The sequence below is a fragment of the Hutsoniella sourekii ATCC 700629 genome (genome assembly GCF_000518205.1).
Classification (GTDB): domain Bacteria; phylum Bacillota; class Bacilli; order Lactobacillales; family Aerococcaceae; genus Hutsoniella; species Hutsoniella sourekii.
This window is the reverse complement of record NZ_KI912399.1, coordinates 77,698-135,034: the sequence shown is the minus strand read 5'-3', so window position 1 is coordinate 135,034 and position 57,337 is coordinate 77,698. Positions and strand designations below refer to the sequence as shown.

General features: G+C 45.3%; 57 protein-coding genes and 1 tRNA gene (2 of these 58 running past the window's edge). 46 read left to right on the top strand and 12 right to left on the bottom strand.

Translation table 11 applies throughout. From position 1 onward, the window contains the following. Window positions 1-939: the 3' portion of an ArgE/DapE family deacylase gene (locus tag T408_RS0109600; RefSeq protein ID WP_035420582.1), read on the top strand. 303 nt of this gene lie to the left of the window's left edge; only the last 939 of its 1,242 coding nucleotides appear in the window; its start codon lies beyond the left edge, outside the window; its stop codon occupies window positions 937-939. Window positions 940-1,006: 67 nt separating this feature from the next. On the opposite strand, the gene T408_RS0109595 is transcribed toward T408_RS0109600, so the two are convergent. Then, entirely contained in the window at window positions 1,007-1,768 is a 762-nt protein-coding gene (locus T408_RS0109595) for an SDR family NAD(P)-dependent oxidoreductase (protein WP_028119722.1), read from the bottom strand. Between the two features lie 194 nt (window positions 1,769-1,962). On the opposite strand from T408_RS0109595, the gene T408_RS0109590 reads away from it, so the two are divergent. From T408_RS0109590 to T408_RS0109570, 5 genes are all read left to right on the top strand, one after another. Next, on the top strand, window positions 1,963-2,880 hold the full coding sequence (locus T408_RS0109590; protein WP_028119721.1) for a phosphate/phosphite/phosphonate ABC transporter substrate-binding protein: 918 nt from the start codon (window positions 1,963-1,965) through the stop codon (window positions 2,878-2,880). A gap of 73 nt (window positions 2,881-2,953) precedes the next feature. Continuing rightward, the gene (phnC, locus tag T408_RS0109585) at window positions 2,954-3,790 is read left to right on the top strand and encodes a phosphonate ABC transporter ATP-binding protein (RefSeq protein WP_028119720.1); all 837 of its coding nucleotides are present in this window, start codon (window positions 2,954-2,956) and stop codon (window positions 3,788-3,790) included. A gap of 10 nt (window positions 3,791-3,800) precedes the next feature. After that, a complete protein-coding gene (phnE, locus tag T408_RS0109580) occupies window positions 3,801-4,580 on the top strand; it encodes a phosphonate ABC transporter, permease protein PhnE (protein WP_028119719.1) in 780 nt (259 codons plus the stop codon). Continuing rightward, window positions 4,580-5,365, top strand: coding sequence for a phosphonate ABC transporter, permease protein PhnE (phnE, locus tag T408_RS0109575; protein ID WP_051444877.1), 786 nt, complete (start codon window positions 4,580-4,582; stop codon window positions 5,363-5,365). Before phnE (T408_RS0109580) ends, phnE (T408_RS0109575) begins: the two co-directional genes overlap by 1 nt. An 8-nt stretch (window positions 5,366-5,373) precedes the next feature. After that, window positions 5,374-6,510 carry a bifunctional metallophosphatase/5'-nucleotidase gene (locus T408_RS0109570; protein ID WP_035420579.1) on the top strand — a complete coding sequence of 379 codons (1,137 nt, stop codon included), beginning with the start codon at window positions 5,374-5,376 and terminating at the stop codon, window positions 6,508-6,510. 536 nt (window positions 6,511-7,046) lie between these two features. Here T408_RS0109570 and nth read toward each other — a convergent pair. After that, entirely contained in the window at window positions 7,047-7,706 is a 660-nt protein-coding gene (gene nth / locus T408_RS0109565) for an endonuclease III (RefSeq protein ID WP_028119716.1), read from the bottom strand. A 176-nt stretch (window positions 7,707-7,882) separates the two neighbouring features. On the opposite strand from nth, the gene T408_RS0109560 reads away from it, so the two are divergent. The 12 genes from T408_RS0109560 (at window position 7,883) to T408_RS0109505 (ending at window position 18,821) form a co-directional block, all read left to right on the top strand. Further along, a complete protein-coding gene (locus tag T408_RS0109560; RefSeq protein WP_028119715.1) occupies window positions 7,883-9,079 on the top strand; it encodes a coenzyme F420-0:L-glutamate ligase in 1,197 nt (398 codons plus the stop codon). A 61-nt stretch (window positions 9,080-9,140) separates the two neighbouring features. Next, on the top strand, window positions 9,141-10,190 hold the full coding sequence (locus T408_RS0109555) for a threonine aldolase family protein (RefSeq protein WP_028119714.1): 1,050 nt from the start codon (window positions 9,141-9,143) through the stop codon (window positions 10,188-10,190). A gap of 158 nt (window positions 10,191-10,348) precedes the next feature. Next, complete coding sequence (pyrR, locus tag T408_RS0109550) at window positions 10,349-10,852, top strand: bifunctional pyr operon transcriptional regulator/uracil phosphoribosyltransferase PyrR (RefSeq protein ID WP_028119713.1); 504 nt, start codon at window positions 10,349-10,351, stop codon at window positions 10,850-10,852. A 100-nt stretch (window positions 10,853-10,952) separates the two neighbouring features. Next, window positions 10,953-11,852 (top strand): aspartate carbamoyltransferase catalytic subunit, encoded by a 900-nt coding sequence (locus tag T408_RS0109545; protein ID WP_028119712.1) that lies wholly within the window; start codon window positions 10,953-10,955, stop codon window positions 11,850-11,852. 11 nt (window positions 11,853-11,863) lie between these two features. Further along, window positions 11,864-13,141: a dihydroorotase gene (locus T408_RS0109540; protein ID WP_028119711.1), complete on the top strand. Its 1,278-nt coding sequence runs from the start codon at window positions 11,864-11,866 to the stop codon at window positions 13,139-13,141. Continuing rightward, on the top strand, window positions 13,141-14,073 hold the full coding sequence (locus T408_RS0109535) for a dihydroorotate dehydrogenase (protein ID WP_028119710.1): 933 nt from the start codon (window positions 13,141-13,143) through the stop codon (window positions 14,071-14,073). Before T408_RS0109540 ends, T408_RS0109535 begins: the two co-directional genes overlap by 1 nt. 94 nt (window positions 14,074-14,167) lie before the next feature. Then, on the top strand, window positions 14,168-14,821 hold the full coding sequence (locus tag T408_RS0109530; RefSeq protein ID WP_035420577.1) for a cytochrome c biogenesis CcdA family protein: 654 nt from the start codon (window positions 14,168-14,170) through the stop codon (window positions 14,819-14,821). Window positions 14,822-14,829: 8 nt separating this feature from the next. Continuing rightward, window positions 14,830-15,468: a TlpA family protein disulfide reductase gene (locus T408_RS11885; protein WP_051444876.1), complete on the top strand. Its 639-nt coding sequence runs from the start codon at window positions 14,830-14,832 to the stop codon at window positions 15,466-15,468. 53 nt (window positions 15,469-15,521) lie between these two features. Further along, a complete protein-coding gene (gene yaaA, locus T408_RS0109520; RefSeq protein ID WP_028119708.1) occupies window positions 15,522-16,244 on the top strand; it encodes a peroxide stress protein YaaA in 723 nt (240 codons plus the stop codon). Next, complete coding sequence (locus T408_RS0109515; RefSeq protein ID WP_028119707.1) at window positions 16,241-17,374, top strand: haloacid dehalogenase-like hydrolase; 1,134 nt, start codon at window positions 16,241-16,243, stop codon at window positions 17,372-17,374. Before yaaA ends, T408_RS0109515 begins: the two co-directional genes overlap by 4 nt. A gap of 14 nt (window positions 17,375-17,388) precedes the next feature. Continuing rightward, complete coding sequence (locus T408_RS0109510; protein ID WP_028119706.1) at window positions 17,389-18,141, top strand: NADPH-dependent oxidoreductase; 753 nt, start codon at window positions 17,389-17,391, stop codon at window positions 18,139-18,141. Window positions 18,142-18,161: 20 nt separating this feature from the next. Further along, on the top strand, window positions 18,162-18,821 hold the full coding sequence (locus T408_RS0109505) for a CPBP family intramembrane glutamic endopeptidase (protein ID WP_028119705.1): 660 nt from the start codon (window positions 18,162-18,164) through the stop codon (window positions 18,819-18,821). Between the two features lie 71 nt (window positions 18,822-18,892). On the opposite strand, the gene T408_RS0109500 is transcribed toward T408_RS0109505, so the two are convergent. Both T408_RS0109500 and T408_RS0109495 read right to left on the bottom strand, forming a co-directional pair. Next, window positions 18,893-19,579, bottom strand: coding sequence for a YggS family pyridoxal phosphate-dependent enzyme (locus T408_RS0109500; RefSeq protein WP_028119704.1), 687 nt, complete (start codon window positions 19,577-19,579; stop codon window positions 18,893-18,895). Window positions 19,580-19,640: 61 nt separating this feature from the next. Further along, window positions 19,641-19,713, bottom strand: a tRNA-Val gene (locus tag T408_RS0109495). A gap of 108 nt (window positions 19,714-19,821) precedes the next feature. On the opposite strand from T408_RS0109495, the gene T408_RS0109490 reads away from it, so the two are divergent. After that, window positions 19,822-20,391 carry an RDD family protein gene (locus T408_RS0109490; protein WP_028119703.1) on the top strand — a complete coding sequence of 190 codons (570 nt, stop codon included), beginning with the start codon at window positions 19,822-19,824 and terminating at the stop codon, window positions 20,389-20,391. 18 nt (window positions 20,392-20,409) lie between these two features. Further along, entirely contained in the window at window positions 20,410-21,816 is a 1,407-nt protein-coding gene (locus T408_RS0109485; protein ID WP_051444875.1) for a L,D-transpeptidase family protein, read from the top strand. 76 nt (window positions 21,817-21,892) lie between these two features. Here T408_RS0109485 and T408_RS0109480 read toward each other — a convergent pair whose 3' ends face one another. Continuing rightward, complete coding sequence (locus T408_RS0109480; RefSeq protein WP_028119701.1) at window positions 21,893-22,990, bottom strand: FUSC family protein; 1,098 nt, start codon at window positions 22,988-22,990, stop codon at window positions 21,893-21,895. 159 nt (window positions 22,991-23,149) lie between these two features. On the opposite strand from T408_RS0109480, the gene T408_RS0109475 reads away from it, so the two are divergent. Further along, complete coding sequence (locus T408_RS0109475; RefSeq protein WP_235731637.1) at window positions 23,150-23,611, top strand: Fur family transcriptional regulator; 462 nt, start codon at window positions 23,150-23,152, stop codon at window positions 23,609-23,611. 84 nt (window positions 23,612-23,695) lie between these two features. On the opposite strand, the gene T408_RS11455 is transcribed toward T408_RS0109475, so the two are convergent. Further along, window positions 23,696-24,301, bottom strand: a complete 606-nt coding sequence (locus tag T408_RS11455) for a DUF2179 domain-containing protein (protein ID WP_051444874.1) — start codon at window positions 24,299-24,301, stop codon at window positions 23,696-23,698. Between the two features lie 164 nt (window positions 24,302-24,465). After that, window positions 24,466-25,452: a tryptophan--tRNA ligase gene (gene trpS, locus T408_RS0109465; protein WP_028119699.1), complete on the bottom strand. Its 987-nt coding sequence runs from the start codon at window positions 25,450-25,452 to the stop codon at window positions 24,466-24,468. 321 nt (window positions 25,453-25,773) lie between these two features. On the opposite strand from trpS, the gene spxA reads away from it, so the two are divergent. The 6 genes from spxA (at window position 25,774) to T408_RS0109435 (ending at window position 31,506) form a co-directional block, all read left to right on the top strand. Beyond that, window positions 25,774-26,172: a transcriptional regulator SpxA gene (gene spxA / locus T408_RS0109460; protein WP_028119698.1), complete on the top strand. Its 399-nt coding sequence runs from the start codon at window positions 25,774-25,776 to the stop codon at window positions 26,170-26,172. Between the two features lie 564 nt (window positions 26,173-26,736). Further along, the gene (locus T408_RS0109455) at window positions 26,737-27,390 is read left to right on the top strand and encodes an adaptor protein MecA (protein WP_028119697.1); all 654 of its coding nucleotides are present in this window, start codon (window positions 26,737-26,739) and stop codon (window positions 27,388-27,390) included. Window positions 27,391-27,445: 55 nt separating this feature from the next. Then, window positions 27,446-27,724, top strand: a complete 279-nt coding sequence (locus T408_RS0109450; protein ID WP_028119696.1) for a DUF7828 domain-containing protein — start codon at window positions 27,446-27,448, stop codon at window positions 27,722-27,724. Between the two features lie 11 nt (window positions 27,725-27,735). Next, window positions 27,736-28,497 (top strand): competence protein CoiA family protein, encoded by a 762-nt coding sequence (locus T408_RS0109445; protein ID WP_157060795.1) that lies wholly within the window; start codon window positions 27,736-27,738, stop codon window positions 28,495-28,497. Window positions 28,498-28,574: 77 nt separating this feature from the next. Next, window positions 28,575-30,392 (top strand): oligoendopeptidase F, encoded by a 1,818-nt coding sequence (gene pepF / locus T408_RS0109440; protein ID WP_028119694.1) that lies wholly within the window; start codon window positions 28,575-28,577, stop codon window positions 30,390-30,392. 1 nt (window position 30,393) lies between these two features. After that, complete coding sequence (locus tag T408_RS0109435) at window positions 30,394-31,506, top strand: hypothetical protein (protein ID WP_028119693.1); 1,113 nt, start codon at window positions 30,394-30,396, stop codon at window positions 31,504-31,506. A gap of 235 nt (window positions 31,507-31,741) precedes the next feature. On the opposite strand, the gene trmB is transcribed toward T408_RS0109435, so the two are convergent. The 3 genes from trmB to T408_RS11450 are packed head-to-tail and all read right to left on the bottom strand — an operon-like array spanning window position 31,742 to window position 33,573. Beyond that, the gene (gene trmB / locus T408_RS0109430) at window positions 31,742-32,386 is read right to left on the bottom strand and encodes a tRNA (guanosine(46)-N7)-methyltransferase TrmB (RefSeq protein ID WP_028119692.1); all 645 of its coding nucleotides are present in this window, start codon (window positions 32,384-32,386) and stop codon (window positions 31,742-31,744) included. Between the two features lie 18 nt (window positions 32,387-32,404). Then, complete coding sequence (locus T408_RS0109425) at window positions 32,405-33,190, bottom strand: phosphotransferase family protein (RefSeq protein ID WP_028119691.1); 786 nt, start codon at window positions 33,188-33,190, stop codon at window positions 32,405-32,407. 44 nt (window positions 33,191-33,234) lie between these two features. Next, complete coding sequence (locus T408_RS11450) at window positions 33,235-33,573, bottom strand: hypothetical protein (RefSeq protein ID WP_051444873.1); 339 nt, start codon at window positions 33,571-33,573, stop codon at window positions 33,235-33,237. A 175-nt stretch (window positions 33,574-33,748) separates the two neighbouring features. On the opposite strand from T408_RS11450, the gene ytpR reads away from it, so the two are divergent. The 10 genes from ytpR to thrS all read left to right on the top strand — a co-directional run bounded on the left by ytpR (window position 33,749) and on the right by thrS (window position 45,490). Then, window positions 33,749-34,378 carry a YtpR family tRNA-binding protein gene (gene ytpR / locus T408_RS11445; RefSeq protein ID WP_035420574.1) on the top strand — a complete coding sequence of 210 codons (630 nt, stop codon included), beginning with the start codon at window positions 33,749-33,751 and terminating at the stop codon, window positions 34,376-34,378. Window positions 34,379-34,400: 22 nt separating this feature from the next. After that, on the top strand, window positions 34,401-34,901 hold the full coding sequence (locus tag T408_RS0109410) for a hypothetical protein (RefSeq protein ID WP_028119690.1): 501 nt from the start codon (window positions 34,401-34,403) through the stop codon (window positions 34,899-34,901). Next, the gene (murC, locus tag T408_RS0109405; RefSeq protein WP_028119689.1) at window positions 34,894-36,225 is read left to right on the top strand and encodes a UDP-N-acetylmuramate--L-alanine ligase; all 1,332 of its coding nucleotides are present in this window, start codon (window positions 34,894-34,896) and stop codon (window positions 36,223-36,225) included. The genes T408_RS0109410 and murC overlap by 8 nt, the downstream gene beginning before the upstream one ends. A gap of 64 nt (window positions 36,226-36,289) precedes the next feature. Continuing rightward, window positions 36,290-38,956: a DNA polymerase I gene (gene polA / locus T408_RS0109400; protein ID WP_028119688.1), complete on the top strand. Its 2,667-nt coding sequence runs from the start codon at window positions 36,290-36,292 to the stop codon at window positions 38,954-38,956. Between the two features lie 20 nt (window positions 38,957-38,976). Next, window positions 38,977-39,819, top strand: a complete 843-nt coding sequence (gene mutM, locus T408_RS0109395) for a DNA-formamidopyrimidine glycosylase (protein ID WP_028119687.1) — start codon at window positions 38,977-38,979, stop codon at window positions 39,817-39,819. Window positions 39,820-39,824: 5 nt separating this feature from the next. Continuing rightward, complete coding sequence (coaE, locus tag T408_RS0109390) at window positions 39,825-40,448, top strand: dephospho-CoA kinase (protein ID WP_035420572.1); 624 nt, start codon at window positions 39,825-39,827, stop codon at window positions 40,446-40,448. Further along, window positions 40,435-40,896 (top strand): transcriptional regulator NrdR, encoded by a 462-nt coding sequence (nrdR, locus tag T408_RS0109385; RefSeq protein ID WP_028119685.1) that lies wholly within the window; start codon window positions 40,435-40,437, stop codon window positions 40,894-40,896. Before coaE ends, nrdR begins: the two co-directional genes overlap by 14 nt. Before the next feature lie 21 nt (window positions 40,897-40,917). Next, complete coding sequence (locus T408_RS0109380; protein ID WP_028119684.1) at window positions 40,918-42,282, top strand: replication initiation and membrane attachment family protein; 1,365 nt, start codon at window positions 40,918-40,920, stop codon at window positions 42,280-42,282. 1 nt (window position 42,283) lies between these two features. Continuing rightward, a complete protein-coding gene (gene dnaI / locus T408_RS0109375; protein WP_028119683.1) occupies window positions 42,284-43,216 on the top strand; it encodes a primosomal protein DnaI in 933 nt (310 codons plus the stop codon). A 324-nt stretch (window positions 43,217-43,540) separates the two neighbouring features. Beyond that, window positions 43,541-45,490: a threonine--tRNA ligase gene (gene thrS, locus T408_RS0109370; RefSeq protein ID WP_028119682.1), complete on the top strand. Its 1,950-nt coding sequence runs from the start codon at window positions 43,541-43,543 to the stop codon at window positions 45,488-45,490. A 201-nt stretch (window positions 45,491-45,691) separates the two neighbouring features. Here the strand turns inward: thrS and T408_RS0109365 are convergent, their stop codons facing one another. Continuing rightward, entirely contained in the window at window positions 45,692-46,864 is a 1,173-nt protein-coding gene (locus tag T408_RS0109365) for a D-alanyl-D-alanine carboxypeptidase family protein (RefSeq protein WP_028119681.1), read from the bottom strand. A gap of 224 nt (window positions 46,865-47,088) precedes the next feature. Here T408_RS0109365 and T408_RS0109360 point away from each other — a divergent pair, with 224 nt between their 5' ends. The 8 genes from T408_RS0109360 to T408_RS0109325 all read left to right on the top strand — a co-directional run bounded on the left by T408_RS0109360 (window position 47,089) and on the right by T408_RS0109325 (window position 55,851). Continuing rightward, a complete protein-coding gene (locus T408_RS0109360; protein WP_028119680.1) occupies window positions 47,089-48,288 on the top strand; it encodes an O-antigen ligase family protein in 1,200 nt (399 codons plus the stop codon). 147 nt (window positions 48,289-48,435) lie between these two features. Continuing rightward, window positions 48,436-49,095 carry an ABC transporter ATP-binding protein gene (locus T408_RS0109355; protein ID WP_028119679.1) on the top strand — a complete coding sequence of 220 codons (660 nt, stop codon included), beginning with the start codon at window positions 48,436-48,438 and terminating at the stop codon, window positions 49,093-49,095. Then, window positions 49,095-49,883 (top strand): ABC transporter permease, encoded by a 789-nt coding sequence (locus T408_RS0109350; RefSeq protein ID WP_028119678.1) that lies wholly within the window; start codon window positions 49,095-49,097, stop codon window positions 49,881-49,883. The genes T408_RS0109355 and T408_RS0109350 overlap by 1 nt, the downstream gene beginning before the upstream one ends. A 5-nt stretch (window positions 49,884-49,888) precedes the next feature. Then, complete coding sequence (locus tag T408_RS0109345) at window positions 49,889-50,665, top strand: ABC transporter permease (RefSeq protein WP_028119677.1); 777 nt, start codon at window positions 49,889-49,891, stop codon at window positions 50,663-50,665. A gap of 262 nt (window positions 50,666-50,927) precedes the next feature. Continuing rightward, a complete protein-coding gene (gene infC / locus T408_RS0109340; RefSeq protein WP_028119676.1) occupies window positions 50,928-51,446 on the top strand; it encodes a translation initiation factor IF-3 in 519 nt (172 codons plus the stop codon). A 48-nt stretch (window positions 51,447-51,494) separates the two neighbouring features. Beyond that, window positions 51,495-51,692 (top strand): 50S ribosomal protein L35, encoded by a 198-nt coding sequence (rpmI, locus tag T408_RS0109335; protein WP_028119675.1) that lies wholly within the window; start codon window positions 51,495-51,497, stop codon window positions 51,690-51,692. 39 nt (window positions 51,693-51,731) lie between these two features. Beyond that, complete coding sequence (gene rplT, locus T408_RS0109330) at window positions 51,732-52,088, top strand: 50S ribosomal protein L20 (protein WP_028119674.1); 357 nt, start codon at window positions 51,732-51,734, stop codon at window positions 52,086-52,088. Between the two features lie 175 nt (window positions 52,089-52,263). Further along, complete coding sequence (locus T408_RS0109325) at window positions 52,264-55,851, top strand: CAP domain-containing protein (protein ID WP_028119673.1); 3,588 nt, start codon at window positions 52,264-52,266, stop codon at window positions 55,849-55,851. A gap of 45 nt (window positions 55,852-55,896) precedes the next feature. Here T408_RS0109325 and T408_RS11440 read toward each other — a convergent pair whose 3' ends face one another. Next, the gene (locus tag T408_RS11440; RefSeq protein WP_051444871.1) at window positions 55,897-56,589 is read right to left on the bottom strand and encodes a DsbA family protein; all 693 of its coding nucleotides are present in this window, start codon (window positions 56,587-56,589) and stop codon (window positions 55,897-55,899) included. A gap of 288 nt (window positions 56,590-56,877) precedes the next feature. Between T408_RS11440 and T408_RS0109315 the strand changes: the two genes are divergently transcribed. Further along, window positions 56,878-57,337, top strand: partial view of an NAD kinase gene (locus T408_RS0109315; protein WP_028119672.1) — the 5' portion only. The gene runs 374 nt beyond the window's last position; 460 of the gene's 834 nt are visible here — the first part of the coding sequence; it begins with the start codon at window positions 56,878-56,880; its stop codon lies off the right edge, out of view.

Genomic DNA, 57,337 nt, shown 5'->3' with positions numbered 1-57,337 from the left:
GACATGAAGGGTGGCCTAGCTGCCATGGTCGCCGCCATGATTGAAGCTAAGGAGTCGATTGATTTCCATGGAACCTTGCGGCTACTGGTAACCATAGCTGAAGAGACTGACTTTGCTGGTTCTAAGGATTTGAGCCAGGCAGGCTACGCTGATGATTTAGATGCGATTATCTTTGGCGAACCGATCTCTAGTGGGGTGGTTCATGCCCATAAAGGGTCTTATAGTTATAAACTAATTTCCAGAGGCAAGGCCGTTCATAGCTCAGCGCCTCAGCGGGGAATGAATGCGATCGATCATTTGAGACGATTCATAAACCGGGTATTACCAGCAATGGATCAAGTCTACCAAGCCTATGAAAATCCAATTCTAGGCCGGACCTTGCATACGATATCTAAGATTCAGGGTGGGCATCAGGTAAATTCAGTGCCAGATTATGCCGAATACGAAGCGGATATGCGGACGATTCCTGAATTCAGTCATGGTCAGATTACCGACCTGCTTCAAGAATTGGTCCAGCAAGCCAATCAAGAAGAAGGATCACGCTTGGAACTTGAGGTGGTTAATGACTTTGGCCCGGTTCAAGCGCCGAGGGATTCAGCCTTAATTCGAGCCATTCAGCAGAACGCGCCCAAGGTGACTCGTCCAGTCTTAGAAGAAGCCATGCCTCTTCTTAATTGGCCCGTTGAGGATCAAGAGGTTCTGGACCAGTTATTTGCCGATGAATCAGCTATCACCCTACCGGTAGTGGCCATGAAGGGAGCCACTGATGCGACCAACTTCTTCCAAGCTAATCCTCAATTAGAGATTGCCGTCTATGGCCCTGGTGAGTTACAGCTGTGCCACCAGGTGGATGAATATATCCAAGTCGACCAATACCTTGATTTTATTACTATCTATCAGCGAATTATAGCTGATTATCTAGTTGCTGACGACCACTAGCCCAACAAATAAACCCCCAGATTAGAGAGAAACTCTATCTGGGGGCTTATTGCTTGTAGTCATCTCATTAATTAGCGCTTGTACCACCGTCGACAACAATATTAGCCCCATTGACAAATGAAGCTTTATCGCTGGCGTTGAATAAGACTACGGAGGAGATTTCCTCAGGAACGGCTTGTCGCATGCTAGCGTCTAGTCCTGCCATTACGCGACCAATTCCAAATTCGCTCATTCCTTCTGTATCATCGTTAACTTCTGTTTCAACTCCACCCGGACAAATCGTTAAGGCACGGATTCCTTCCTTGGCGTACATGTAAGCCGTATTTTGAGTGAGCCCTACAATCGCGTGTTTTGAAGCAGTATAGGCAGCTCCTGCCCGGCAACCATTGACACCACCGATGGAGGCTACGTTGATAATCACGCCACCTTTACCATCTTCTCGCATCTTATTGACGGTATGAGTCATGGCTCTTCGAGGTCCGTCAACGTTGACTTCAAACACCCACTCCCACAAATCATCATCCACTTCACCGATTGGCTTGAACTTATCCATCACGCCGGCGTTGTTGACTAGAATATCTACTCTACCACCAGCTTGGACAGCAAAGTCAACCATCTCTACAACCTTATCCTTGTCAGTGATATCGGCTACAAAGGGTAGAATCTCCCCTTCAAAGTCTTGGCAACTGGCCTGAAGTTCTTCTAGCCGTTGTTGACGACGAGCGACAGCAATAACCTTAGCACCTTCCTTGGCGAAGTCGTAAGCGACTTGATGGCCAATTCCTGAACTGGCGCCTGTGACAATGACTGTTTTATCTTTAAATTCCATTTCAAATCTCCTTTTGTTGTTTGGTAAGTTCATTATATCACAAGGGTGAGCTTTTGGATCTATCTTTTGTAAGCGATTCAATTTTTTGGGAACAATCACTAAATTAATAGCAAAAGATTGTTCAAATTTACATAAAATTTACAATTTGCTGATATAATGGAGTTATAAAAAATTTAGACTAAAAGGAGAAAGTCATGTTTAAAGCATTAAAGAAAGTATTTGTTGCTGGATTATTACTAAGTGGAGTATCCGGAGCTTTGGCAACGGCTAGTCCGGTAGCTGCGCAAGAAGAAGCCTTAGAAGTGCAATTTGTTCCAACAAACAACGATGGTTCCATGGAAGCACGTTCTGAACCTTTTGCTAAGTATTTGTCTGATAAGTTAGGTCGTGAAGTAAAGGTTACCCTAGCTACTGACTATTCAACCATTGTTCAAGCGATGGCCTCAGGCCAAGTGGACCTCGGGATTATGCCTCCAGCTGCTTACGTGCAAGCACGTGGAATGAATGCAGCTGAAGCTATTCTTACCTCTGAATTAGGGGCTTATGATGATGAGACAGGTCTACCAATCGAAGGTGAGACAGCGGGTTCATTCAAGGCTGAGATTTTAGTGCCTGCTGATAGCGATATTCAAACCCTAGAAGACTTGAAGGGTAAGAAAATTGCTACCTTGAGCCCAACATCAGCTTCTGGTTACATCTACCCAGTAGCCGAATTAAAGCAAGCTGGCATGGATCCAACCAAGGATGCTACTCTAACAACCGTTAATGACATCCCATCTATGATCACTTCGGTCTTGAATGGTCAGCAAGATGCCATGTTCTCATTTGAAGGAACTCGCGTGGTGTTTGCGAATGCTTTCCCAGATAATGACTTAATGAAGGACCTACGTGTTCTTTACCTAACGGAAGGTGAGATTCCTAATGATGCGATTGCCGTTCATCCTGAAATGGATCAAGAACTAAGAGATGCTATCAAGGAAGCCTTCTTGAGTATGGCTGATAGCGAAGAAGGTAAGGAAATCATGTCACTTTGGGGACACGTTGGCTATACTGAAGCCAAAGAAGAGTCTTACGATACAGTCCAAGAATACACAGCGATTGCTGCACAATAATCGTTGCGCTTAATTGAGCCGCACGTCTAGAGTGAGAGCTTGGGCGTGCGGTCTTTTCATATGGAGGAATAAAATGATTGAAATAAAAAATGTCAGCAAGGTCTTTGATAATGGTGTCGTTGGTCTGAAGAATATTAACTTAACGATTGAAGATGGCGAATTCATCTGTATTATTGGTTTATCTGGAGCCGGGAAGTCGACCTTGCTTCGTAGCTTGAACCGCTTGAATGAGATCAGTGAAGGAGAGATTGTCATTAATGGGGAGTCTCTCACTCACGCTTCTCCTAAGGAATTACGTCGCATGCGTCGTCATATTGGGATGGTCTTCCAGCAATTCAACCTAGTTCGTAAGAATACTGTCCAAAAGAATGTCTTATCCGGACGTTTAGGCTACTACAACAATTGGCAGACCCTAATCGGCCACTTCTCTAAGGAAGACTATGAGCGTGTAGAGCGGGCCCTAGCGACGGTCAATTTGTCTGATAAGTTAAAGGTCCGCTCAGATGCCTTATCCGGAGGGCAGCAACAACGGGTCTCGATAGCAAGAACTATTGTCCAAGAAGCAGATATTATCTTGGCGGATGAACCTGTATCTGCGTTGGATCCAGTGACTTCTCAGACCGTCATGAATGACTTTAAGCGTCTGAATGAAGAAGATAATCGGACTGTCATTATTAATATCCACTCGATTGCGCTAGCACGCCAGTATGCGACCCGAATTATTGGTATGCGGGCTGGGGAGGTTGTCTTTGATGGGCCAGCCAGTGAGGCAACAGACCAACGTTTAGGAGAGATTTATGGTGCAGAGATATTCAAGGAAGAAGAAGCCAATCAAGCCTCAGCAATCAAAGAAGCCGCTAAGGCCGAGGCTGAACAAGAATTAGCAGACCAACTGGCTAAGCAGTTATAGGAGGTAGACAATGAAGCGTAAAGATACCATTCATGATCAACTTCCTCAACAGCTAGGTCTGACTCTCTTGATAATTCTACTCTTTCTGATGGCTGGCTCGCTGATTGATGCGGATTGGTCAGAGGTAAGTGAGAATAGTAATCAAGCCGCGATGTTTTTGTCTGGCTTTTTGAAGCCGGAGTGGTCCTATTTGCCAGAATTGATTGGACCCATGATTGAGACACTCTTGATGTCGGTTGCGGGAACCTTTTTGGGGGTTGTTTTTGCCATTCCTGCTGCGTTCTTGGGAACCTATGTGGTGACTCGTAATCATTTTGTGACCTATTTGTTTCGTTTGATTTTCTCCTTGATTCGGACCATTCCTAATTTGCTCTTGGCTGCGATTTTTGTGGCGATTGTGGGGATTGGTGAATTTACGGGAGTCTTAACGATTGCAGTCTTCACCTTTGGGATGGTGTCTCAGCTGATTTTTGCAGCGATAGAGACGATTGACCAAGGGCCGATTGAAGCGGATGATTCTATCGGAGCGACCCGCTTTCAAATTGCCGTCAACTCAGTCTGGCCACAGGTGAATCAGAGTGTTTTTGGCTATGCCTTGTATGCCTTTGAGGTCAACATTCGAGCTTCCGCTGTCCTAGGTTATGTCGGAGCTGGGGGGATCGGGGTTATGTTGAACTCGGCCTTATCCTTCTTCCAATTCGGACGGGTGAGCTTGATTATCTTAATTATCTTGGTTATGGTTGCCCTTACCAGTTGGTTGAGCCACTATATCCGTAAGGAGGTTATCTAATGCCTACAATTTCTAAGATGAAAACCAGTCACAAAAGCTTGCTCTTAGCCTTGGCCTTAATCTTAATTATCACCTTTGTGAGTTTGGATTATTCCAACTTATCCAACCTAAGACTGGCGGATATTGGCAATATCTTCAAGGGCTTACTGGCCCCGGATTGGTCTTATGTCTGGGATGGCTCTTCTGAAGACTTGACCCACCTGATGTTAGAGACCATCGCGATTGCCTTCTATGGAACGGTAGTGGGAAGTATCTTGTGTATTCCTTTTGTACTCTTGGCTTCAGATGCTGTCTGGGGCTCTTGGACCTTGATTCCCCGCTTGGGTAGAGGGCTCTTGAACTTGATGCGGTCCGTGCCAGCTTTGATTTATGGGATTCTCTTTGTTCGGATCGTGGGTCCTGGAGCCTTTGCTGGATCCTTGGCCTTAGGGGTTCAATTAATCGGTATGCTAGGTAAGTTGATCAGTGAAGAGTTGGACCGGGCGGATGAAGCGCCAGTTGAAGCGATGACGGCAGCCGGAGCATCAGGTGTTCAAGCCTTTCAGTATGCCCGTTTACCACAAGTGTTACCTCTAGCGGCTTCACATATTCTCAACCATTTTGAGATTAATGTTCGAAGTGCGACCACACTTGGACTGGTTGGTGCCGGAGGGATTGGTGCGCCGATCATCTTCGCCTTACAACAACGTAATTGGAGTCGGGTATCGATTATCTTATTGGCTATTATTGTGGTCGTACTCATCATTGACTTGTTGAGCACTCAAGTACGTAAACGATTGAAATAGGAGGCTTTATGAAGCAGGCAACTATCTTTTCGACAACAGATGTTCATGGTTATTTCCAAGAAGGATTTGGCCAGATCAAGCAAATAAAAGACCAGACGCCAGCTAGCTTACTGATCGATAATGGGGATTTCTTGGTGGGATCCCCTTATGCTTCCTTTGGCTATAGTCAAGGAGGCATTTCGCCTCTTGTTGAATTGGCCAATCAAGTGGGTTATGACGTGATGATTCCAGGAAACCATGATTTAGACTTTGGCTTGGATTGGCTGAAAGATCAAGTTCAAGCGCTTGAAGCGGACTACGTGTGTGCCAACTTATTCGATAAAAATGGTCAATTAGCCTTTGCGCCCTATGTTATCAAGGCCGTTGGTGACCTGAGGGTCGGGGTGATTGGTCTGATGACTGGAGCCCTCAGCCAGTTGCAAGCGCCTCATCTAATTACTGAAATGACGGTACTGCCACCATTAGAGGTGGTGGGCGATTATTTGTTGGAGTTGGAAGAGCAGGCGGATTTGATTCTAGTGGCTTATCATGGGGGACTTTACCAAGATCCGGTCCACCATCATTTGTGGTATTACCCTAACCTTGAAGACCAGGCCTATCAATTGATGGATCAGTTTCCAGCCATCGATGGCTTGATTTGTGGCCACCAGCACTTTACCAGTGCAGCTATAGGCCCCAATGGGGTGGCTATGGTCCAACCAGGCAGTCGGGGGCGCTATTTAGGCGAGCAGACCTTCCAGGTCTCGGATCATGGAATTCAAGTCATGGTCAATCACTTGCGCCAGCTCGAGCCTTTGGTCTACCCATTGCCTGCTTGGTCTGACTTTCGAGCTTGGTTAAATCAAGTAGTTGACATAGAAGACTTCTGCCAATGGTTGCAAGGAGAATACCCTGGCCATTATTATCTTTGGACTTTCAAGGGGCCGACTTTGGCCGACTTGTTGGCAAGTATCCCAAGTCCCATTCCCCTTGGCCAATATCAAGTTCGAGCCAGTGAAGTTCCTGAGCCCTACCGCTCTGCCTGGCCAGACCAAGCCGTTTATTCGGTGCTGGCTAGCCATGGCGTCTTGCCATCTTACCGCCTCCAACAAATTCACATCCGCGCCTTGGTAGATGATTACCTGGCCGCTCAAAAAGCTAACTAACTATCAGAACAAGTTTTTAACAGACCTCCAAGCTTTCCGTCAAATGGATCCAGTGAAGGTCTATTGCTTGCCAGTAATTGCATGGGTCTAAGCTAGAGTCGGATAGAAGGCTATATGAAGATCAAGAGGCTGTAAGATAAGTCAATAACACCTTCTTTAATAAAACAAATCGCAATGATTTGTAACCGTTTTGCGTATAAAAAAAGAAAAGTTGATAATAGCGAAGAAAACCAAAGAATCCCTCAGCAGTAGTTTTAGGATAATTGACGCATAGCTCTCCCTTGCGCCTGTGGCGTTTAGGGAGAGCAGCTAACGCACAAGAGCTTCTAAACGCTAACGCGTAAAGAAGCTCTAAGTAGTCAATTAATGCTGGGACTCTTGTTGCTTTAGCAACTTAGAGCCCCAGTATGCAACGCGCCGGAAGAGCGTGCGCGCTCTGAAGGCGGTCCACTGCAGCTGAGGGAATCTTTGGTTTTTGAAGCTTTTTATAGTTCTATTTGAACTTATTCTACAGCTTCTTGATTTTCCTAAAGGGATTAATCATGTTGCCCCTGAAGTTGCTTTTCTTGCTTGGGGTTAGGGGGGGTCCATAGTTGAGGGTGCTGGTCGCAAGTTGGTTTGCGGGCGGTGCAGATATAGCGGCCAAATCGGACCAAGGCTTGATGGGCCTGTTTCCATTGCTCGGGTGGTAGTAGCGAGGTCACCCGGTCTTCAATTTGGCGGACACTAGCATTTTGGGCGACAATCCGGTGGCGTTTGCAGACTCGGGTGACATGGGTATCTACAGCAAAGGCTGGTACATCAAAGGCAATACTCAAGACCACACTGGCCGTTTTGCGGCCTACACCCGGTAGGGATTCAAGGTCTTTGCGGTTGGCAGGTACCTGGCCGTCAAACTTGTCAACCAGCGCCTGGGCGCAGGCTTGAATATATTTAGACTTGTTCTTATAGAGGCCAATGGGTTCAATGTAAGGCTCCAAGTCTTTAGGGTCAGCTTGGGCCATAGCCTGGGGAGTGGGATAATCTTCAAATAGTTTCTTACTAATTCCGTTAACCCCACGGTCGGTTGCTTGAGCGCTAAGGATGACCGCAATCAGAAGTTCGAAATCATTGCGGTGGTTGAGTTCGGTCTCAACTTCTGGATAAAGTTCAATAATTTTTTCAAGCACGTAGCGTGCATTCTCATTGGAGAGCATCTAATCACCTCCTAGCTATTATAGCAGATTATCATTAGAATCCACCCCACCAGCTTCGATCTAATCCAAATCCGAATCTTATCAGAGATTTAACCGAAAAATATTAGGCGACAAGGCAAAAAAGTGGTATCATTAATCTGTTGTCGAGAGACAAATTTATAATAAGGATGATGAAAATGACACGAGTAATTGGTACAGTTTCTAGAGGACTTCGCGCGCCAATCATTAAAGAAGGCGACGATTTACCAGCCATCGTTGTTGAGACTTTGCTTCAAGCTAGCGATCAAGCCAATTTTACGATTCAAGACCGTGATATTATGGCCGTCACCGAGTCTATCTTGGCTCGTTCTCAAGGCAATATTGTGAGCTTGGATGAAGTGGCCCAAGATGTTAAGGCCAAGTTCGAAAGTGATACCGTCGGAATTCTTTACCCGATTCTTAGTCGTAACCGTTACTTATCTATTCTTAGAGGAGTTGCCCGTGCCTGTAAGCGAGTGGTGATCCAGTTGGCCTATCCTGCTGATGAACAAGGAAACCAATTAGTTACCACCGAAGAATTAAGCGCTTCTAGCATTGATCCTTGGTCTGATACTTTAAGTGAAGACGAGTTTAGAAGTCATTTTCCAACTATTTCTCACCGCTTTACTCAAGAAGACTATGTCAAGTTATACCGGGAGACCGTTGAATCCGAAGGAGCAGAATGCCAAATTATCTTCTCTAATCAAGTAGCAGCTATCTTGGACTATACCGACCACGTCCTAGTCAGCAACATTCACGCCCGCCAAAAGACTAAGCGCCAATTGGAAGCGGCTGGTGGCAAGAAGGTGCTTACCTTGGCTGACATTAATAACCAACCGGTTAATGGAGGAAAAGGTTATAACGATGAGTTTGGCCTTCTGGGCTCTAACTTAGCTGGTGATAATGGCTTGAAGCTATTCCCTAGACATTCTCAAGAATTTGCTGAGGAAGTTCAAGCACTAGTTAAGGACAAAACCGGCAAAACCATTGAAGTCCTTGTCTATGGAGACGGTGCCTTCAAGGATCCTGTAGGTGGTATTTGGGAGCTAGCGGATCCTGTTGTTTCACCGGGTTATACTAAGGGCTTAGAAGGAACGCCGGATGAGGTCAAGTTGAAATATCTGGCTGATAACCAATTCAAGGACTTGTCTGGTGATGAGTTAAAGGATGCTGTGCTATCTTATATTCAAGAGCATGACCCAGTGGATGAAGCGGGTAATAATGTCGCCCTAGGTACCACGCCTAGACGTTACACTGACTTGATTGGCTCATTGGCTGACTTGACGAGTGGTAGTGGGGATAAGGGGACACCATTTATCTATATCCAAGGTTACTTTGATAATTTAGCAGATTAATAGATAGTCATATCAACACAAAAGGCACTTCGGTGCCTTTTTATTATAGGAGGAGATCTTGATGTTATACTTTGCCAATGATTACCAGGAAGGGGCCCATCCCAAGTTATTAGAAGCCCTTGTTGCTAGTAACGACCAGCAAATGTTGGGTTACGGCACGGATCCTTACAGTGAATCCGCTCGCCAGAAAATTCGTAAGTCTTGTGGACTATCCGACCAGGCGCCTGTTTACTTTATGTCTGGGGGGACACAGACCAATGCAGCCGTGATCAAAGGAATCTTACGCCCTTATGAAGGAGTTATCTCAGCGACCTCTGGCCATATTAATGATCATGAAGCAGGTGCGATTGAGACCAGGGGCCACAAGGTTCTAGCCCTTGACCACCAAGAAGGTAAGTTGGAGGCTAGTCAAGTGGAAGCTTATTTGAAGGCTTACCAGGACGACCCCAATAATGACCATGTGGTACGGCCGGGGATGGTCTATATTTCTTATCCTAGTGAATTTGGAACAATTTATAGCCAGGCTGAACTAGAGGCTTTATACCAAGTTTGCCAGGCTTATCAGATTCCCTTGTATATCGACGGGGCCCGCTTGGGCTATGGTTTGATGGCTGAAGAAGCAGACTTGACGCTTGAAGCGATTGCTCATCTGTGCGATGTTCTCTTTATCGGTGGTACCAAGATCGGCGCCTTATTAGGTGAGGCGGTGGTGGTCTCTAATCCTGCCGTTCTTAAGGGCTTTACCCAGATTATGAAGCAAGATGGAGCGCTTCTAGCCAAGGGGCGGGTGCTGGGGGTTCAGTTTGACTGCTTGTTTACCGACGGTCTCTACCTTGATATTTCGCGTCATGCTATCCAGATGGCCAACCGCCTCAAACAGGCACTTCAAGCCAAGGGTTATGATTTCTTTATTGATTCACCGACCAACCAACAGTTTGTCATCATTGACAATCAACAACGGGACCAGTTGGCTAGGGAAGTGGCTTTCTCTACTTGGATGCCGGATGGACCTGACCGGACGGTGATCCGCTTAGCCACATCATGGGCAACCCGGGCGGAAGATGTGGAAGCTCTCATTAATCTCATGCAATTTCCACTTGCAATTTTGTGAACAAGTAGTTATAATAATGACAATTTAAGATGAATTCCTTTAATTGCGTCCAGAGAGGCGAAAAAGGGCACTCGGTTTAACATGGGCTCAGTCTGCCCATCTTAGCCCCTCCTTTTGGTACGCAAAAAAGGAGGGGCTTTTAATTATGGAGGTAGAAAATGAAAGTAATCATGAATGCTGCAGAGATGTCTCGTGCTTTAACCCGTATTGCCTTTGAAATTGTTGAACATTATAAGGGAATTGAAGATGTCGTGATTGTCGGAATCGAAACCCGTGGCAAGTACTTAGGTCAACGCCTAGCGGAGAAGATTGAAACCATTGAAGGACCCGTTCCATTTCTAGCCTTGGATACCCGTCCTTACCGTGATGATAGTGACAATAAGCCTGAGAAGATCTTAGTGGATGAGCAGTTACAAGATAAGCGAGTGGTCTTGGTGGATGATGTTCTCTATACTGGTCGGACCGTTCGGGCAGCGATGGATGCTTGCTTGGTACATGGACGTCCAGCTTCTACGACCTTGGCGGCCCTAGTGGACCGGGGTCACCGTGAATTACCGATCCGGGCCGACTTTATTGGTAAGAACATTCCAACCAGCGCCAGCGAGCATGTCAAGGTGCAAGTGGCTGAATTGGATGACCAAGATGCGGTCCTAATTTCATAGACCAGCCGAGCAAGACTTTAATTGGATCCGAGAGACCAAAAGTCGCCACTCTCCTAGAGGGCGATTGGCCTGAGGATGAGGCCAGATTGAGGGGGATGAAATGAGAAATTTTGTATCTGTGGAACAGTTTACCAATGAAGAAATTATGACACTTATTCAACGGGCACTAGCCTTTCAAAAAGGGGAGGCTAGCTTTAAGACCGACGCTAAGATCGTGAATATGTTTTTTGAGAGTTCAACCCGGACCAAGCATAGTTTTGAGATGGCAGAACACTTGGTAGGAGCTAACTTCTTTAACTTTGATGTGGGATCTTCTTCTGTTAACAAAGGGGAGACCTTGTACGATTCGGTCTTGACCATGCAAGCTTTGGGAATGGATATTGCGGTGATTCGTCACCAAGACAGCAATTACATGGACCAACTAGTGAACTTGAATATTCAAATCATCAACGGAGGAAGTGGATCTGGCCAGCACCCATCCCAATCCCTTCTAGATATGATGACAATTTATAAGGAATTCGGGTATTTTGAAGACCTTAAGGTAGCTATTATCGGCGATATCAACCACTCCCGGGTGGCCATGTCCAATATGTACTTATTGAACCAATTGGGAGCAGAAGTCTTATTTGCGGGACCGAATGATTACTTTGAGAGAAACTTCGAGCAATACGGTACCTTGATGAGTGTCGATCAGGCCGTCCAAGAAGCAGATGTAGTCATGATGCTACGGGTTCAGCTGGAACGCCACGCAGATCATGGAGCTAGCTTCACTAAAGACCGTTACCATCAAGAGTACGGGCTGACTCGTGAACGTTACCACTTGATGAAAGATCATGCGATTATTATGCACCCCGCGCCTGTTAACCGTGATGTTGAGTTAGCAGATGAACTAGTGGAATGTTCCAAGAGCCGGATTGTGGCCCAGATGACTAATGGAGTCTATGCCCGGATGGCAATCTTAGAATGGGTCATCGCCGGCCAAGTCAAAGAAGAATATTAAAGGAGACAATGATGGGATTACTACTACAAAATGCTAAGATAAATACACGCGCTAATGACCTATTAGCCTGTGATGTCTTGATTGAAGATGGCCACATTGTGGAAATGGCAACAAGCATTGAGCCAGCTGACCACCAAGTGGTCAATCTAGATGGACGCCTACTGGCGCCAGGTCTGGTAGATGTTCACGTTCACTTTAGAGAGCCAGGATTCACTGACAAGGAAACAATCAAAACCGGAAGCCGGGCAGCTGCTAGAGGTGGCTTTGTAGCTGTTGGAGCAATGCCAAATACCAATCCGGTACCCGATACAGTAGAGAACTTTCAAGCAATCCAAGCGATCATTGACCAAGATGCGGTGATTGATGTCTACCACTACGCACCGATCACCCATGGATTAAGAAGCGATGAATTGGTGGATATGGAAGGGATCAATGCCTTTGCTTATACCAATGATGGCGTGGGCGTTCAAACAGCGGGTGTGATGTATGAAGCGATGGTAGAAGCCGCTCGCTTAGGTAAGCCGATTGTTGCCCATACGGAAGATGAGAGTATTCTCTACGGCGGTGTCATGCATGAAGGGATCCGCAACAAAGAGCTTGGCCTACCAGGAATTATAGGTGCGGTTGAAAGCTCACAAATTGCTAGAGATATCTTGTTAGCCCAAGAAGCTGGCGTACACTACCATGTCTGCCACGTTTCCAGCAAAGAATCGGTGGCTATGATCCGCCTAGGTAAGCAGCTAGGGATCAAGGTAACCGCCGAAGTGACCCCACACCATCTACTGCTAAATGAGATGGATATCCCTGAGGATCAGGCGATCTATAAGATGAACCCACCACTTAGAGGTCAAGCCGACCAAGAATCCCTCATTGAAGGTCTACTTGATGGTACCATCGATATTATCGCCACCGACCATGCCCCTCATACCCGCCAGGAAAAATCAGGAGGCTTCTTGGATTCACCGTTTGGAATTGTCGGTATTGAGACTTCTTTTGCTATGATCTATACTCATTTTGTCGAAACTGGCAAGATGACCCTAGCCTTCGCCTTAGACCGGATGTCTAGCTTGCCGGCTCAACTCTTTAACTTACCGGTCCCACGCTTGGAAGTAGGGGCAGAGGCTAATCTGGCGGTCTTCGACTTGGAAAGAGATTATGTCATTGATCCGGCTGATTATCAGTCTAAGAGTGATAATACGCCATTTAATGGCGAGAACGTACGTGGTATGTGTGATTTGACTATTTGTCATGGAGAAATTGTGTGGAATCAGTTGGGAGGAGATCACTAATGGTTGATTTATCAGTAAATATTGCAGGTCTTGAATTAAAGAATCCAATTATTCCAGCTTCTGGATGCTGTGGCTACGGAGAATCTATGTCCCAAAAGTTTGACTTGAACTTATTGGGTGGTTTGGTCTTTAAGTCGACTACACTTGAAGAGCGGGCGGGTAACCCGGCGCCTCAATATGCTCATACCCCGTCAGCGGTCTTGAATGCGGTTGGTTTGAAGAACCCAGGCTTAGCGACTGTCCGCCAAGAGAAAATTCCTTTTCTCGCTCAATTTGAAGACTTGGCTGTGATTGCTTCAGTGGCAGGATCTAAAGAAGAAGACTATGTTGAAGTGGTGAAGGCCTTGTCTCAAGAAGAGACCGTCAAGGCAATTGAACTCAATATTTCTTGCCCTAACGTCAAGGAAGGGGGCGTCAGCTTCGGGACGGATCCTCAAGTAGCTGCTCGCTTGACGCGCTTATGCAAGGAAGCCACTCATCTGCCCTTATGGGTCAAGTTAACCCCTAACGTAACCGATATTGTAGCCATTGCTAAGGCAGTGGAAGAAGCCGGTGCTGACGCCTTGGTTATGATCAATACCTTGACCGGGCTGGCTGTTGATGTGGAAACAGGACTTCCTCAACTAGCCAATATTACAGGAGGCATCTCCGGTCCATCTATTCGACACTTGGCCTTGCGGATGGTCTACCAAGTCTATTCTGAAGTGGCTATTCCGATCATTGGAGTCGGGGGCATTGAAAGTGTGGATGATGTGATTGCTATGCTCATGGTTGGAGCTAGTGCCGTTGAGATAGGAACGGCCAACTATGCTAAACCCCTTGTCTGCCCAGAAATCATTCAAGCCCTACCAGGACGCCTGAGTGAATTAGGCTTTGACAGTGTAGCCAGTGTTACCGGCCATCTTCACAGACAACTAGCTAATCAAAAATAATAAATTTCAGCTCAAGCCAAGGTGTGCTTGAGCTTTTCTTTTGTTCTTAGGCCAGCTTTTTATTATAGTTTACTGTGTGAAAAGAGGGATCCAAATGTATCTACTATTATTTCTGGAAGGGATTCTAACTTTTATCTCTCCCTGTCTCTTGCCTCTACTTCCCTTGTATATTGCCTATATCACTGGTTCTGGGCCTCAAGGTAAGACCAGGCAATTGGGGCAAGTCTTGGCCTTTATTCTTGGTTTTAGCCTTATTTTTGTTAGTTTGGGCCTTTTTACTCGTCATTTAGCTGGGCTCTTGGTTAGCAATCGCCTGTGGTTGAACCGCGTCTTAGGTCTCTTGGTGCTTGTCTTAGCTTTGGATACTTGGTTGGCCAATCCCTTGATGAGCCGGTTATCAGGGGCCTTGCCTCAGTTTGGGTCACCTAAGGGCCAGCCCTTTGTCTTTGGGATGATTTTTGCCTTGGCTTGGACACCTTGTGTGGGGACCTTTCTGGCGACGGCCCTGACGATGGCGGCCTCATCAGCTTCTATTTGGCAGAGCTCGCTCATGCTGGTGACTTATTGTTTGGGCTTGGGCCTGCCGTTTATCTTGTTTAGTTTATTTATTGATGAGATGCAGACTAGTTTAACTTGGTTCAAGGAGCACGGTGACCTGGTTCGTCGCGGGTCAGCCTTGGTCTTGTTGGTGATGGGCTTATTGATGATGAGCGGACACTTGTCACAAGTCTTAATAACATTAGGATAGGAGAAAAAATGAAAAAAGCAGGTTTATATTTAGGTATATTGTTGGTCTTATTATTCACAGCAGCTTACTTCTACCAGGAAGGGCAAAAGCAAGAACCCCAAGTTGCTGACTCACAAGCGAGCGCGCCCCTGGCGGCTTCCCAGTCAGATGAAGCGATGTCTAATCGCTTAAATAGTGAAACGGAATCCAGTGAATCCTCTCAAGTGGGCCAAGTCAATGAAGCTAGCCCTATGTATGATGTTAAGTTTTATCAGGCGTCGGGTGACTTTCGGGAATTGCGTGACTTTGTTGGTCAGCCGATGGTCATTAATATTTGGGCTTCATGGTGTGAGCCTTGCCGCGAAGAGATGCCTCTATTCGAGGAGGCCTATCAGACTTACGGTGACCAGGTTCAATTTTTGATGACGTCAGCTACCGGATCTAATGGTGTTGAAACTCTTGAGAGCGCTCAGGCTTACTTAGCTGACTATGATTTTAGCTTTCCGGTCTATTATGACTTGGACCAGGATAGCCAGGTTATGTTTGGAGCAGCGATGATTCCTCTGACGGTCTTTATTGATGAGCGGGGGATTGTTCAACAAATTCACCGCGGTCAGCTCAGCGCTCAAGACCTTGAAGCTGGCATTCAAAGCCTAGTGTCTGACTAGAAATTAGACTAGGAGAATGGTAACTTATAAGAGGGAAGAAAGGGTGTGATAAAGTGAAGGAATGGATCATCTTGTCTCCTAGCAAGGAGATGGACAAAAGTCCAGGTATATTGGAGCCGGCCTTGGATTCGACCAGTCAGTCTATCTATCAAGCGATCGGATCTCTGTCAGAGGCCGACTTGGGCCAATGGCTGAAGTTGTCTGATTCAGTGGCTCATGAAGTTTACCAGGATTATTTAAGGCTCACTCAAGCTCGAGCCAAGCCTGCTATAGCAACTTACCAAGGCTTGGCTTTCCGGCAAATCGACCCGCAACTGGGCCAGAGTGAATTTGCACAAGACCACTTGGTTATTTTGTCAGCCTTGTATGGGCCCTTGCATCCCTTGACGCCTATTAATCCGTATCGTTTGGACTTTAGCAAGGCCTTGACAGTAGAAGGTCAGAGTTTATCCAGCCTACAAAAAGCGAATTATACTCACTTCTTCAAGGGAAGTCGGGTCTATAACTTGGCTTCCAAAGAATTCAGCGACCGGGTGGACCAGAATCAAGTCGCCGATTGGGTGGCCATTGACTTTTATAGTGATTGGAAATCGGGCAAGAAGGCTGCTTCACCAACAGCTAAGAAGTTAAGAGATCAGTTAGTAAATCATCTCTTAGGAGAAGCTAGCCTAAGTAAAGACACCTTTGCCTCCTTCCAATATCAAGGTTACCGGCTCCATCCAGAGTCGACGGCTAATCATTATATTTATGCTAATTATGAAGGAGGAATTCTATGACCCAGTTACGTCCCGGCCAGTGGGAGCAACATGTCTACCAACGGCTTGATCAGTTGATTGCTGACCATCAAGGTGAGGTTAATGCTTATGTGGTGTTTGACTTTGATAATACCAGTATTATTCATGATATCGAAGATCATTTGATGGTCTATATGCTAGACCAAGTCGCTTACAAGTTGACCCCTCAAGAGCTTCTTGAGATTATTAGCCAGGGGAACTTTGATTATTCTGATCCGGTAGACTCCGCCGGGTCTGTGCGTGTCAGTGATCTATTGCCCTTAATTGACCAATCCTACCAGGAAGTCTACCAAGCATTAGAGTTAGGCACTCCTCTAGCTAGGGTCAAGGAAATGGTGGCCTATAGAGACTTTGCTACTTACTTGCGAGTCTTCTACCAATATTGTAACGGCCATTGGCAACGTCAACCAGGTCAGCCTTGGGTGACCTATTGGTTTGCGGGCTATTCGGTAGCTGAATTCCAGGACTTGTGCCGGCAGATGTTGGACTGGGCCCTGGCTTTGCCGATTCAACGGCGTTTATTCCAGACTAGTGATCAAGCTCCGGTTCAACTTGAAGCCTACTTTGATCAAGGGTTGCGCGTGCCTGATGAACTAATGAACTTATACCGGGCCTTAGAGGCTGGGGGCATTAAGACCTATATTGTCAGCGCGAGTCCCTACCATTTGGTAGTAGAAGCAGCCAACTATTTGGCCTATCCTACAGATTCAGAAGCCATCTATGGAATGTGTTATCAAGTGGCTGACGGAGGGCAGATTCAAGCAGTAATGGCACCAGAAGGTTATATTACCAAGCAAGCCGGTAAGACTCACCTGATTCGTGACTTGATTGGCCCTCAAGAAGCTGGGCGCCAGCCTTTAGCCTTATTTGGCGATAGTATGGGAGACTTTGATATGATGACCCAGCTAGACCAAGTGGAACTCCGCTTGCTCTTTAACTGTCTTGCTATGGACGACACCCGGTTGCTGGCCCAACGAGCGTTAGATCAACACGGTCAAAAAACAGCTAGCTATCTCTTGCAAGGACGCAACGAAGTTGAAGGGAGCCTGTGGCCTAGACTAGAGTCGGTCAGCCTGAGTCAGCCGGATACGATTCAATTGATGCGCAAATAATAAGGAGGAATTATATGAACGAAACGATTAAACACCAGCTCAACCACCGTTCCATCCGATTTTTTAAGGATCAAGCGGTTGATCCCCAAGAATTAGACTTGATCTTCCAAGTGACCCAGCGGACCGCCACGTCCAATGGATTACAGTTGTCGTCGATGATTCGAATCACCGATCCCGCTCAGAAGGCCAAGTTAGCAGAAATCTGCCAGCAAGACTATGTTGCCCGGGCGCCGGAATTAGTGATCTTTCTCGTGGACTTGTACCGTGCCAAGCGGATTTTACAAGAGAAAGGTTACCAAGAAGAAAATTATCGGTCTATGGACCAATTCTTCAAGGGAGTGGCCGATGCCTATCTAGCAGCTCAAAATTTAACCACTGTGGTTGAATCCTTAGGTTTGGGAGCGGTCTTTCTAGGCTCTGTTCTCAATGACTCTCAAGCTCTAGTGGACTTATTGGAACTACCTGAATTGACCTTCCCCTTAGTGGGAGTGGCCTTTGGCTATCCGGATGACCAACCGGAATTGAAGCCGCGTATGGATCTTGACTTGCGACTAAGTGAGAATACTTATCAGGTTGAAGATGATTACCTGGACCTATTAGCCGACTACGACCAAGAGATGACTCACTACTACGATACTCGTAAGAAAAATCAACGCTCTGACACTTATACTGACCAGCTCTACCGCCAAATTGAGACCGTTAAGCCTAAGCGGGCCAATCTACTACAAGTAGCTGAAGACCAAGGTTTTATTTTGAAGAATCAATAGCCAACTGATTGGAGGAAGTTATGAAGCGAATTTTAATTGATATAGGTCTAATTATCGCGGCCTTCGTGCTTACTCAAGTGCCCATGACCTTGGCTATCATTTTTGGCAGTCAGCCTGCTTATGCGATCGGCCTTTCAGTGGCTATTCTGCTCTTGATTGCCTTCTTCATCTGGAGCATGAAACGGCTAGGACTCTGGGTGTTACCAGAAAGGCTTCAAAATAGTCAATGGACCCGCCAAGATACCTACTGGCTAGCTGGGGGTCTCCTGGCTATGTGGGGGGTTAACGTTATTTTGAGCTTGTTGATGGAAGCCTTAGGCATGGGGGAAACTACGGTTAATCAAGAACTCATTGCGCAAGTGATGGGGCAGATCCCCTCCTATCTGAGCTTTCTACTGGTGACAGTTTTTGCGGCGGTTACTGAAGAAGCCATCTTCCGTGGACTGATTATTGGTCGTCTCTTCCAAGGCCAAGAAAAATGGGGCTTACTGGCCTCAGCCTTGATATTTGGAGGCCTACATCTGTCTGATAATCCGATCAGTTACTTGATCTATGCGTCCATGGGCTTAGTGATGGGGCTAGCTTACATCAAGACAGGTAAATTAGCTGTGCCAATGGGTATTCACTTCTTGAATAATCTCTTGGCCTTCGCCGTGATGAATCTACCACTCAATATGTAAATAGTCGACAAATAAATAAGCCTCCAAGCTTGGTCGAGAGCCAAGCTGGAGGCTTATTTTGATACTTGTCTTTATTCTAGTCCCTGGAAGAAGGCGGTCCCAATGCGGACATAGGTTGCGCCTTCAACAATCGCTATTGGATAGTCCCGGCTCATACCCATAGACAGGTCTTGGCAAGGAGCATAGGGTAGCTTAAGTTGACTAACCGTTTCTTGCAGTTGTTTCAAGTCAGCAAAGTAACGGTGCAGGTCGCTTTCACTGGCTTCATAAGGCGCCATGGTCATCAAACCAACGATCTGAACCTTGTCATAAGGAGCTAGAGCTTCGATAGCAGAGACCACTTCTTCAGGAGCAAAGCCGGCCTTAGAGGCTTCACCTGATACGTTAACTTGGAGAAAACACTTGACTGGCTGGTCGGCTCTTTTTTGAATTTCCTTGGCTAGGGAGAGTCGGTCCAAGGAATGCAAGTAGTCGATCTGGTTGATGATCGACTTGACCTTGCGACTTTGCAGGCGGCCGATAAAATGCCACTCAATCTGGTCATTAATATCTGCCAGCGCTTCTTGCTTGGCTAATAGGACTTGGTCGCGGTTTTCACCGAAGCGGTGTATACCTAAGTCGAACAATTGACGCATGGTGTCAGCTTCCACTGTCTTGGTAACAGCTACCACCTTTACAGCCTCTTGATTATTTGCCTGCTCTTGGGCTGCTTGGACGCTTTGGTTAATGGCTTGAATATTTTGAGTGAGTGTATTCATAGAGACCTCCTGATACTCGAAATAATAAAAAAAAGCGCACCCAAAGGTTGCGCCGATCAAATGGTCCCTGCCGGTCTCGAACCAGCGACCTCCAGCTTGTCGAGCTGGCGCTCTCCCAACTGAGCTAAGGAACCGAACAGCTATCATTATACAGGATTCAATATTTAATGCAAGGCCTAACAAAAGAATATCTCTTTTTGATAAAACATGGTATAGTAAAACTTAACAAGGAGGAATGGAAGATGTCTGAACAGAACCCTAACGGTCAGCTATCACCGGTGAGTTTAAAGGGACGCTGGACTTCGCTGTTAGCGGATTGGCTGATCTTTATGGTGCACATTATGGCAGGGTTAGCTGTGATTATGGTGGCTAATTATATCAACCGTATTTTCTGGCGGGAAAACTTGCCTATTTACATGCTCCAGGTTTTGGTCTTACTTCTCGTTTGCTTGCCTTATTTTATCTTGAATCTTTATTTTGACCGGCAGCTGTCGGCCAGCTTGGGTAAGCAGCTCCTGCAACAACGTGTTTGTTACCGCGGACCGGCGCGTCCTTTTGTTCGTAACTTTCTGAAGACGGTTCTGATTGCCATTTCAACGAGTGGTTTGCTATTGATCTTGACACAAGCTCACCGGCGATTAGGCTTGGTGCTATTGATTCTTAGTATCGCGCTAGTTATCTTGAACATGGCCTGGCTGACCTTTAGTCGGGAACACCGTCACCTAGTGGATGTGCTTGTTGGATCTTATCTGGTTGAAGTGGATCCCAGAGAGCTAGCAAGGGAAGTCGATGGAAAGATTATCGAAGATTAAATATTTGGGAGGTATATTATGAGGGAGTCACTTGCTTCCATTAATTGGAAACAACCGAAGCTCTGGGCTATAGCAAGCCTAGGCTTGTTGGTGCTTATTTATTTAATGGGTATTATTTATTTTAATTCTCATTTTCAACCGGGTAGTAAGCTGGGACTGGTTTCGATTTCTCAGGATACGGTCAGCCAAGCCCAAGAACACTTGAATCAAAAATTACCAGAAGTCAAGTTAGACCTAGTTGAAGATGGGCAGGCTTTAGGACAAGTTAGTTTAAAGGATTTGGCTATTCAATTTGATGGCCAGGAAGCTTTAGCTAAGAAGTTAGACCAACAGACTGCTTTTCTCTGGCCGGTTCAGGGATTTTTTACAAATGGCGCTAAGGACTTGGCACCCGCTTTCTCACTGGGTCTTGACCAAGTAGAGCAATTGATTCAGCAATTAGGCATTAATAATGAGGAACGGCCGGCCAGTGAGTCCGCTCAATTAATCAAGCAAGAAGATGGCTCTTATATCATCCAACCGGAAACTTATGGTAAGCAAGTATCTGCTGACCGCTTGCAGGCGGCCATTCAAGTGGCTCTCAGTCAAAACCAAAGTCAAGTAGACCTAAAAGATGCCTACGCCTTACCTGAATATACTAGTGATAACCAAGCCATGAAAGAGCGAGCAAGTCAACTTCAGACCATGCTTCAAAGCCAGTTGACCTTCCAATTAGAAGACCAGCAGGTTGAAGTGCCGACGGATGTGATTGATTCTTGGATCTATATTGACCCAGCTAGCGGGGAACCCAGTGTGGATGCAGATGCGGTCCGCCAGTATCTGGGAGATTTGAACGCTCAATATGCTTCGATCTTTCAAGTACGTCCTTTTCAGTCTACTTATCAAGGGGAAGTGGCCGTTCAGCCTGGTACCTTTGGTTGGTCGATTGATTTGGATAGTGAAGTCCCTGAAGTGGTGCAATTAATTGCTAGCGGTCAACAAACCGTTAGAGAGCCCATTATTTCAGGTTCTGGCTATGGTTGGGGTCTGGGAGTAGGTCCGGATTATGTCGAAGTGGATCTTACTTATCAGATGATGTCTATCTATAAGGGAGGTCAGCTTGTCTTACAGACGCCGATTGTCTCGGGTAATGCCGGTAACGGAACGGTCACCATTCCTGGAGCCTACCAAGTCTGGAACAAGGAGTCTCCATCTAACTTAAGAGGTTATAACCCGGTTACGAATGTCGATTATGTTCAACCGGTTCAATACTGGATTGCCTTTGATGACCAAGCCCAAGGGATTCACGATGCCTCTTGGCAGGGGAATTTTGGTGGAGGTGCTTATTTAACCGCCGGTTCCTTAGGTTGTATCAACACACCGCCTGATGTGATGGGACAAGTCTTTGAATTAGTGGATTATGGAATGCCAGTCATGATTTTCTAAGATTAATCCCAGCCAAAAACAGTCCTCATCCAGAGTAGAAAGAGCCACTTTGGATGAGGACTGTTTTGCATTTAGATTAAGTCTGGTAGACATCATCAATGTCTTCAATTTCTTCTTGGTAACGGCCAGCATAGATAGTCAGAATATTATTCAAGGAATTGATTTCTTCTTCGTAGGTATAGATGGTTGACATAATGTGAATGACACCATTAACGGAGATGTCTCCGTAAGCTTGATGGTCTTCAAGGGCTAGTTTGGCCTCATCAAAGAAGTGCTTCAAGTAGTCTTGGCGGTAGTCATCTGGGACCGTGATATAGCCTACTTCTTCAGAAGACACCCGGCCACTAAACTTCATCAAGATCTGCTCTTGAGCGGCCATTAAGAGCTCTACTCGTTCACGAATGAGATCCTGAAGCTCACGACTAAAGGCATTGTAGACATGCTCATAACTATGAAGAGCCCCCAGAAGAGCAATGGTTGCTTGAAGCGTCTGCATCATATGGCGGTAGACCACTAAGCGCCGGGCAACAACCAGGCGTTGGGACTTGGACCAGATAAACTCATTGCGCATCAAGTTAAAGATGGTCTGAATATTAGCATACTCTTTCTCGGCCCAGACTTGGTCACGGTGCATAATCGAAAAAGATAAGTTTTTCCTCAGACTGGCTCGGATGAGCACTAAGAGTTCGTTGGTAAAGTTGGTCAAGGCCTCATAAAACTTCTGGTCATAGCGTGGGGGGTAGACAAAGATATTAACCAAGAACGAAACGGTTACCCCGATAATGGTCTCCAACACTCGGTAGAGGGCAATCAGATAAATGGGATTGCGTGAACTGGAGGCCATGACGGCCACCACGGTAATCACCGCTAGGTTAATCACATCATTAAGTTTCAAGGAATCCAGAATGGTAATACAGATAATGGCTGCAATCCCGATGGTTAAGGGATTCTCACCAATTAATAAAGACATACAGACTGCAATGATCCCGCCGATAATATTGGCAACGACACGCTTGGTAAAGTTATCGTAAGATTTCTTGACCGAGGGGAGGGTAGTGGTAATGGCCGCAATCGCAGCTAGGGATGGGCTATTATCAGGAATAAGAAGCATGGATAGAAAAATTGCCAAAGCAATTGCTAAGCCGGTCTTCAAGACACGAGCACCTATACGCATCAAGATTCACCTCTTTCTATTATTCCTATTATATACTAGAAATTTGTCTAAATAAATCATTTGACTTGCTATTGCTCAAATAATCTGGAAGGGATATAATTAAAGGAGATTGGAATGAATTAGGTGTATAATAGTGTTAGAAGAGGAGGGTGAAGTAATATGACGATGAGCCAGGAGGAGTTTCAACAGTATTATCAAGACTCTGTTGACCGCTTAAAGCAAGCCAATATACGAATGACGCCTCAACGTAAGGCCATCTTATCTTACATGATTAAAAGTAAGTCACACCCGACAATTGATGAGATTTATCATGATTTAATGGATGATGACTTCGAGATGAGCTTAGCGACGGTCTACAACAATTTGAATACCTTGGTGGAGTTAGGTTTAGTGGAAGAGATGAAGTTTAGCGATATTACCAGTCGCTACGACTTCTTGGACCGCAACCACCAACATATTTTATGTACGGAATGTGGAAAGATTGGGGACTTTGTCTTTGATGATGTCTCCGCTATTAACCAAGCAGCCCGTGACCAAACCGGCTACCTGGTTAACCAGACACGTCTGGAACTCTATGGAATCTGTCCAGAATGTCAGAAAAAACAAGCTAGCGACCAATAGTACCACTGATAGCCAAAAAGTTCCTCGATTCACCTGATAGGTGAGTCGGGGAACTTCTTTATTCACGTAAAAATAATTAAGGGTCTATTGTTTTGAAGTCTCGTAATCGACGAAATCTTCCTTGCTGACTTCTTCCTGGATGGGCTCGTGAGTGTGTACCGCTTGTTCTTGTCGCTTCATCCGGCGACTCCAGAAGCCCCCTTGAATATACTTGGCTTCATGAGCGATAAAGAAGGCTTGAGGACTGATTTCTAGGATTCGGTTTCTCAGCTCCACTTCTCTGGAACGGGGGGTTAGGATGGTTAAGATCAAGCGGTCGCCGTCACGACCATAGCCAGTTTGGATGGTCACACCGTAGCCTTCTTGGCGTAAGTGTTGAGCTAGGGCATGGTTGTCTCCTTGGGTGAAGACTTGTAGGACGGAGTAGCCTAGGGCAATCCGGTCTTCAACTAACATGCCCAGGTAAATACCAATACTGAAGCCTAGGGCATAGAAGACTAGATAGAAGATGTTTTCTTGCAAGTAATTCATCACCATCGACAAACCCAGTGTATAGATGGTAATCTCCACAATCGCAATAAAGGGGGCTACATTACGGTAGCCGCGCATGGTTAGGAGGGTTCGGATGGTGTTGAGCATAATATAGACCAGGTTGATGGCAAAGACTTGAAGAACAATAAGCCAATTCATAAAATAATGCCTCCTCGAATATTTTTCTAATTTGATGGTAACGCAAATAAAGATAGATGTAAAATCAGAGGATTAGTCGAAAAGGAAAACAAAAGATCCCTTCCCCACTCTGGAGTGTTAGCCAGTAAGAGTGGGAAGGGATTTAAAAAGATTATCAGTCTGGACTAGTAATAAAGGCCGATGGCTTTTTCCATACGGGCCAGTGTTTGTGAGGCTTGCTTGTTTGCTTTTTTGGCGCCATCAGCTAAGATATCATCCAACTCACTGCCTTCAAGCAAGATTTGGTAGCGTGCTTGGATTGGTTCAAGAGTAGAGACAATCAGGTCAGCTAAGTCACCTTTGAATTGACCGTAGCCCTTGCCTTGATAGGCTTGGACTAACTGATCGATGGACTGGCCAGATAAGTTGGCATAGATTTCTAACAAGTTAGAAACAGCTGGTTGTTGTTCAGTGTCATAGTTAACTTCACCCAAGGAATCTGTCATAGCACTCTTGACCTTCTTAATAATGGTCTTAGGTGGATCCAATAAGGAGATAAAGGCCTTGGCATTTGTATCGGACTTACTCATCTTAGAGCTTGGATCTTGTAGGCTCATCACTCGGCCGCCTTCTTCAGGGATAATAGCTTCCGGCTTGACTAATAGGTCTCCGTAGCGGTTGTTGAAGCGGTCCACAAAGTTACGGGTGAGTTCGATATGTTGACGTTGATCATCCCCAACAGGCACATACTCCGCGTCATACAAGATAATATCACCGACCATTAGGGCTGGATAAGCTAGAAGACCGGCATTCACTGATTCTTGTTTGTTGGCCTTGTCCTTGAACTGGGTCATTCGTTCCAATTCACCCAATCCAGTTAAACATAAGATCATCCAAGCCACTTGAGCATGGGCTGGTACATCAGATTGCACGAAAATGGTCGACTTATTAGGATCCATCCCCATAGCTAGGTAAAGAGCGGCGAGTTGGCGAGTATTCTCTGCCAAGGTCTTAGGGTCTTGGGGAACAGTAATCGCGTGTTGGTTAACCACACAGTAGGTCGCATCATACTGGTCTTGGAGTTCAACGAAGCCCTTCATGGCACCAATGTAGTTACCGATCGTCGGGATACCGGAAGGTTGGACACCGGAGAAAATTTTTGCTTTAGTCATAAATACACCTCAATTAATTAACATTTAGTTTATAAAAGTATTATACGCTATAGATAGATAAATCACAAAAGACAATTCAGTTGAAGGGCTAGTCATTCGGTGAATATTGACTATTTAGAAATTAAAACAATATTTTCATAAGATATTGAATGAAATGAGAAATAATGTTATAATTAACGACATAAGAGACCTTAAATTAGACTTATTTTAATTTTAGAACGTCTCTTCAATGGTATTTCTTTGCATAATCAACTTCTACATTATTTCTACTTAGCACCAACGACTGATTCTTTAGGCACTTATGAGAGGAATGGTTTCCTGATGGTAACATTATATATCACACCAAGTTGTACGTCTTGTAGAAAGGCACGCGCATGGCTAGAAGAGCATGAAATTCCATATAAAGAACGTAATATCTTCACTGATCCATTAACTGAAACTGAAATCAAAGAAATTTTACGCATGACTGAGAACGGGACTGAAGACATTGTTTCGACTCGTTCCAAGGCTTATTCTGAATTAACAGTTGAGTTGAGTGAAATTCCATTGAATGATTTCTTTGTCATGGTTCAAGAACAGCCCGGCCTACTGCGCCGTCCAATTATCTTGGATGATAAGCGACTACAAATTGGTTATAATGAAGATGAAATTCGTCGATTCTTACCACGTAAAGTGCGCGCTCAAGAATTACAAAGAGCCAGAGCTTTAGTGAATGAGTGATCGGTATTGTAAGAAAGGTCTTTGACCTCTTTTTTTATTTTATCATATCATAATAGACAAAAACCGGCTTCGCACGAGATTGTGGAAGCCGGTTCTGCCCATTTAACCCCCTTCAGGTGTGAGGGTAGTAGTAGAAATCTAAGTGTATAGTTTTCAGTAGGTGACCTTGAAGGAGAATGGGCTAAGGTAAGAAGTTTGCTTGATAACTGGTCGGAATAAGCGATTTGTTGTTATTATTGGATAGGATGGGTATTGTAATCAGGCAAACCTCTTACCTTAGCTCACTTCAAATAAAGGCTATCAAGGCCTAGAGGAATTATAACAAAAAGAAATATATTTGTCTTTCGATTTACTTTTATTTCTCAAAAAGAAAAATGAGAAGTCGAGCTGCCTTAATAGGAATCGGTATGATTCTCAGCAGAATTTTAAGCTTACTTCAGAATGGTCAAGCTTGAAAGTCCACTAGCTGTCTGTTAGAATCAGGTTTACATCATAAATAATTGGCAAAGCTTTAATATTTATTAACTTGTAGTATAATGAAGATAGTGATTAGGGGGTGATGTGATGGAAATGGAGAGAATCAACGAGAATTTGATCAAGGTCATGATTGATGCGGAAGATCTGGCTGAACGAGGTATTGATTTTCTAGATCTAATCAGTGACCAATTGAGTATTGAGAAATTCTTCTATTCCATCCTTGAAGAGGTTGATATTGATAAACACTTCCAGGAGTCTGATGCGGTTACTTTTCAAGTGATGCCTAACCGGAATGGTCTAGAACTTTATATTAGTCGTTCTAGCTTTGATGAGACGGATGGGGTCTTTGATGAACAATTAGCCAAGCAAATTATCAACGAGCGACGCAAGCAGATTATCCAATCCAAGGAAGAAGCCAAGCTAGAAGAAGACCCAGAGGACCAGTGGTTGAGTATTTTGAGTTTGCAGATTTTCTTCTTTGAAGACTTAGAGGATTTCATCTTGTTGGCTCGCGAATTAGCCGACTTGGACTTACCAGCTGACTTGTATCACTTCAAGAATAATTATTATCTAGCAATCAAGGATGCGGACCAGTATCTGAGTGAAGACGGCTTGTATTCTATCTTTGCTTGGATTAATGAATTTGGGGAACGGGCCCATATTACTGTCAATACCTTACAAGAGTACGGTCAGTTGATCCGATCTGAAGATGCTCTGACTTATTTTGGCAAAAATTTATAATAAATAATGCAATTATCACTTTTTCGTGTATTTAATAGACGAAGGAGTGATTTTTTTGTATGCAGCCATCAATAAAAGCGGTAGCTTAATTTATGCCAGCCAGGTCGTTCAACCATCAAAAGAGACTTATCATTGCCCGAAGTGTGGTCAGTCACTGATCCTTAAGCGAAGTCGCCGGGGGCGAGCCTTCTTTAGCCACTCTCGGCCTTGTGGGCAAGTGGCTCTTCCTTCCCAAGGACTAGGAGAGACGGCTAGCCACCGTGCCTTCAAGTCCTATCTGCTGGAAGCCGATCTAGGGACCAAGTATCAGCTAGTAGCGAGTATCCGCTCTTAGAAGGACAAGTCATTGCCGATATTGCCTTGATTGAATCAGAAAGGCTGGTTCGCGTATTTGAATACCAACATTCTCCACTTTCCCAAAGTAACTTGACGGCCAGGTTTGATGCCTATGACCGCTTGGGCATCCAGCATGATTGGTTAATAGACCATAATTATTTTAGTCAGCGGGGCTTGGAAGCGGCTTGGGTGAAGCGGAATATTAATTATCATCAAGACCTAGGTTATTATTTGTTGACTTTTGATGCTGGTGAGCGAGTGATTCGAAGCTTTAGTCAGTTAGCTATGATTTATGATCCATCGAAGGGGATTATGGATCTTCAAGTCTGGACCAGCGAAGACTTGCTATTACGCTTCCCTCACTCATCAAGTCCTAAGAGGCAAGTCGGCTATCCTGTCTATTCCTCCCGCATCTATTCAAGTCATCCCAATCCCCTAACGCTGATCCGTAAGCAAGCCCATAACCAGCCACGTCTCGCCCGTCTCTATCAGCACGGTTTTCGCTTAGACCAGCTCTCCAGTCGTATTTTCGACCGGCCACTTCACTTTCTGCTCTTCCAGCAGCCTGCTTGGTATCTATGGGCTTGGACAGCTTGGGCACTAGACCAAGCGGCTGGTGATATTGATGAAGTGGCTTTCTTCTTGGACCAGGCTTTTGACCGGGGCGACCTCGGTGATTTCCACCCTTTATTAGCTGATCCGTCAAGGCGGTGGCAATTATTCAAGGGAATGGGGCAAATTTACCAACTTTATTTGGCTAAAGATGGCTAGAAAGTGTTAAAAGATTGGGATTTAGGCCTTAATTTAGCTATAATAAAGGTGAAGCGATTTGAAAAGGAGGGGATATAATGAAGACATCCCAATTACCCAAACGAGAAGAAGTCTCAAGCCAATACCAATGGGACTTAACCCCCATGTATGCTAGTGATCAAGATTTTCTAGAAGCCTTAGAGGAGTTTCAAGGGCGTCTAGGTGACTTAGATCAACTGCCAGGTAGCCTGAGTGAATCGAGTGATCATTTGTTTGAGGCCTTGGAATTAATTAGTGATTACCAGCGGACCATGGGCAACCTATATGTCTATAGTCACCTCAAGAATGATCAAGACCAGGGCAATGACCACTATCAGACTCTGGAAGCGCAAGCGAGTCAAGTGGCTGTTGCTTTGAGTGAGAAGCTCGCCTTCTTACAACCTGAACTTATGGCTATGGACCCTGACACCTTGCAGGCATTCATGGCGGCTGACTCACGCTTAGCCAAATACCGTCAATTCCTAGACGATGCGGTTCGCTACCGGGCCCATACCTTGACCAAAGACCAAGAAAGTATCCTCGCTCAAGCGGGAGAAATCTTCTCAACCAATACCAAGACCTTTGGACTCTTGAATAACGCTGACTTGAAGTTCCCGGATGCCCAAGATCAGAAGGGGCAGACTTATCCATTGAGTCATGGAACATATAGTCGCTATTTAGAAAGCAATGACCGTCAGTTAAGAGAGTCGACCTTCAAGCAATACTATAGCGTTTATGACCAGTTCCAAAATACCTTTGCGGCCTTATTGTCAGCCCAAATGAAAAAAGGCAACCTTCAGGCCAAGCTGAGAAATTATCAATCAGCCCGCCAGGCAGCCTTATTTGATGATAATATTCCAGAGGTGGTCTATGATCTTCTCTTAGAAACGGTCCATGATCACTTGGATTTGTTGCATGAGTATGTGGACTTGCGTAAGGAAGTTCTAGAACTTGATCAATTAGAGATGTATGACATGTACACACCCCTATTAGGTCAGGCGCCCTTGGCCTTTAGCTATGATGAAGCCAAGGAGATTGTCCTAGAAGCGCTAGCTCCTCTAGGCGAAGATTATCTAGCGATCATCAAGCAGGCTTTTGACCAGGGTTGGATTGATGTCTATGAGAATCAAGGCAAACGCAGTGGCGCTTATTCGTCAGGTACTTATGACAGCTACCCTTATATTCTCTTGAATTGGCAAGATAACTTGAATAACTTGTATACCTTGGTTCATGAATTAGGACACAGTGCCCATTCTTATTTAACCAACCAAGCCCAAAGTTATGTTGATTCCCATTACTCCATCTTCTTAGCGGAAATGGCCTCAACGACCAATGAGAATTTACTGACGGACTACCTACTGAAGACTTATCCAGACAAGGAAGTACGCCTCTATATCTTGAACCACTTCCTGGATGGGGTTAAAGGAACGGTCTTCCGTCAAAGTCAATTTGCGGAATTCGAACAGTTTATCTATCAAGAAGACGCCAAGGGGCAACCTTTGACCGCTAACTTCTTGAACCAGGCCTATCAGGAACTAAATGCTAAGTACTATGGTTCCAGTGTTAATTCCCAGTCACAAATCGCCTTGGAATGGACGCGTATTCCGCATTTTTATTATAATTTCTATGTCTATCAATATGCGACCGGCTTTGCAGCGGCCACCGAATTTGCCCGTCGCATCAGCCAAGGAGAAGCAGGAGCGGTGTCGGGTTACTTGAGCTTCTTGAAGGCAGGTAGTAGTGACTATCCGATTGCTATCATGCAAGAAGCCGGGATTGATATGACCCAACCTGATTACTTATTGTCAACCTTTGCAGTCTTCAAAGACCGTCTAGAGGAATTCAAACAATTACTAGCTTCAAAAGAAGGTGAATAAGATGGACCGTAAACAAATCACGCGCCTACAAAATCTAGCGCTTGCCTTTGCCTTGTTATTTACTAGTGTGGGCTTGGGCTATTTGCTAGGTCAACCTGACCATGGTCTAGCAGTCTTTATTTATAGCTTGACCTTGATTTATTGGACCTTCTTAGTTCTTGCTCAAGTGGTTAATGCCCTGGTTATTTGGCGAGAAGAACAGGATTTTCGACTCTTGCTTGTGCCAGGTCTTGCTGCTCTTGCTATTATTTATTTGTGGCTTGGCCCTCAAAAAGTAGCCTTACTCCTCTTTGTCTTGAGCTTGTATTTGCTCTTACTAGCAGCCAATTACTTGGTGGATGTCTTTGTGGATGTAATCCCCAATGCCCAAGCCTTAGTCAAAAAGCGTCACTACCGGGTCAGCGAACCAGTTATTCTGACCGCCTTAATGCCTTATATGGCTATGCAGTCTGTTAACCAAGCCCTGAAGTCTAAGAAACCTCAGACCCCCTTCAACTTGGCCAGTAGCCAGGAGGTGAAGGGACGGCAGGCTGACTTGGAGTTATTTGTCCACGTCTATGAACGTAAGTTTGGCGTCCTCGGTCACGTTGACTTTGCCTACGAAGGGCAGGTTTATAGCTACGGTTGTTATGACTTGGCTAACAACTTGATCAAGGGAGTTCTAGGGGACGGCTTAGTTTTCCAATGTAGCCAAGAAGAATACTTGGACTTTATGGTCGGGGATGGAGCGACTGTGTTCCGCTTTGCCTTTGAATTAAGTGACCGGCAGAAATTAGCCATTGAAAAGCGATTAATGTCCTTTAACCGAATCACCCAAGCCTATCAACCCCAGAAAGAAAACCAGTCAGCGATTAGCCAGCTCTTGAAGCAGACTCAAGGTTTGGCCTTCCGGATTATCGAAGGAATCTACCAGCAGTACTTCTTGTTTGGGACTAATTGTGTGGTTTTGGTTGAAGATATCCTAGCACCGGCTGGCTTGGACCAAGTGTTACTAGCAGGTATCAAGACCCCAGGGTCCTTGTACTATCAACTGGATCGCTGGCAGCAACATGAAGCCAGTCCTATCATATCCAGCCAAGTGATCAGTCGCCGGATTGACCGAGCGCTTGATTAGGTCAAAATAGACCGACTTTAAGACAAGTTAATCATACGATCTTTAATCTTAAGCAATCATTTTGATTTGTAACGTTTATTTGTATTTAAAAAATGTCGATCATTGCGAAAAAACAACTATTCCCTCAGCAGTAGTATTAGGACAATTGACGCATCGCTCTGGATGCGGTCCACTACAGCTGAGGGAATAGTTACTTTCGAAGCTTTTTATCGATTTTATTTGGTTTGTACTATCCTTATGCCTCCCTGAAGTAAGCTTCCAAGCGATAGATCGGATGGCCGCGGTCAGAGAACTTTTCTTCATACTCGGTCATAATATTGCCTTCAAAGTCACTTTGATGTAAATCTAACCAGATAGCCTTAAAGGCTAGGCCAGATTGGGACATGCTGGCAAGCGAATATTCAAAGAGGCCTTGGTTATCAGTCTTGAAGTGAATTTCTCCATCGGCTGTGAGAATCTGACGGTAGGCTTGGAGAAAGTCAGGTGAAGTTAAACGACGCTTGGCGTGGCGCTTTTTAGGCCAAGGGTCGCTGAAGTTCAAGTAGAGCCGGTCTACCTCGCCTGGAGCGAAGTAGTCGCTGATTAAGCGGCCATCTCCATGCAGGATTTGTAAGTTGGGTAAGTCGGCTTCAATTAGCCGCTGTAAGATACGTAGGGCAACGCTGGTTTGGACTTCAGTGGCGATAAAGTTAATGTCCGGATGGGCCTTAGCCATTTCTACCATGAATTGTCCCTTACCCGAACCCACTTCCAAGTAGAGCGGTTGCTTGTTGGGAAAGCGGGTCTGCCACTGACCAGCTAATGCTGCGGGATCTTGAGGCACATATTGTGGGTAAGCGTCTAATGTCTCCTGAGCACCAGGTATATTTCTTAAGCGCATATCATCAACCTTTCGATCTTAGTTTTGGTAGATAGACTTCAATAATAAGATGAGTTCATTTACCTTGAAATAACGTTTTTCTTGATAGTATTGTTTGATTAGTAAGAGGCAGTTGATCAAGCTATACCAACGGATGCGTTCATAGAACTTAGGCTCTTGAAAATCTGCCTGGTAGGTGGTCAACCACTGGGTCCAATGGCCAGGTGGGAAGTATTGAATCAATAGGTAAGACAAGTCACTTAAATAATCAGAAATCCGGACCTTCTCCCAATCCACTAGGTAAAGGTTCTGGCTGTTATATTCCATAATAAAATTATGGTGGTGCAAGTCTCCGTGGCAAACTGACAAGTCGACCTGGTAGAATTCTTCCGTCACACTGTCTTGTAGGTGGCAGACCACTTCATTAAAGAGGTGGTTGGATGCCAGGTGAGGGGGTAGTTCTTGGAAGTATTCTTCCAAGAAGTCCAGAGGACGGTAGACCTTACCCCCGACTCGTTTCAGCATGTCTAATAGATCGTCAGAGTGGTGGACTTGGTAGAGTAGTTGAATGAGTTCAGCTTTCTCCATTTCTTTCTTCTCTAGCAGGCGGCCTTCTTTCCATTCTTGGGCAGTTAAGGTATCACCAGAGTAGGTTCGCTTGGTCCACATCAAACGGGGCGTGATCCCCTTGGCAGATAAGGCAGTGACGAAAGGAGAGATATTACGCTTAAAGAATAGTTTTTCTTCTTGGTTGACGCCCATAAAGGACTCACCACTTCCTCCTAGGATGGGATGGAATTCCCAATCATCGGAATGGTTCAGCAAGCTAATACCCTCCTTTCTCTTGTAAATAAGTCTTGCTGGTGGGCTTACTCAGAAATAGACTTAACCATAAAATAATCGAGTACTTCCCCGGTAAAGATATCACAGGCAAATTGGTAATGGATCACTTGCTGGTCTTCTTTCACTGACAGCCCACCCAAATAAGCCATGGGTGCTTCTTCAATTAATTGGTAGCGGGTTGGCGTATAATGAATCCAAGAGTCTAAGACGGGACCTCGACGGGCAAAGTCGGCTTGAACCAGCTTCAAGGCTTTGCCTGCTTGGATAGGGGTGTTTTCTTTGATTACTTTAGCTAGTGCACCGATACTTGCTAGTCCAGTAGCAAGAGCCAATGCTTTAATGAGCTGTGAATTTTTTTGAGCCATGGTCAACCTCCTATTAGTCAATGCTTCAAGTTTAACATATTTGAGTCTAGCTGTAACGCCCTGGAACTGGCGCACAAGGATTGATTTATCTCAAGAGATTTGTCATAATACAATAGATAATGAAAAATCTATTATATCGAATAAAATCACAACAATAAAGAGAGGTTTTTAAATAATGTGGTTAGCTTTTTATAATGCCAATGTTGGGGATGTCTTAATGGCGACTCGGGCCAGTATTGCTGATGATTTCGCTCAGGCCGAATCTAATGCCGGCGTAACGGTAGTCAAGGACCAGCGAGATGGTCAAGTGGTCGCGGTGAATGTCTTCGATGTTCAAGAGCAATTAGGCTTAGAGAACCAAGAGCAAGTGAAGTTAAATGACGACCAAACGGCTTACATCAACCAGCGAATTCAAAAAGCCGGCTTCGACTTGGAGCTAGCTTTTGACAACGAAGAGAAATTCGTTGTCGGTTATGTGGAAGCATGCGAGGACCATCCGGATAGTGACCACCTATCCATTACTCAGACCCGGGTTAGTCCGGACCAAGTGGTTCAAATTGTCTGTGGAGCAAGTAATATTGATCAAGGCTTGAAGGTCCTAGTGGCTAAGCCAGGTGCAGTCATGCCTTCTGGGGCGATTATTTGGCCAGGTGAATTGCGCGGCGAAGAGTCGATGGGGATGATTTGTTCAACTCGCGAACTTGGTTTGGAACAGATTGAAGATTATCCAGGTATTTGGGAATTGGAGAGCCACTTTGAGGTGGGAACGCCACTATCAGAGGTTGTAGCTGACTATCAAGCTTAAGAGCTAGATTGGAGGAATGGCGATGAGAAATTATGATGGTCCGGCCCTGAATCGCAAGAAGGGATCCCAGGCCAAACCGCACTCAGCCAGAAAGAATTGGCAGTCGCCTGCTACTCCTCCTGCTAGTCAGGCCGGTTCTAAGGACTTTACTCGCTCAACCCCTCGTCCTCAGCCGGTGGACGAAAGTGGGCGGTCCCAGACTTATCAAGTTCCCTTTCTCAAGGAGCGAGGGCACCGGGAAGATTTCCAGGAACGCCTGGCATCCGAATTAGTGGATAAGGATCAGGAACGTCTTCGACAAGACAGCCAACCCTTTATCTATCGGCCTAGCTTCAAGGGGCCTGAATTCAAGGCGCCGGTTGAACACGAGGAAACTCAAGTAAATGCTTCCTTATTTCCGTCATCTAAGGTGGAAGAAGTCAAGGAAGACAGTGATTTGAGAGCAATTAGCCAGCGGTTAATTAAAGCAGAAGAAACATTTTTACTATTTGACTATCAAAAGGAGGCATCGTTAAATGAATAGGGATACAACCTATCACTTTGTAGGCATTAAAGGCTCTGGGATGAGTGCTTTGGCCTTAATTTTGCATGGAGAAGGTTACCGTGTTCAAGGTAGCGATATTGATAAATATTTTTTCACGCAGCAAGAATTAGAAAATCACCAGATCCCTATTTACTCCTTTGATGCGAACAATATTCACGAAGGATTGACGGTTATTGCAGGTAATGCCTTTAGTGATGACCATCCTGAGCTGGTGAAGGCGCGCGAATTGGGCTTGCCTGTCTATCGCTACCACAAGTTCCTAGGTGACCTGATCCAAAATTATACCTCGATTGCGGTCACTGGATCTCATGGTAAGACGTCCACAACAGGCTTGTTGTCCCATGTGCTCTCCCACCTGGCGCCGACCTCTTATCTTATTGGCGATGGGACAGGCTTTGGTGATGAAGCGGCGGATTACTTTGCCCTGGAAGCTTGTGAGTACCGCCGTCATTTTATGGCTTATCAACCGGACTATGTCATTGTGACCAATGTTGATTTTGACCATCCGGATTACTACCATTCCATTGAGGATGTTTTTCAAGCCATCGAGGGCTTTGCGGGCCAAGCTGGCAAAGGAATTATCGCTTGTGGTGAGGATGAGTACTTGAAGCAATTAAAGCTTGACCAACCGATTTATTACTATGGATTCAGTGAAGACTTGGATGTTTACGCTAATAACATTGACCGGACCACCCAAGGATCGGACTTTGACGTCTACTTCCAAGGAGAGAAGGTTGGTCGCTTCCATTTACCAGCCTTTGGTAACCATAATATCCTGAATGCCCTAGCGGTTATTACGAGTGTCTTATTGGAAGGCTTCCAAGCAGACGAGATTGCTAAATATTTGGCTAGCTTCCAAGGGGTTAAGCGTCGTTTTGCGGCCCGTCAAGTCGGCCAATTAACGATTATTGATGACTATGCCCACCACCCATCAGAAATTAAGGCAACCATTGATGCTGCCCGGCAAAAATACCCCGACCATGAGATTGTGGCAGTTTTTCAACCGCATACCTTTAGTCGGACGGTGGCCTTATTGAATGAATTTGCTGAGGCTTTAGAGTTAGCCGATGATATTTATCTGGTTGATATCTTTAACTCAGCTAGAGAACAGTCTGGGGATGTAACGATTGAAGATCTGGCCAATAAGATAGATCGTCCAGTCGAGATTATTTCAACTAGTCACTTATCCCCCTTAATGAATTATCAAGAAGCGGTGGTCTTGTTTATGGGTGCAGGCGATATTGATGACCTGTCCCAGCAATTTGAGCAAGCCTACGCCCAACTTCGTCCCAATCAATTATAAGTTTCAAACGGTCAGCTTTTAGTTGGCCGTTTTCGACTAGAAAGCACAGAAAGAGGAGAATGCCGTGAGTGAGAAAAAATTATTACTAATTGACGGAAGCAGCCTGGCTTTCCGGGCCTTCTATTCGATTCTAGATTTAGACCGCTTCAAGAACCAGTCGGGTCTTCATACCAACGCCTTATTCTCGTTTAACCGGATGTTGGATAATGTCTTGAAGCAATTTGAGCCCACCCATATCTTGGTCGCCTTTGACCAGTCGGGGCCGACTTTTCGAAGTGAATTATTTAGTGACTACAAGGGCGGCCGGCAGAAGACCCCCTCAGAGTTCCAAGAACAGATGCCTTATTTTAGAGTGCTATTGGATGGTTATGGGATTCCTTATTATTCTGTGGCTGAATATGAAGCGGATGATATTATTGGCACCTTGTCTCGTCAGGTAGAAGCAGAAGACCAGGTGGTAGTCATCTCAGGTGATAAGGACTTGATTCAACTGGCTAGTGACAATGTAGATGTCTATATTACTCGCAAGGGTGTCAGTGATTTGGTCGCTTATACAACGGATTCTATCCGAGAAATGTATGACTTAACCCCGGAACAGATCATTGATATGAAGGGCCTAATGGGGGATTCTTCGGATAATTACCCCGGAGTCACAAGGATTGGTGAGAAGACTGCCTTGAAGCTCTTGCATCAATTTGGCTCTGTGGAGAACTTGTATGACCAGATTGATGAATTGAAACCTTCCAAGATGAAGGAGAACTTGGTTAATGAAGAAGACCAGGCCCGCTTAAGCAAGCGGTTAGCCCGGATCCTAACAGATGCCCCGATAGATCTTTCTCTGGACGAACTTCACTTCAAGGGCAAGGACCCTGAGGCCTTGGCTGATTTCTACCGGCAGATGAATTTCAATTCTTTCTTAAGTCATTTGCAGGAAGAGTTTGGCCTTGAAGGCCTGGCTATTGAAGACCAAGCCCTAGACTCCATTGACCTCTATCCGGTAGAAAGCTTGGAATCTTTAGATGGTATCTCCCTACCTGAACGGGCGGCCCTTTATCTAGAGACCTTAGAAGAGAACTATCACTTTGCTGATATTGTCGGTGTGGCGATCGCTGACTTAGACCAGGAAAAGGCTTATTTTCTAGCGGGTGACCAAGCCTTTGAATCTGAGGCCTTTTGTGATTGGTTGGCAGATTCTAGTAAGTCCAAGATCAGTTATGACTCCAAAAGAGACCGGGTTCTAGCCAGCCGGCAGGGGGTCCACTTGGCAGGGATTCGCTTTGACGTCTTGATTGCTGATTATTTATTGGATAGTCATCATTCAGGCCAATTAGCTGAGATGTTGGAGACTTATGGTCTGCCGTCCTTGGTGCAATTCGATGAGGCTGTCTATGGCAAGGGTGCTAAGATGAAGCTTCCTTCTGAGGATGTCTTAGCTAGCCACCTAGCCAGTAAGACCCAGTCCCTGGCTATCTTGGAAGAACCACTGATGGAAGCCTTAGAAGAGAGCCAGATGAAGAGTCTCTATGAAGAAATGGAATTTCCACTAGCTGAGGTTCTAGCCAAGATGGAGATCTTGGGAATTAAGGTGGATGGTGAAACTCTTGAAGAGCGCAACCAGGTCCTGATTGAACGATTAGGCGAGATGGAAGCAGAGATTTTTGAATTAGCGGGTCAAGCATTCAACTTGAACTCGCCCAAGCAATTGGGCGTGGTCCTCTTTGAAGACCTGGGTCTTCCGGTGATCAAGAAGACTAAGACCGGCTATTCAACCGCGGCTGGCGTCCTAGAGAAGTTACTAGATAAGCACCCCATCATTCAAAAAATTCTCGATTACCGACAGGTAGCCAAGTTGCAGGGGACTTACCTAGCAGGCTTACCCGAATATATCCAAGAAGATGGGCGCATCCATACCCGCTTTATCCAGACCTTGACCCAAACAGGGCGTCTATCCAGTGCAGACCCTAACTTGCAAAATATTCCAACACGGATGGAAGAAGGGCGCCGGATTCGCCAAGCCTTTATACCGAGTCAAGACCATTGGAAACTCTTCTCAGCAGACTATTCCCAGATTGAACTTCGGGTGCTCGCCCATATTTCCGGGGATCCCCATATGATCCAGGCCTTCCAGGACGGGGAAGATATTCACGCCGCCACCGCACGCCGGGTCTTCGGTATTCCTAAGGACCAGGAAATTGACAGCAACATCAGACGGCAAGCCAAGGCGGTTAACTTTGGAATTGTCTACGGGATTAGTGATTATGGCCTGTCTCAAAACTTGAATATCCCCCGCTATGAAGCCAAGGAATTCATTGACACTTACTTTGAAAAGTACCCAGGCGTCAGCCAATACATGGAAGAAGTGGTTAAAGAAGCCAAGTCTAAGGGTTACGTGGAGACCCTCTTTAACCGCCGGCGCTACTTGCCTGACTTGAAGTCTAGTAACTTTAATGTGCGCTCCTTTGCTGAGCGGACGGCCATTAATTCCCCGATTCAAGGAACGGCTGCGGATATTATTAAGATTGCGATGATCCGACTGGACCGAGCGATTCAAGAAGCCGGTCTCGAAGCGCGCTTGCTCCTACAAGTTCACGATGAATTGATCTTGGAAGCACCAGACAGTGAGATGGAGACCTTGAGCGACTTGGTGGTTGAGATTATGGAATCCGCAGTAGAACTCCAGGTGCCTATTGAGGTAGAATATAATCAAGGAAACACCTGGTACGATCTCTAGTCTACAGAAAGAGTGATTGCATGCCAGAATTGCCAGAAGTTGAAAGTGTCCGCCGGGGCCTGAACAAAAAAATTATCGGCAAAACGATCGACCACGTTCAAGTGACTTGGCCTCGGATTATTAACCACCCAGAGGGCTTAAGCCAATGGCAGGCTCTCCTGGAAGGGCAGACGGTTCAAGCCATTGATCGCCGGGGGAAATACCTCCTCCTGGAGCTGACTAATTGGACCTTGGTCTCCCATCTGCGAATGGAGGGTAAGTACCTATTTGGTCAAGATCTAAGGGCCTTTCAAGCCAACAAGCATGTTCATGTGATCTTTTGCTTTACAGATGGTACTTACTTGGCCTATCAAGATGTACGTAAGTTTGGTCGCATGGAACTGATCGCTCCGGACCAGAAGGAAGCTTACTTTAAGGCCAAGAAGTTGGGGCCGGAACCCACTCAATCAGACTTTGACCTATCTTCCTTTAAGCAGGCCTTGGCTAAAAGCCGCAAAAAGATTAAACCTGCCTTACTGGACCAGCATTTAGTGGCTGGATTGGGAAATATTTATGTGGATGAGGCGCTTTATCAAGCCCGTATCCATCCAGCTAGACTGGCTAATAGCCTAAAGGAAGACGAAGTAGCCACTTTGCGTCTAGCCATTATTGATATCCTATCTCGTGCCACCCAAGCGGGTGGATCAACGATCCGGACTTATTTGAATGCCTTGGGTGAGGCGGGAAATTATCAAGAGTCACTTAAGGTCTACGACCAAGCTGGTCAGGCTTGCCCGCGCTGTCAGACACCGATAGAGAAGATCAAATTAGCCGGACGAGGCACCCATTTTTGTCCCAATTGTCAACGCCTAGAAGAGGAGTAACAAGTATGAAGCTCATTGTCATAACCGGATCGATCGCAACTGGCAAGTCGGCCGTCTCTAGCTACTTAAGAGACTTGGGCTACCCATTGGTTGATACCGATCAAGTGGCCCGCCAGGTGGTTGAACCGGGAAGCCAGGGACTGAAACAATTGGTTGAAGCCTTCGGTCCCGACCTGTTAACGTCACAAGGTCAGTTGGACCGGGCTTACTTGGGGGAGCGACTCTTCTCAGATAAAGCCGTCAAAGAAAGAGTCAATCAGATTCTCCACCCACTCATCCATCAGACCAGCCAAGACCAAGTAGAAGCCTACCGCCAGGCCGGTCATGACCTGGTCTTTCTAGATGTACCCTTGTATTTTGAGACGGAAGCTCCTTTTGCCTGTGATGAAGTCTGGGTTGTCTATACTGATCCGATGACCCAGCATCAACGACTCCAAGTTCGTAACCAGATTAGCCCGGACCAGGCCGCTAACTTGATGGCCAATCAATTCTCGATTCAAGACAAGGTCAAGCAGGCCGACCGGGTGATTGATAATTCCCAGGATCTTGAAGCAACCTACCAACAAATTGATCAAGAACTCGCGCGCCTGAAGCATAAGATAAGAGGTGATGGTAATGAAGTGTCCTAAATGTGGTGAAAATCATTCCAAGGTCGTTGATTCAAGACCCGTTGATGGTGGTGAGGCCATTCGTCGCCGGCGGGAGTGTCTGGATTGTGGTTACCGCTTTAATTCTTATGAGCGGGTGGAACTGCCGACCTTGTTAGTGGTTAAGCGGGACGGAACCCGGGAGGAATTCAACCGCGATAAGATCTTCCGCGGGGTGATGCGGTCAGCAGAGAAACGGCCCATTACTCGTGAACAGATGGAGACCTTAACCAATGAAGTGGAAGCCAGAATCCGGGAGGAGACCGATCAAGAAATCGAAAGCAAAAAGATCGGCGATTATATTATGCCTCTACTAATGGAGTTGGATGAGGTTGCTTATATTCGCTTCGCCAGTGTCTACCGGGAATTTCAATCGCGGGAAATGTTTCTTAAAGAGTTAGAATCAATGGAGGGTCGTCAGGAAGACTAGCCCTCTGGAAGGAGGTAACTAGTGTCTATTACGCCTATGCAAAGCTTCCGGGTTCTCTTGCCTGAAGCGGCCATTAATCTCAATGATCTCGTATTAACCCAGGCCTACCAACCAATCATTGGCCCCATGGCCTTGAGCTTGTATCAGACTTTCTGCTTTGCTCCTAGAGAGTCGGGCCAAGTCAGTGAGCGCTTGATGCATAAGTACTTGTTGGAGCGGATGAATATCGGCATGCAAGACCTATTGGAGGCTCGTTTGGACTTGGAAGGGATCGGTCTGTTACGGGTCTTTCGAGACAGTCAGTCTCATGACCAATGGCAAAAGCAGACCCTGATCTACTCCCTCCAGGCACCCTTAAGCCTCCAAGCCTTCTTGGCTGATGCCCGTCTATCCACCTTGCTGTATGAGTTAATTGGGGATGAGGCCTTTGACCGCCTGCAACAAGCGGCGCGTCCCTTGGAGTTGAAAGAGCCACGTTTTGTTGAATTGACGACTGACTTGGCCTCCCGCTTCCAGATCAAGGGACAAGGCCCTGCTAGACAGGAAGTGATTTCGGTATCTGAGGGGGCATCGACTTTTGATTACAGTCGCTTCTTGGAATTCTTGATGGCAGAAGGGATTGACCACCGAGAATTAACCCACAATCTCAAGGAGGAGATTCAGGCCCTTCACTTGGTCTACGGCTTAGACGAAGAGCAGATGGTCCAATTGGTTCGCTTAGCTAAGAGTTCGCTTAATGGCAAGGTGCAAGTGGACCAGCTAAAGGTCGTTGCGGAAAGACGCTTCAAAAAAAGCGAACCAGCAGGCCCAGGAAAGCTCTACAGTGACCAGGAGAAGGCTGATCGTAAATCAGCCTTACAAGCTGAAGATTCAGACTTGACCGAAGCGGAGATTGCGATTATTATTTTGGCGGAACAATTACCGGTTACTAACTTTCTCAAGCAGACCAAGAAGGCCTTGGGAGGATTTCCAACAGACAATGAACAGTTCTATGTTCAAGATCTCTTATCTAAGACCAAGCTGGACCAAGCGGTAGTTAATGTCTTGGTCTATTACTTGCTGGCGATTCGCAAGCTACCTAATATTTACAAGTCCAGCCTCCAATCCAATGCTAGCCATTGGCAACAAGCCGGAGTGGATTCTCCTCAAGCAGCCTTTGCCTTTATTCGTAAGCAAGAAGAAGCCGGACAGACCCAGGCAAGAAACCCGTATCCAAGTCGTAAGAAGGGCAACTCCTATGTCGAAGCTGAGCCGGAATGGTTCCGTAAGGACTATGACGAGTCCCAAGTCAAGGATGAAGACCTACCGTTTGATCCTGCTAGACTTCAAGATGAAGAGACCCTTCGTCGCCGTCTAGAAGCGATGAAACGTAAGAAGGAGGATTAAGATGCAGTCAATTCGACAAGTCATGGATAAATTCATGCAAGACCACTATAATGAAGCGGATTATCAGGATACGCTGGCTAAGATTATGACTTATCCAGAAATTCAAAGCTTTATCCATGACCACCAAGACCAAATCAGCCAAGAGATGATTGCCAATAGCCGGTCCAAGCTCAATGAATACCGGCGGGAGATGGAACGCATCAAGGCAGGGAAGCCTGGCCAAAATCCTGGCTTTGCCCCGGTCTTATTTATCAATGGTAATTATATTGATGTCAGTTACCAGCCGACCCCCCAGTATTTAATCCATGAGAAGACTCGCAAGCGGGACGCCTTGATTGATAACCGGATGATGTCCAAGGATGTCCGGCAAGCAAGCTTTGATAGCTTCTATACCCAGTCCAAGTTCCGCCCCTTCCTCTTGCAGCAGGCCTTAGATTGGTTGGATGCTTACCAGGAGAATCCTTATGACGTCCAGGCCTTTTATTTAACCGGCCCTTTTGGGGTGGGTAAGACCTATTTATTAGGTGCCATGGCCAATCAATTGGCGGATCTGGGTTACGAAGTGACCATGGTTCACTACCCTAGCTTCACTTCTGAGGTCAAGCAAAACATTCAATCTGGCCAATATAAGGAGATGATTGATGCGGTCAAGAAGGTGCCAGTTCTGATCCTGGATGATCTTGGAGCAGAAGCTAATACTGTCTGGGTTCGTGATGAAGTTTTAACCATCATCTTGGAATACCGGATGAAGGAGTCTTTGGCGACCTTCTTTTCTTCCAATAAGACCATGAATGAATTAGCCCAACACCTAGCTAGTACCAGAGATGGGGGAATGGAGACGGTGAAGGCGGACCGAATTATGGAGCGGATTCGTTACTTGGCTCGAGAGATTAACTTCCAAGGCGAGAACTTGCGCCAGCGCGGTCGGCGTTAATTCCTAGCAAAGGACTTGTTATTTAAAGTCAATCGTTGTACAATAGGGCTAACCGAATAAAGACACCCGTAAAGACAAGAAATGCTTGGCGTGCTGACAGAGAGAAGTGGGTTGCTGCGACACTTTACACAAGATTCATTTTACCCCTTTGCGATGTTGTCTGCTTGAAAGCCTTTGGGCGATTAGAGTAGACCGTCCGGCGCGTTAAGCCATGAATGAGGTTAAGATTCGTCTTAACAAGTTTGGGTGGAACCACGTTGATACGTCCCATTGCCGTTAGCGGCAGTGGGGCTTTTTTTGTTCGGTAGAAAGTGAGGAATAGAAATGGAACAAGTGAAACTAACTTTCCCTGATGGAAAGGTCAAGGAATTTGATGCAGGGGTAACGGTTGAAGACGTTGCCGGATCAATCAGCAAATCATTACAAAAAGCGGCCCTAGCCGGTAAGCTAGATGGGGAAATTATCGACTTCCATCAACCCATTCAAGCAGATGGAGCCATCGAAATCATTACTGATAAGAGTCCGGAAGCCTTGGACTTGCTGCGTCATTCAGCCGCTCACCTATTAGCCCATGCCTTGAAGCGTCTCTATCCTGAGATTAACTTTGGCGTAGGTCCAGCCATCGAAAACGGCTTCTACTATGATACCCATAAGGAACAGCCGATTACGGATGAAGATTTGCCTAAGATCGAGAAGGAAATGAAGAAGATCGTTTCGCAAAACTATCCGATTGAAGGTCGGGTGGTTAGCCGGGAAGAAGCCTTGGAAATCTTTGCCGATGATCCATTCAAGCAAGAATTAATCAATGACTTACCAGAAGATGAGACTCTAACGGTCTATACTCAAGGAGACTTTACAGACTTATGCCGGGGCGGTCACGTTCCTTCTACGGGTAAGATCAAGGTCTTCAAGCTCTTATCCTTAGCGGGAGCTTATTGGCGCGGGAACTCAGATAATACCATGATGCAACGGGTCTACGGTACCGCCTTCTTCAAGCAAGCCGACTTGGATGACCATCTCAAGCGTCTAGCTGAAGCTAGAGAACGCGACCACCGTAAATTAGGTAAAGAACTAGGCATCTTTATGATCAGCCAAGAAGCCGGATCCGGTCTACCATTCTGGTTACCTAAGGGTGCGACTATCCGCCGTCAGATTGAACGTTACATCATGGATAAGGAAGTTGCTCTTGGATATGAACATGTCTATACGCCAATTTTGGCCAAGTCTGACCTCTATAAAACATCTGGTCACTGGGCTCATTATAAAGACGACATGTTCCCACCTATGGATATGGGTGATGGAGAGATGTTGGTCTTACGTCCGATGAACTGCCCACACCATATGCTTATCTACAAGAATGATATCCACTCCTACCGTGAATTACCAATTCGTATTGCCGAACTTGGTATGATGCACCGCTATGAGAAATCCGGGGCCTTATCAGGTCTACAACGGGTTCGCGAGATGACCTTGAACGATGCTCACATCTTTGTGCGTCCAGACCAAATCAAGGATGAATTCACCCGGGTCTTGCATCTGATTCGTGAGGTTTACGAAGACTTTAACATCACCGACTACCGCTTCCGCTTGTCTTACCGTGACCCAGAAGATACAGATAAGTACTTCGATGATGATGAAATGTGGGAAACAGCTCAAAGCATGTTAAAAGAAGCCATGGATGACATGGGCTTAGACTACTTTGAAGCTGAGGGAGAAGCTGCCTTCTATGGACCAAAATTAGACGTGCAGTTGAAGACAGCCATTGGTCTTGAAGAGACCGTGTCAACCGTTCAATTAGACTTCTTGCTACCAGAACGCTTCGACTTGACTTATGTTGGTGAAGACGGTCAAGATACCCACCGTCCAGTAGTTATCCACCGTGGGGTAGTCTCTACCATGGAACGCTTCGTAGCCTACCTATTAGAAGAATACAAGGGAGCCTTCCCAACTTGGTTGGCACCTGTTCAAGCTGTTCTATTGCCTGTTAATGCCGAATTTCACGGGGACTATGTAGAAGAAGTTTACCACCTCTTGAAGGATGCTGGTTACCGGGTTGAAATGGACCTACGTAATGAGAAGTTAGGCTACAAGATTCGGGAAGCTCAAACTTCTAAGGTGCCTTACCAATTAGTGATTGGGGACCAAGAAGTGGCCGATCGAACCGTGAATGTCCGTCGCTACGGTGCCAAAGATTCTGAAACGATTAGCCTAGAAGCCTTCCGAGACCTACTAGCCCGCGATGTTGCTAGTAAGAGCCGGGAACTAGACAAGTAATCAAGCTTCGGTCTTAGTCGTAATGAGATGGTTAGCCGTTTTCTAGCCAACTATTAATTACTAACAAGATCAAAAATAAACCCTCCTGACCTAGTGGGACGGGCCTGGATAGGCGCCGACTCTCTTGATACTAGGTCAGGAGGGTTCTTTTTGTTTTGAAATATTTAATTGATCAGCTTAAGCGACAGCCTCTGGTCAAGATTAGAAGAATTTGCGGAAGAAGTTAGTAACTGGGTTATCCCGCTTGTTCTCGTATTGTTCTTGACTTTCGGATTCCTCGGATGCTGCTTCTTCTTGAGCTTCTGCTTCTTCTTTTGGATCAGGTAGGTTGGTTGGCAAGTTTTCGTTCTGGTAGAGTTCTGGGTATTCCTCGAGTTTGTCTAAGAGGATCTCGATCTCCCAATAAGAAGACATGCCTTCGCCGAAGACACCCATGGCTACGGCTACTACCTTGCGACCATTCTCGGTACTAGTAGCAACAAAGTTCTTACCAGCATCATCTGTGAAGCCAGACTTCAAGCCAGTAACACCTTCGCGTCCGTAAGCGCGACCAGGTAGGAGTTCATTAGGGTTACCCAGGTGTTGCTCGTAAGGTGTGCCTTCCATGAAGGTATAGCCCTCACTGGAGGTAACTTCTAATAATTGTGGGTAAGCTTCAACCGTATTTTGTGCCATTAAAGCTACATCTGCTGCGGACATAACATTCTCGCTATCAGCGTTAGAACCTGCTACCCAGAGAGATTCTGGTAATTCTTCGTTAGGAGCTCCGGAAGTTGTATAGAATTGGAAATTAGTGATTCCCCATTCCTTGAGTTGAGCGCGGATGGCTTCAACGGCCGCTTCCTCAGAACCATAGATATGCCACAAGAGGGCCGAAGTGGCATCGTTACCTGAAGCTAACATCACGCCGTAGATTAAGTCCTTGACTGGGTATTCAACATCAGTGGTTAAGCCTACGTTAGATAAGTTCGGGTTAGCAGAGATATATTCGACAATCTCACTTGGGACTGTGATCTTATCATCTAAGGATAACTTGCCTTCTTCAATGGCCTTATAGACCATGTAGATGGAGACAACCTTGGACATGGAAGCGATTGGGTAAGGCGTATTACCTTCGTGTTGGGCTAGGATACGGTGGGTTTCATTGTCAACGACCACATAAGAACGAGCGTCCATGTTTTGGTCATACCAGTCCACCAAGTCTTGTGGGTAGTCCTCTGGACGAGTCAGTGGTTCTTCTGGTTGGGTAATCTTTGAATCAGCGGTTAAATTAGGTGTCTTGCTGGTGGCTAGAGCTGTAGGCACAGTGACACTTAGGCTAGTGAAGGCTAAGCTAGCAACGAGTAAGCCTTTCATCCATTTATTTTTAAACAAAGGGTATTCCTCCTTGAAATCATTTCGACGAATGAGCCGTCGATCCTATAACGTTTCCTATTATATCGAACTTGCTTGCTAATAATCAATACAAATTCTAAATAACTTTCACCTGGGATAAAATGGTTTAAGTTTGAATGATTCTTGACCTTTTTTCCAGAGAGTAGATAAATCAGTCGAGCTCAATTATAATAAGAAGAGACTATCTGGGGAAGGAGGAGATTATGGTTAATCAATTAAAGAAAGGCTGGCAATTCTTTGACCGGCATTGGATTGCGATCAATGCCCTGGCGATCCTTTTTCCCTTCTATATTCATTTGCCTTGCCTTTTGTTGACCTTGATACGACTGACCATACGCAAGAGGCCTTGGTCGCTAGCTCAATGGAAGCCTCATCGATGGCCCTTGGTCTTTATCTTGTATTGCGCCGTCGTCTCGGTGATCTTTGTCAATTGGCCTGGTTTGGTGGTATCCTTTCTCTATTTAAGCTTCTACCTCTATATGGTCTATTATTTCCAGGAAGTTCAGGTCAGCGATTATATTAGACAGCTTCGGATCTTGGTCTTGGGGAGTATCGGGCTTAGCGTTTATGCCTTGATTCATTACCTAGTCTATAGTATCAGTCATGGTTATGGTCCCTTATATATCTTCAAGTATGCCAACATTCAGACGCGGGCGGAGGCGACCTTCTTTAATGCTAACTATTACGGACTCTTCTGCTTGATGATGGTGGTGATTGCTTGTTACTTGTTTATGAAGACTAAGGGAAATCGGCGTTGGATCTACCCCTTGGCAATCGCTTGTAACGGGGTCTCCTTGGTTCTAACCGCTTCGCGCTGGATCTGGCCTTGCCTGGCTGTGGGGTTGGTGAGCTTTGTCCTATTAACGAACCGTAAGTGGTTGTGGCCCTTGTTGGCTGTGATTGGTGTGGGCGGGGGCTTGATTGTCTTGAATCCTGAGTGGATTCCAAGGCTATCGACCTTGGCTTATGCCTTTGAAGACCGCTTCTACTTGTGGGGTGTGGGTTGGCGCTTGTTCAAGTCCCAACCCTTCTTAGGGCGCGGGCCAATGACCTACTTGACCTATTATTATCTCTTTACCGATAAGGCTCAGATGCATGCTCATTCGATTTATATTAACTTTCTAGCTAATTATGGTCTTATTGGGCTCGTTCTAGCGGCGATTCCCTTGCTGGCTTATATTCGAACATTTATGAGCCGCTTCAACTACCGTCAGGCCAAGTATGAATGGGCGCTCTTAGTGAGTTTGACCTTAATTATTCTGACTCATGGGGTGATGGATGTCTCCATCTTCTGGTCCCAGACGGCCTATGTCTACTTGGTCTGTGCCTTTGTACCGGCTGGCTTGCTGAATCAATTGGCTCGTCAAACCGATCTCAGCGAGGCTGAAGGGTTAGATAGTTAGATCAGTCTTAATTCAATCCACTACAACCTTCCTAGGCGCCACACTTGTTGGCGGACGGGAAGGTTTTTGATTTCAGACGGGGGATTTGGGATTCTCCTGCAAGTGTGATAAGCTAGTTTAGAAACAATCAAAGGAAGGAAATTAGGGATGAGTGAAATCATTAAGTTAGAACATTTAACCATCAAGGCAGGCACGCAAACCATTGTTGATGACCTGTCTTTAGCGATTCAAGCCGGAGAATTTGTGGGGATTAAGGGGCCTTCCGGATCCGGTAAGAGTACGGTCTTGAAGTTCTTGTCGCAATTAATTGATCCTAACTTGGATTGCCAGGGAACTTATGAGCTCAATGGCGAGTCTTATTTGAATTATGAGGCTACCCAGCTACGTAAGCAAGTCTCCTACTGCTTCCAAAACCCTGTCTTATTCGGCGATACAGTCAAGGAGAACTTGGCCTTTCCTTATGAGATTCGCCAGGAGACCTTTGATGAGTGGCGTGCCATTCAACTACTAGAGGACTTTGGTCTGGATGAGAGCTTCCTAGAAGCGGCTATCGGGAGTCTATCCGGCGGGGAGAAGCAACGGGTAGCCTTAGTGAGAAACTTGCTCTTTCCGCCTAAGGTTCTCTTGTTAGATGAAGTGACATCTTCCTTGGACCCAGCTTCTAGAGACCATGTCTGGCATTACTTGCTCAACTACCGCCAGGACCATGAAGTGACCTACTTGATGGTCTCCCACGTTGAAGAAGACCATGACTATACTGACCGAACCATCCAGCTTAAGAAGACGGTCAGAGAGGAGGAAGATTAATGGAAGGAAGTCTACAAGCTAACCCCTGGTCTCTTCTGATGTCAACAGCCTTGGTTCTGGTAGCGGTGGGAATCTCCTTCAAGGAATCCCTCAGCTTAGAAAAAGACTTAGCCGTCGGGGCCTTCCGCACCTTTGTCCAACTTTACTTGGTGGGCTTTGTCTTGACTTATGTCTTCCAGATCGACCATCCGCTCGTGACCTTGGCCTTTATGGTTGTGATTATCTTCAATGCCAGCCACCACGCAGCCAAAAGGGGGCAAGCCATTCAGCATGCCTACCGTATCTCTCTGGTTACGATCGCTACCACGGTCTTCTTGACGATTGGCTTTCTAGTGGCTGTTCGGGCCATTTATTTTAGACCGTCGCAAGTGATTGCCTTATCGGGGACCGTATCGGCAGCGAGTATGACGGCCTTGGGCTTGGTCTTCACCCATATGACCCAGTCTTTTCACCAAGACCGCCAGCAGATTCTAGAGCGCTTGGCTCTAGGTGCTAGTCCCAAGCAGGCATCTGAGGAGATTATTCGTGCATCTATGCAAAAAGCCTTACGGCCTACCTTGGATAAGGCCCGCGCTGTGGGTCTGGTGACCTTTCCTGGGACTATGAACGGCTTATTGTTGTCAGGTGTCGCGCCCTTGACGGCTGTTATGTATCAATCGGTGATTATGTTTACCCAGATCTCAACGGCGACCTTGGCTGGCTTTCTCGGTACTTATTGGGCTTATCAGAGCTTCTTTACAGAGGGGCAACTCCTAAAAGACCCCCAAGCTCAAGAGAAAGGGGAGTGAATCCAATGAATATTGCCTTAGATATGTCGCCCATAGCTTTTGCCTTGTCCTTTGGCTTGGTCTTAGCCAGTGCTGCCTTGTCCTGTTTCTTCAAGTTGGGACTGCATCAAGATATATTGGTGGCCGGTATTCGCTTGGTCCTGCAATTAGGCTTAGCGGGTCTGATCTTCCAATATGTTTTTACTTCGGATTGGCCGGGTTGGGGCTTGATTCTCTTGACTGCTATGACCTTGATGGCGGCCCGGAATGCCTCCAAGCGAGGCCCTCAGATCAAGGGGAGCTTCTGGATTGCCTTGGTCGCCCTGGTGGCCAATGTGCTCTTGACCTTACTCGTCTTTGTCGGGTCTGGAACCATCCGCTTCGAAGTCAGTGAGATTGTGCCGATCACCGGGATGATTGTAGGTAATTCCATGACAGCTATCGGCTTAGTTTACACGGATTTTATCCGCTACTTCAAGGATTGGTCGCAAATGATTCTGGAACGTCTGGCCCTAGGTGCCAACGCGCGTCAGGCTAGCCAAGGGGTTATCCAGCAGACGATTGCTAATGGGATGATTCCAACCATCGATTCAGCCAAGACAATGGGGATTGTCAGTCTACCGGGGATGATGATGGGGATGCTCTTTGCTGGGACTTCACCGCTCCAGGCGGTCCTCTACCAGACCATCATTATCTTTATGACCCTGTCCATTGCGGCGCTATCAACTTTTATTACGAGCCTCTTGTCCTACCGGCAATTCTTTGATGACCGGGACCGGTTAGATCATCCAACTAATGATTAATGACGATGACTTCCAGATACTTTCTGGAAGTTTTTAATTTTATTTGTTTTCGGGCTAGACAAGCTGGGATGGCTGTGCTAGAATAATGAAGTTGAGTTAACAAGTAGAAACAAGCCGTTTCTCGCCAAGCAGGATGACTCTTGTTGGCAAATAGAGGATGAGACTTCTGGGAGGAAGTTTGTCTTTTTTGGAGCGGCGAGTTTATGGATCATAGACTTGCTTTTTTATTTTACTTGTCTCTAAACAACTATGGAGGTGGAAAATTATCGTTAAAGAATTACCAATCAATAGACAGATTCGTGCAAAAGAATTGCGCGTGGTAGGTGCTGACGGTGAACAAGTGGGAGTTAAGTCCTTGCAAGATGCCCTAACGATTGCGGAATCTTTTGAATTGGATTTGGTTCTTGTATCGCCTAACGCTAAACCGCCTGTTGCTAGAATTATGGACTATGGTAAGTACCGTTATGAGCAACAGAAGAAGGCTAAGGAACAACGTAAGAACCAACGCTCTGTGAATACCAAGGAAGTTCGCTTGAGCCCGTCTATTGAAGACCACGACTATCAGACGAAACTTCGTCAAGCCGTTAAATTCTTAGAAAAAGGCGATAAAGTAAAGGCCAGCATCCGCTTTAGAGGTCGGGCAATTACCCATAAAGACCTAGGACGTGATGTCTTGGAAGACTTTATTGATGACACAAGCGATATCGCAACTGTTGAGGTTAAGCCGAAGATGGAAGGCCGCAGCATGTTCATTATCCTTGCGCCAATCAGTGACAAATAACCATTCCCTAGATACACATACTAAACGATTATATTAGGAGGACTCATCATGCCAAAACAAAAAACACACCGTGGATTAGCTAAGCGCGTTAAGAAAACTGGAACTGGTAAATTAAAACGTTCTCGCGCATACAGAAGCCATATGATGCACAGCAAAACAAAGAAACAACGTCGTCAACTCGCTAAATCAGCGTTAGTACACCCATCTGATCAAAAGCGTATCAAGCAAATGATCACTCATCTATAAGACGACACTAGAGATATCGACTACTAAGGAGGAAATTAAATGGCACGTGTTAAAGGTGGTACAGTTACCCGTCAACGTCGTAAACGTACAATTAAATTAGCAAAAGGTTATTACGGAGCGAAGAGCATTTCTTACAAGATAGCTAAACAACAAGTCATGAAGTCTGGAATGTATGCCTTCCGTGACCGTAAGCAAAGAAAGCGTAACTTCCGTCGTCTATGGATTACGCGTATCAACGCAGCTGCTCGCCAAAACGGCATCAGCTATAGCCAATTAATGAACGGCTTAAACAAAGCAGGCATCGAAATCAACCGTAAGATGTTAGCAGACATCGCTGTTAACGATAGCCAAGCTTTCCAAGCATTAGTTGAACAAGCTAAAGGTGCATTAAACTAATCATTATATCAAGTTTGAACCAGGTACTAGGTACCTGGTTTTTTTGTTGGGAATTTTTGGGACCGATCTGCCGTTCAGGGGCAAAAATCGACACTTCAGGAAGACTTGTGACCATAAATTTTTTATTGTGCTATATTTAGAATAAAACGATCATTAAAATTAAAGGAGTACACAGATGAAGTCACATTATCGATTAGCCTTTGTCCTGGCGGCGATGACAGTAGCTGGGGTTAGTTATGAAGACTTAATGGTGCAGGCGAGTGAGGGGGAGATTAGTGATGCGATCACTGTCGAGCAACCAAATATGGAGGGGGTACCTGATGAAGCGGGCCAACCAATAGAAAATACCAGTCCAAATAATGACAGTCAAGCGACCAGTGAAGAGAAAGTAAAACCAGCTGTTCCTATAGAAGAGAGCAAAGAGAGTAAACCAACTATCAGCTCACAACCAACGGGATCCGATAATTCCACTGTAGAAGGCACCAGTTTGAGCACTTCTCAAGAAAATAAAACAATTACACTTGAAGAGCTTGAAACGGAATTAGGGGTGGCTGTCAAGGATTCGGTTAATGAATTAAGACGACTCAATAATCTGCCGAGCTTAGAAATAGATGATAGCCTACAAGCTGCTGCTAAGAAGTTAGTCAATAAAGAACCAACCAGTCCAGCTTTTATTAAAGAGTATAAAAATCCTCACGCCTTAGACGGCAAGTTAGCCAGAGAGGAAAACTTTAAGCAATTGGACGTCAATAATCAGGAAATTCTAGCCTCTGCTAACCATTTGAAGACTTCGGTGAAGACGATAGATCTTAAAAATAAATCTTTCCGTCAATTAGCTGACGATCTAGTGAACCGTTGGTTCTTAGATATTAGTGACCCTATGTTTAGCCACCGGAAGCAACTATTAGTTAAGGATTGGAACTTGACTGGGATCGGCCTTAAGCTAACGCCAACAACATTGATCGGAGATTACCATAATGATGGCCTAAAAGATGACCAAGGCCATACCATTAGACAGATAATGGACCTAGATTTGTATGATGGCTTTGATATTCATTTAACGCAGTACTATGGATCCGACCAAAAGATTTCCTCAACGGATGGACCGATTTACGGGACCACTCTAGCTTCCTTCCGTGATTTTGTCAAAGCTCAGGTCGGTCAGTCTGAGACTAATCCTATGACTAATCAAGAGGTTGAATTTAAGGAAGAGCAGGCAAAAATTATTCTTGATGGCTTATCCGAGTATCTGAATGATAACAACGACAACAATTTCAATAGTCAACCAAAGGGTCAGTACTCATGGCAAGAACTAGCTAGAGCCTTGAGAGATTATCATTTCCCTGATAATAATGACTATCTAAACGAATCATTAAAGGCAGAAATTCATCGCTTATTTGTTAAAGAAAATGGAGAGGATCACGATTTTCAGCCAGGTAGCTTTAATGAATTAACCATTAAACGAAATGACCAAAAAGCATTGAAATTCTTGGTTTCCTACGAACAAGATAAATTTAATTATATTGAAATTCCACTAGAATCAACGGGAGATATTAATGATCAGTTTGCTCGGGTTCGCCAAAATGTATTTAAAGATAAAGATTCAGCCGAATTATACGGTCGAGCAATTGTGAGTATTCAAGGCAGTGATGACTATTACTATGATGTCTTTCCTACAAACCATTCAGATCAAACACTTTATACGGTATGGTTTTCTAAGAAGCGTGATTTAGATGAGACGAGTAAGGAATACATTGAAAGATGGCTGATCAATCCATTTATATATGGGGTAACAAGTGAGGAAGATCGCCAGAGATTTAATCAATATCGGAATCATTTGTTGAATAAAATTCGGGGATTGAAATATGAAGAAGACGTCAACGGCCATATTCGAATCTTGGAGGGAACTCCTCTCATAAAAGAGAATCTAGACTATAATTGGCATTCAGATAGCGGAAGAGATAAATTTATCAGCAAAGATGGAAGCAGTCATGCTCCTTATCGAGATTTAGCTTATACGACTCCTTTCTTAGGTGAAGGCCCGAGTTATTTAATTGATGTTTATAAGAGAGAAAACACACCCAATCTCTATGGAGAAAAAAATCTGGCTGAAATGGAGTTAAAACGTTTATTATCTGATTACAGCCAATTGCCAGATTACGCTAAATATGAGCAGGCTGAAAATTTATTTTCTGATACAGTACTTAAAAATATTAAGACTCCGGATGATTATTTGGCTCTATTTACTGGAAGAATTGAACGCCAAGCTCATATGGCAGGTAATCCTTATTATGCTTATGTTTACCCTAAATACTGGGATCATTTCAAGGAATCTTATTCTGAAGATTTTACTCGAGGAAAATGGGCCACAGAAGAAGATAAATTATTAATAGCAGACTTACCAGAAGGTATTGATATTAAGGACCATAGTTACCGCGATAAAGAGGGCACATTAAGAGGGCAAGTATTTTTTGATCCCAACCAAGTCTTTTTCCCGAAAGAGTTCCGACTCAAGCAAATCAAAGAAAGGTTGGATGCAGAACCTGGTGCAACAGCTATTCAAGTAACTAAAGATGAAGTGAAATATAAAGATAATTTATCTTTAAAACTTGGGAACTTCTACTTAACAATGAAAAATGATGATAAATTATCAAAGAAAGCAGCTAATTATAGTCAGTTAGAAGATGCGATAGCTGCTGGAGAGGCTTACGTTGAAGGCAATCCAGGTTGGTATTATGACATTATCAAGTTTGGTGACAAATATCTGCTTTCCTATGGAGAAAATCGTCTGGAAAGTCGCTGGAATCCCGATAATTTTCATTTTACTAGTTATCAAGTAGCCAATGAATTTGCCGAATATATTAAGGAACAACCGAATGTGGCGGTTTATGAATATGATATTGTACCTTTAAAACAAGGATATAGTAACATCGCTTTTCAAATTCAAACCAAGAATATTGAGTATATAGACGATAGCAAACGATTATTATTTGTTCCAGAAGTATTGAATTCTGACAATGCGGGTGTGGGTGGTCAAAATATTGAGTCTAAAGGTAATTTAGCGGATATTTATAAAGAATTTCAAAAAAATGGTCAAACTTCAGTTGAAGCCGAAGAAGTCAAACCAGAAGAAGCGATTCCTGAAGAGAAACCGGGAGAGACAGAAAAAGAAGTGAAACCAAAAGAAGAAACAAATTATACTCCAACTTGGCCTAATTCCAAGACCAATTGGGAGTGGGAACCACTGACTAAAACGACTAGTTCCAAGCGTCGAGTGATCGCCCAAGGTAGCCAGGACCGCGAGGGTCTGAGCCCCCAGCAAAATCACTTTGCTTCAGCTGATCAATCTGTTAACTACCACATCAGCCCCACAGCCTCCTCAACCAAGTTACCAGGCCAGCTCTATCTAGAGTTATCAGACAAGGTCTTCTCGCAGTTAGTGACCCACCTGATCCAAGATTACCTCCAAGCCCAAGGTGACTTTAGTCAAGACTTAGCCAAGCGCTTTGCCTACTTATTTGAAGTGCAATTAGTCTTCAAGGACGTCAGCCAAGAAACCTTAAGTGAACCGGCTCGGGCTGAACTGGTTCTCAAGGAAGGCGAAGAGGTGGACCAAGTGGTCCGTTATGACGTGGATCAAGACGAGATTCTTGAGACCCTCGACTTCCAAGTTGAAGAATCAAGAGATGAAGCAGGACGCTTGATCAAGGTATTAAGCTTTGAAGTTACTGCATCAGGTTACTACGGCGTTGTTCTTAAATAATCCCAACCAAAAAAAGCATCCGATTGTTCGGATGCTTTTTGCTAGTTAACAGAAATCCCAGGAGATGATCTTCTGGTTGTCTGCCACTTGAATCTCTTGTGAGTTGGACTCGAAGAGTTGGTCCAATTCTCTGAAGACCGCTTCGTGGTCAATCGCATTCTCTAAGCGGATGCCGTCGCTGTCTGATTGGTGTTCAAAGATAACTAGCGATGGGGTATGTTTGACGCCCATCTCGTGAGCAATCTTCTGGTCTCTTAGGAAGAGCTCACGGACAAAGTCTGAAGTTAAGTCACTAGAGAAGATCTCTAAGTCCAAGTGGACGCTGCGAGCGATCTCTTCTAGCACTTGCTTGACTTCTTGGTCACTTTGGCAAGCTCTCAAATCATCAAAGCGTTCTTGTGCTTGGAAGAGAAACTTGCGACCCAGCCGCTTGCCCTGCATGCTTGCCGCCTTATAGGCCAGACTGGCTAGGTAGATGCGGCGGAAATAGCGGTTACGCTGGGCTAGGGTCTTACCTTCTTCTGGATACCGGTTCATGAAGAGACGGGTAGTCTCTTGATTGTGAAAGGGTAAAATATGAAAATCCACCACTTGGGGTGCGATCAATCGAAAGGCATCGGTTAAATCCTTCTCACAGCGATAACATCGCTGTCCGATTGGATTGATGAATAAATAAAATTCAAATAAGTTTGGCTTGCCATTGTATCTATACTCAGGTCGATATTTAGGCAAAGGCATAGAAGAACCTCCTTTATTCAATACCAAAAAATTAATAGGTTAATATATATAAAACAGATATTTAGATACGCTATCTTTAAAGCTTAATCTAAATATATTTATTGAAATCCTTTTGATCTATTAATGATTATATAGCTCCTATCCAAAGGCGTCAAATGATAGGCCTTCTTGAATTTAGAGCGTACATTAGCGCTAAATGCCAGGTTATCCACCAGGGATCCCTGTCCCTAATTAGCCCATTATGTGGTAAACTAGTAGAGAAGTAGACTCATTGGAAAGGAGCCGGACATGTCTAAGAAAATATTGATTTTTGCCAATCAAGTAAAGGCCTCCCAAGAATTAAAGCAAGAGCTGATTGAGAAGATGGCTACTTGTTCTAACCTAACTTTGGTAGATAAACAAGAAGTTCCCGATTATATTATTACGATTGGAGGCGACGGAACCCTCTTGTCAGCCTTCCATGAATACAAGCATTTATTGAATACGGTGCAGTTTATCGGGATTCATACAGGTCATCTGGGCTTTTATACGGATTGGTTGGATACAGAGATTGACACCTTGGTGGATGACTTGTCCAAGAGCTCAGGGTCTTCGGTCTCCTATCCGCTCTTGGAAGCAACGATCGACTACCAGGATGGCCGGACCAGCCGTCAATTGGCCTTGAATGAAGTTTCGATTCGACCGCATCATGGCACTATTGTCTGTGACATCTTAGTCAAAGATGAGTATTTTGAGACGGTTAGAGGCG

What these genes read in the sequence shown, in the direction of transcription:
- T408_RS0109350 (WP_028119678.1), top strand. Translation starts at nt 49,095, where the DNA reads ATGGAAGGAAGTCTACAAGCTAACCCCTGGTCTCTTCTGATGTCAACA.
- T408_RS0109590 (WP_028119721.1), top strand. Translation starts at nt 1,963, where the DNA reads ATGTTTAAAGCATTAAAGAAAGTATTTGTTGCTGGATTATTACTAAGT.
- T408_RS11440 (WP_051444871.1), bottom strand. Translation starts at nt 56,589, where the DNA reads ATGCCTTTGCCTAAATATCGACCTGAGTATAGATACAATGGCAAGCCA.
- thrS (WP_028119682.1), top strand. Translation starts at nt 43,541, where the DNA reads ATGGAACAAGTGAAACTAACTTTCCCTGATGGAAAGGTCAAGGAATTT.
- T408_RS0109515 (WP_028119707.1), top strand. Translation starts at nt 16,241, where the DNA reads ATGACCCAGTTACGTCCCGGCCAGTGGGAGCAACATGTCTACCAACGG.
- coaE (WP_035420572.1), top strand. Translation starts at nt 39,825, where the DNA reads ATGAAGCTCATTGTCATAACCGGATCGATCGCAACTGGCAAGTCGGCC.
- T408_RS0109535 (WP_028119710.1), top strand. Translation starts at nt 13,141, where the DNA reads ATGGTTGATTTATCAGTAAATATTGCAGGTCTTGAATTAAAGAATCCA.
- T408_RS0109505 (WP_028119705.1), top strand. Translation starts at nt 18,162, where the DNA reads ATGAAGCGAATTTTAATTGATATAGGTCTAATTATCGCGGCCTTCGTG.
- T408_RS0109545 (WP_028119712.1), top strand. Translation starts at nt 10,953, where the DNA reads ATGAGAAATTTTGTATCTGTGGAACAGTTTACCAATGAAGAAATTATG.
- trmB (WP_028119692.1), bottom strand. Translation starts at nt 32,386, where the DNA reads ATGCGCTTAAGAAATATACCTGGTGCTCAGGAGACATTAGACGCTTAC.
- murC (WP_028119689.1), top strand. Translation starts at nt 34,894, where the DNA reads ATGAATAGGGATACAACCTATCACTTTGTAGGCATTAAAGGCTCTGGG.
- spxA (WP_028119698.1), top strand. Translation starts at nt 25,774, where the DNA reads ATGGTAACATTATATATCACACCAAGTTGTACGTCTTGTAGAAAGGCA.
- T408_RS11885 (WP_051444876.1), top strand. Translation starts at nt 14,830, where the DNA reads ATGAAAAAAGCAGGTTTATATTTAGGTATATTGTTGGTCTTATTATTC.
- T408_RS0109480 (WP_028119701.1), bottom strand. Translation starts at nt 22,990, where the DNA reads ATGCGTATAGGTGCTCGTGTCTTGAAGACCGGCTTAGCAATTGCTTTG.
- T408_RS0109595 (WP_028119722.1), bottom strand. Translation starts at nt 1,768, where the DNA reads ATGGAATTTAAAGATAAAACAGTCATTGTCACAGGCGCCAGTTCAGGA.
- T408_RS0109560 (WP_028119715.1), top strand. Translation starts at nt 7,883, where the DNA reads ATGACACGAGTAATTGGTACAGTTTCTAGAGGACTTCGCGCGCCAATC.
- T408_RS0109455 (WP_028119697.1), top strand. Translation starts at nt 26,737, where the DNA reads ATGGAAATGGAGAGAATCAACGAGAATTTGATCAAGGTCATGATTGAT.
- T408_RS0109510 (WP_028119706.1), top strand. Translation starts at nt 17,389, where the DNA reads ATGAACGAAACGATTAAACACCAGCTCAACCACCGTTCCATCCGATTT.
- T408_RS11455 (WP_051444874.1), bottom strand. Translation starts at nt 24,301, where the DNA reads ATGAATTGGCTTATTGTTCTTCAAGTCTTTGCCATCAACCTGGTCTAT.
- T408_RS0109485 (WP_051444875.1), top strand. Translation starts at nt 20,410, where the DNA reads ATGAGGGAGTCACTTGCTTCCATTAATTGGAAACAACCGAAGCTCTGG.
- phnE (WP_028119719.1), top strand. Translation starts at nt 3,801, where the DNA reads ATGAAGCGTAAAGATACCATTCATGATCAACTTCCTCAACAGCTAGGT.
- pyrR (WP_028119713.1), top strand. Translation starts at nt 10,349, where the DNA reads ATGAAAGTAATCATGAATGCTGCAGAGATGTCTCGTGCTTTAACCCGT.
- nrdR (WP_028119685.1), top strand. Translation starts at nt 40,435, where the DNA reads ATGAAGTGTCCTAAATGTGGTGAAAATCATTCCAAGGTCGTTGATTCA.
- T408_RS0109355 (WP_028119679.1), top strand. Translation starts at nt 48,436, where the DNA reads ATGAGTGAAATCATTAAGTTAGAACATTTAACCATCAAGGCAGGCACG.
- T408_RS0109555 (WP_028119714.1), top strand. Translation starts at nt 9,141, where the DNA reads ATGTTATACTTTGCCAATGATTACCAGGAAGGGGCCCATCCCAAGTTA.
- trpS (WP_028119699.1), bottom strand. Translation starts at nt 25,452, where the DNA reads ATGACTAAAGCAAAAATTTTCTCCGGTGTCCAACCTTCCGGTATCCCG.
- nth (WP_028119716.1), bottom strand. Translation starts at nt 7,706, where the DNA reads ATGCTCTCCAATGAGAATGCACGCTACGTGCTTGAAAAAATTATTGAA.
- T408_RS0109360 (WP_028119680.1), top strand. Translation starts at nt 47,089, where the DNA reads ATGGTTAATCAATTAAAGAAAGGCTGGCAATTCTTTGACCGGCATTGG.
- T408_RS0109475 (WP_235731637.1), top strand. Translation starts at nt 23,150, where the DNA reads ATGACGATGAGCCAGGAGGAGTTTCAACAGTATTATCAAGACTCTGTT.
- phnC (WP_028119720.1), top strand. Translation starts at nt 2,954, where the DNA reads ATGATTGAAATAAAAAATGTCAGCAAGGTCTTTGATAATGGTGTCGTT.
- T408_RS0109530 (WP_035420577.1), top strand. Translation starts at nt 14,168, where the DNA reads ATGTATCTACTATTATTTCTGGAAGGGATTCTAACTTTTATCTCTCCC.
- T408_RS0109500 (WP_028119704.1), bottom strand. Translation starts at nt 19,579, where the DNA reads ATGAATACACTCACTCAAAATATTCAAGCCATTAACCAAAGCGTCCAA.
- T408_RS0109540 (WP_028119711.1), top strand. Translation starts at nt 11,864, where the DNA reads ATGGGATTACTACTACAAAATGCTAAGATAAATACACGCGCTAATGAC.
- T408_RS0109410 (WP_028119690.1), top strand. Translation starts at nt 34,401, where the DNA reads ATGAGAAATTATGATGGTCCGGCCCTGAATCGCAAGAAGGGATCCCAG.
- T408_RS0109490 (WP_028119703.1), top strand. Translation starts at nt 19,822, where the DNA reads ATGTCTGAACAGAACCCTAACGGTCAGCTATCACCGGTGAGTTTAAAG.
- phnE (WP_051444877.1), top strand. Translation starts at nt 4,580, where the DNA reads ATGCCTACAATTTCTAAGATGAAAACCAGTCACAAAAGCTTGCTCTTA.
- rpmI (WP_028119675.1), top strand. Translation starts at nt 51,495, where the DNA reads ATGCCAAAACAAAAAACACACCGTGGATTAGCTAAGCGCGTTAAGAAA.
- T408_RS0109325 (WP_028119673.1), top strand. Translation starts at nt 52,264, where the DNA reads ATGAAGTCACATTATCGATTAGCCTTTGTCCTGGCGGCGATGACAGTA.
- ytpR (WP_035420574.1), top strand. Translation starts at nt 33,749, where the DNA reads ATGTGGTTAGCTTTTTATAATGCCAATGTTGGGGATGTCTTAATGGCG.
- dnaI (WP_028119683.1), top strand. Translation starts at nt 42,284, where the DNA reads ATGCAGTCAATTCGACAAGTCATGGATAAATTCATGCAAGACCACTAT.
- mutM (WP_028119687.1), top strand. Translation starts at nt 38,977, where the DNA reads ATGCCAGAATTGCCAGAAGTTGAAAGTGTCCGCCGGGGCCTGAACAAA.
- pepF (WP_028119694.1), top strand. Translation starts at nt 28,575, where the DNA reads ATGAAGACATCCCAATTACCCAAACGAGAAGAAGTCTCAAGCCAATAC.
- T408_RS0109435 (WP_028119693.1), top strand. Translation starts at nt 30,394, where the DNA reads ATGGACCGTAAACAAATCACGCGCCTACAAAATCTAGCGCTTGCCTTT.
- T408_RS11450 (WP_051444873.1), bottom strand. Translation starts at nt 33,573, where the DNA reads ATGGCTCAAAAAAATTCACAGCTCATTAAAGCATTGGCTCTTGCTACT.
- rplT (WP_028119674.1), top strand. Translation starts at nt 51,732, where the DNA reads ATGGCACGTGTTAAAGGTGGTACAGTTACCCGTCAACGTCGTAAACGT.
- T408_RS0109345 (WP_028119677.1), top strand. Translation starts at nt 49,889, where the DNA reads ATGAATATTGCCTTAGATATGTCGCCCATAGCTTTTGCCTTGTCCTTT.
- T408_RS0109570 (WP_035420579.1), top strand. Translation starts at nt 5,374, where the DNA reads ATGAAGCAGGCAACTATCTTTTCGACAACAGATGTTCATGGTTATTTC.